The sequence below is a fragment of the Streptococcus sp. ALY_208 genome (genome assembly GCF_058314295.1).
In genome coordinates this window covers 1-57,671 of sequence record NZ_JBZFUI010000007.1, presented here as the reverse complement: position 1 = coordinate 57,671, position 57,671 = coordinate 1, and the positions used below count along the sequence as shown (strand labels likewise).

Sequence of the window (57,671 nt, the reverse complement as noted above, 5' to 3'; positions counted from 1 at the left end):
TATCGGCACTGAGAGATTATCTGCTTGATCATGGTCAAGAAGTTTACCTAGATCGTGCCCAACGTGTCCTTGTTGTAAGCGCTCCTAATCAGATAGAGGTATGGTTTAATAAATGAAAGCTATTTTAGATAAAATTGAATCACAAATTCAGGCTGGTATCTATCGAGGTGCCAGCCTGGCGCTTTATGATGGTGAGTGGCAGGAATACTATTTAGGAACTCAAGATGGCCATCGAGCGGTAATACCTGACTTAAATTATGATTTGGCTAGTGTTTCCAAAGTGGTTGGTGTTGGGACGGTTGTGATTGAGATGATTGATAAAGGGATGCTGGCATTAGATCAACCCTTGCATTTCTATTATCCCGATTTTAAGCAGGAAACAGTAACGATTCGCCAGCTGCTAACCCATACCTCAGGTATTGATCCTTTTATTCCCAATCGTGATCAGCTAGATTCTGACGAGTTAAAAGCTGCTATAGATGAGATTAGGGTGACTGATGATTATAGCTTTCGCTATACGGATATTAATTTTATACTGCTGGGCTTTATGCTAGAACATATGACAGGCATGGATCTGGATCAGCTCTTTTATGAACGTGTTTTTGCACCCTTTCACATGACCCGTACCCAATTTGGTCCGGTTGATCAGGCCGTTCCCACTCTCAAAGGGGGTCCTGAGGGTTTTGTGCATGATCCTAAGGCAAAGATTTTGGGAAACCATATTGGCTCTGCTGGTCTCTTTTCTACGATCAAGGATCTGGAATACTTTTTAGACCATTATCTCTCTGGAGATTTTGCCCGTTTTCTCAATCATAACTTTGCGCCATCTGGGGATAAGGAGCGTAGTTTGGCTTGGGATAAGCAAGGGGATTGGTTATTACATACTGGTTATACGGGAACCTTTATCATGTACCACCGTCAGGCACAAAGGGCTGTTATTTTTCTTTCCAATCGTACCTATGATAAGGATGAACGTGCCCAGTGGATTATGGATCGCGATGAGTTGATTGCTGTTATTAAAGAAGAACTTAGTAGACAGTAAGGGATATTTAATTTTTGTAGTCAATAAAATGATTAAAGAGATTATGAAATTTTTTATTTTCTTTCATAATCTCTATTTTAATAATTATTATTCTTTGAATTTTCTAAATAGTTTTCTTTTCTGGGAAAAAGAAAGGCTAGTACTAGTAAGAACAGCAATGGCAATAACCACAGTTTATATATTGAAATATATGCATTTGACATATTTGGTAAGTTGTAAACCGAAAGATTATTTAATCGGGAAGTTACCATAGACATAAATACAGAAACTCCAAAAACAGAACCAATTTGTCTAACAACACTAATAACGCTTTGAGAAGCAGTTAATATTTCTCCTGAAAAATCTGAAGCCGCCAAAACATTTATTGGTCCAGCAATAATACCGAAGCCAATCCCTAAGATAAATGTTGCCAGGGTAATGGATGAAATTTTAGTAGCATCACAATGTGTTAGTAAATAATAGGATAACAAAATCGAGAACAAACCAACAAAAACTAACAATCTTGGACCAAGTTTATTAATCAGTAAACTTCCCACACCCCCGAATAAAAAGACTGTAATTGACATTGGTAGTAAAATCAAAGCAGCATCCAGCTCAGTTTTATTTAAAACAAGAGTAAGATAGGTTGGTAAAACGACAATAACTCCAATATAAAAAAATTGAGCAACGAAAGCGATTGACGAAGATACTGTGAAGACTTTCTTTTTAAAAAGTCCTAAATCAATCATAGGATAATCCACATGATTTTCCACACCAATAAATAGTACAATGGAAACAAGGGCAATAACTAAACAAGTTAAAGTTTTCGAATCACTGATCCCCCACTCTCTATATTTAATCAAGCCTAAAGTTGTTGCGAAAAGTCCCAACATAGAAATAAAACTGCCAAACCAATCTGTTTTTATATCTAAAACTTTCTCTACAGCTTTATATGAAATAGCCAATAGAATAATAGCAACGATAGCAATTGGGATGTTAATAAAGAAAATCCAATTCCAAGATAAGTTATCAGTAATAACTCCCCCCAGAGTAGGACCAATCGCAGCAGCACCCCCTTGAGTCAGCCCTAATGCCGCCACCACCTTAAACCTATCTTCAACACTCCAGGTTGAAATTCCTAAAGAATTACCAACTGGTAATAAAATAGAGGCTCCAAAACTAGCAATTATTCTGCCACTAATCAACTGATAAAAACCATTAGATAACCCTGAAAGCAAGCTACCTATTCCAAATAATAGAAATGCAATAATTAATAATTTCTTTTTACCATAAATATCTGCCAATCTGCTTAAGGGAATTGTAAAAGTTGCAAATACAATCGTATAAGCATTCAAAGCCCAAGATAACTTATCTGTACTGACATTTATCCCTACTTTAATTGCAGGTAAAGCAATATTCATAATCGTTGTATCCAACATGACCAAAAAGATACCGAGACACATTGCAGTTGTCAACATTACTTTTTTTAACATAGAACCCTCCTTAAAAATGAGCTATCACTCATGTTTTTAATGATATATCTTCTAGGGGTGATTGTCAATAAAAACATGAAAAAACACTCATATTTTTGAGTGGGTGATAACTTGGTTTTTTTTGAAAATATGATAGTATAACAGTTAATATAGTTAAATAATATTATTGATAAAGTGGGTGTAGAAATGGTAAACGAAGTGAGAATTCCCTCTCAGAAAAGGAGTATTGATAAGTTAAATAGAATATTAGAGACATCGAAACAACTCTTCTCTGAAAAAAATTACTTTAATGTCACAACAAATGAAATTGCAAAAGAGGCGGGTGTATCTATAGGTACTTTATATTCTTATTTTTCTGATAAAGAAGCAATTTTAATATCATTGCTAGATGATTATAATAGTACATTTATCCGTTTATTTGATGATATTAATAATCAAGACTTTCTAAATTTATTTAAAAAAGATCCTAGACAATGTTTAGAGATCTTGGTCGATAAATTGGTAGAAAATGAAAATGAAGATTTTCATACTCAAATTGAAATGCTAGCATTGACGATACCTAAAGTTAAACTAATATTAAAAGAGCACAATTCCAAAGTGAAAGATTTAACATATCAATGCTTTTTATATTATACTGGTTGTAGAGAAAGTCAAAGGTTAAAGGTTCTTTCTGGGGTAATTTTTGATTTTATTTCATCTATTGTAGATGAATTGTTGTATTTTGAGCGCTCAAAAGAGGAGCAAGAACTATTGAGATCAACTGGTATAGATTGTATAATGCTTATTATTAATAATACGATTGAACTAGGTATAAGAAAATAATTTATAGAGATTTGTAATTCTCAGTATGATATTATCTCAATTTTATAAATTGCTAACAGACGGTTTGTTTTAACTTTTAATTTTATAAATAAGAGTTATGATCTAGAGAGTTTGCTACATTCATGATCCTCATAAGTTGGTTTGTGGATATTTATCACTCATTCGACTATATAGTACGATTTATAAACATAGCAAAAAGACTTTGCCATTAAGTTAGGCAAAGTCTTTTTGCTGATAGCTTCTATTTTGCTTGTCCTGAGAGAGCTTCAGCAGCGTCATCCATTGAGAGGACTTCGTGGAAGACACGTTGTGTCAATTCAGTCTTTTGTTCCTTAGTCAGGTATTTAGTGTTGACACAGTATCCAGAGATACGAACGATGACATCTTCCCCGCTCATGATCTTGTCGTAGACATCTTTGAGGTCCATGACATTGAGGTTGACGTGTTGGCCACCGTTTTCAAAGTAACCATCAAGGATAGTGACCAGGTTATCAACTTGTTCTTCACGAGTCTTACCAAGAGCACGTGGTGAAACTTGGGTCGTCAATGAGATACCATCGGCTGCATAAGCAAAGTCAAGGCTGGCAAGAGAGTTGAGATTTTGCAACCAGCCACCTTTAGCCTTGTTAGATGGGTTGGCACCTGGTGAGAAGAATTCCAACTTAGATAGGTTGACAGTGCCATCTTCATTGAGATAGACACCTTTGTGGACTGGTGAGTTACCAGTTTGTTTAGAGTAAGCCACGTTAGATGTGATAGTCAAAAGTGATACGGTTGCTTCTGCATTCTTGTAAAGCTTGTGACTGCGAAGACGAGTTGTGTAGGCTTCGATCAACCATTCTGCTAATTCATTAGAACGAGGGTCATCTTCACCCCAACGTGGATAGTCACCGGTTGTCTCGTAATCGTAGATGTAGCCGTCTTCATCGCGGATTGGTTTAACAGTAGCGTATTTAATAGCTGAAAGGGTATCAACGGTATTGGCAAAACCACAGATACCAAATCCCATGTTAGCTCGTTGATGAGTTGGCAGGAAGGCCATCTGAACAGCTTCGTAGTTATACTTATCAGTCATGTAGTGAATGATATTGAGGGCATCTACGTAGGTATCTGTCAACCAATCGAGAGATTTTTCAAAATTAGCTTTAACGGTGTCGAAGTCCAGTACTTCGTCACGAATAGGCTCGATATCGAAGACTTTGTAGTCCTTATGAACGTCATCGTAACCACCATTAAGGCCGGTCAAGAGAGCTTTCAGGACATTTACACGAGCACCGAAGTATTGAATGTTGTGACGTTGCTCCTCATTTTCTGGGTCGAGCGGTGAGACACAGCAGGAGATACATGACATTTCACCATAACCGTCTTTAGCCATTGTGGTTACACCTTCATATTGGATAGAAGAGTGTTTGTGGCTCATGTGCATGCAGTAGTGACGGAAAGCGTATGGCAATTTGTCAGTCCAAAGAACAGTCAAGTTTGGCTCTGGTGAATTACCGATGTTGTCCAATGTATTTAGGAAACGGTAGTCCATCTTGGTGACACGGTGACGGCCATCGGCTCCCATACCAGCCATTGAAGTGGTGATAAAGGTAGGATCACCAGAATACAATTCATCGTAGGCTTTGGTACGGGCAAATTTGACCGTACGTAGTTTCATGACGAAATCGTCGATAAATTCTTGAATTTCGCTTTCAGTATAGGTACCACGTGCTAGGTCACGCTCAGCGTAGACATCGAGGACGATTGGGACACGACCAAGTGATGTAGCAGCCCCGTTGATCACGCGAGCAACAGCCATGAAGGCAATGTTTGTCCATTGAACAGCTTCCTTAGTATCGTAGGCTGGACGACGAACATCTACACCGTAGAGATCTCCTAATTTAACAACATCTTGCAGGGCTTGATATTGTAAGTTGACTTCTTCACGCAGACGAATAGTTTCTTCGTCAATTTCAGTCAAAGCATTCCAGTCGTTGACTTTTTCTTGCATGAGGTAGTCAGCGCCATAGAGAGCTAGTCGTGCATAAACTCCGATGATACGACCGCGTGAGTAAGCGTCTGGTAGGCCTGTGACAGTGTGGGCATGGCGGGCACGACGAATGTTTGAAGTATAGGCACGGAAAATACCGTCGTTAACAGTTGTGACATGTTTTGTGAAAATTTCATGGACAGCTGGGTCGGGTTCATAACCATGTTCGGTCAAGGCAGTTTCTGCCATACGGATACCGCCCTTTGGCATGAAGTTGAGCTTGAAAAGTTCATCATTTTGGATACCGTAGATCACTTCTTGATCTTTATCGATATACCCAGCTCCAATTCCTGCGATTGAAGTGGGTTGAGTATCCATAGGAAAGCGGCCTTGAGCTTCGTAGCTAGCCTTGGTATCATCGACGATTTTCTTGATGTGGAGGGTGCGCTCCGTAGGACCAGCTAGGAAGCTTTCATCACCGTCATAAGGGGTGTAGTTTGCCTGAACGAAGCGTGCTACACTAGCCTTTTCTTTCCAATCTGTACCTTTGAAGCCTTCCCAGGCTTTTTCAAAGACATCTGTGTTTGTTTTTACAGTAGCCATAATCCATCTCCTAAAATTTCTAGTAGCTATTTGCTACGTCATTACACTTTCAGTATACCATATGGTAACCGCTTTCACAACGAAAAAGTGGAAATTACCTGCATCTGTCACTATAAATTTTTAGCTTTAAAGCTGGTCAATCAGTCAGCGATGTTGTATAATAAACTAACGAAGTAAGAAAGGTTAACTATGCTTATTTTTCCTCTGCTCAATGATACTAGCCGTAAAATTATTCATATTGATATGGATGCCTTTTTTGCTGCTGTGGAAGAGAGGGATAATCCAGACCTTAGAGGGAAACCATTGATCATTGGTGCCGACCCTCGTCAGACGGGTGGGCGGGGTGTCGTATCCACCTGTAATTATGAAGCTAGAAAATATGGCATTCACTCCGCTATGAATTCTAAAGAGGCCTTGGAACGATGTCCTCAGGCCGTCTTTGTTTCTGGTAATTACAAAAAGTATCGTCAGATTGGTCAGCAGATTCGGGAAATTTTTAGCCGTTATACTGATCTTGTTGAGCCCATGTCGATTGATGAGGCTTATTTGGATGTGACTGATAATAAATTGGGCATTAAATCCGCAGTCAAGCTGGCAAAGATGATTCAGTATGATATCTGGCGGGAGCTTCATCTGACTTGCTCTGCTGGTGTCTCTTATAATAAATTTTTAGCTAAGCTAGCGAGTGATTTTAAAAAGCCTAGGGGTTTGACACTGATATTACCAGAGGAGGCTGAGCACTTTTTGAGTCAGTTGCCTATTGAAAAATTTCATGGTGTTGGTAAGCAATCCGTCAAGCGTTTGAATGAGCTGGGTGTCTTTACAGGTGAAGATCTTTTGAATTTATCAGAGATGACCTTGATTGATCATTTTGGACGGTTTGGGTATGATCTTTATCGTAAGGCGAGAGGTATTTCTAATAGTCCAGTACGTCCTAATCGAGAGCGCAAGTCCGTTGGGAGTGAGCGTACTTACGCCAAACTTTTACTGTCTGATGAGGATGTTAAGGCAGAGATTTCCAAGAATGTTAGGCGGGTGGCGGCTACTTTGGAAAGTTATCATAAAAGAGGGCGGGTGATTGTGCTAAAGGTGCGTTATGCCGATTTTTCTACAGTGACCAAGCGACATAGTTTGGAGCAGGCTACTCAGGATGCTGATGTGATTGAGCAGGAGGCTCATGCTATTTATGATGAGATTGAAGGCAAAGAGGCTACGGGGATTCGTTTGTTGGGGGTAACAGTGACGGCCTTGGAAGGGCGTCAAGAAGCTATTAAACTGGATATTTAATAGGTTGTTGTTAAATTTTACTAAAAACGAGACTGAATTATGTTTCAGTCTCGTTTTTAGTAAGTAATGTGAAACACATAACTTCTAAACATAGAAAGATTAGCTAGATTAGGAAGGATTATTATTGTCTTAGTTTTTTGTCAGGGTTTTTAGTAAGGTATTGAGGAGTTTTCCAGAGCTGTGAGCTGATATATAATAGGCTAGATAGATCAACTGGGTCAGAATAAAGAGCAGACCGCTGTCTGAGATAAGAGCGAAGATGATATTGATGGCGCAGAGGGTATAGCCTAAGAGATAGGGCCAATCTGATACTAGCTTGTGGTTTTTAATTTTGGCTTGGTTGATAAAGGCTAGAATCATGATGATGGTATTGATGACAATATTGACCATTAAGTTAAAGATATAGTTACCAGGGAGTTGTCCTAATACGTCATAGATAGATTTTTCTAGTTCTTTATCAAGTGTTATATCTTGAGAAATGAGAAATAGGCTAAGTGCCAAGGTGAAGAAGAGGATCAAATTGAGGATCAGGTTGATTAGATGGGCGATAGCGATCGTCCGATTTGATTTTTTGAAGATGGTGATCAAGTCACTGATGGGGATCATCATGGCTGATGCTCCTTTCTAGATCGTTTACGGGTTTATCTTAAAAAAGAGAGCGATATCCTCTGTGCTCAGTCCGATCATGGGATCAATACTGTTGAGATTTTCTGCTGTGAGGATATGGGCCTGCTTGCTATCAGGCTCGTTTGGCTGTTTTGCAGGTAAGTCTGTCTGAGGAGAGCTAGCTTCATGATTGGAGCCAGCCAGTGCTAGGCTATCAGACTGAGAAGAGGTCGGGTGGCTAGCTTGAGGGGTGCCAAAGCGTTCAACCAGATAAGTCTTGCGCTTGGTACTTTGGTGCTCAATCGCATAAGTGAAGGCACTGAGTTCTCCTAACAAGATTAACTTACTCTTTGAGCGGGTGATGGCTGTATAGATGAGATTGCGCTGGAGCATGCGGCCGCTCTGGCGTGTTAATGGGAGGATGACAACTTGAAATTCACTACCTTGCGACTTGTGGATAGACATGGCATAGGCTAGAGTAATTTTGTGCCATTCATTGCGGGGGTAAACGACTTGGCTACCATCAAAATCTAAGTAAATCTCATCCTGCTTGCTTTCGGTGTACTTGCCGGGGATTAGGTCTGTAATGGTCCCAATATCACCGTTAAAGACATTGAGTTCAGCATCATTGATCAAATGAAGAACCTTATCACCGGTACGAAAGACAAGATCGTTAAAAGAGAATTCCTCTTTATTGACCTTAGGATTGAGGAGATTTTGCATCAAGGTATTGAGTGAGTTGATACCTGCCTGTCCCCGGTACATAGGCGCTAGGATTTGAATTTCTTGGGCTTCGATGCCACTCTTGAGAGCAGATGTCACGATCTTTTCTATCATGGCTGGAATCTGCTGGGCTTGTGCTTCAAAGTAAGAACGATCAGCTTTTTTCTGGGTGAAATCAGGGGGGAGCTGGCCTTGGCGAATCTGACTGGCTAAGGTCACAATGGTGGAATCTTCAGATTGTCGGAAGATCTTAGTCAAGGCGATTTGTGGTAGATTTGGGACCTTGAGGAGATCTGCTAGCACTTGGCCGGGACCTACTGATGGGAGTTGGTCACTATCTCCAACGATAATAACTTGCGTATTGGATGAGATACTGGATAGGAGCTGGTTGGCTAACCAAGTATCAACCATAGAAAATTCATCGATAATAATCAAGTCACAGTCAAGGAAGTCTTCAAGCGTTTGAAAGTCGCTACCATCGCTTGTCAGCCCTAGGTGGCGGTGAATTGTGGCAGCTGGAAGTCCTGTCAATTCATTCATCCGGCGACTAGCACGGCCTGTTGGGGCCGTTAAGATAATGGGAAGTTCCTTAGCCTCAAGGTCAATCTTGTGTAACTGAGCATAGGCATGGATGATTCCGTTGATGACGGTTGTTTTTCCAGTACCAGGTCCTCCTGTCAGGAGAAATACCTTGCTGGTCAGAGCTTTTGTGATGGCCTCTTTTTGGATTTTATCGTAGCTGAGATCAAAGTCCTCTTCTATGTCAGTGATCGCTTGGTGTATTTGTTGGATAGATAAATCCTTGAGCACGGGCATGTCTAGGATACGCTGAAGATTGGTTTTGATCCCTTCTTCAGCGTGGTAGAGACTGTTTTCAAAGATACGAGTGTCTATATGTTGAACCTTGTCTTCGGCGATGAGCTGGGTCAGCTCTTGGGCTAGGAGGGTGGGGTTGAGTTCGATTTGTCTAGCATCTTCCAATAGATCGACGGCATACTCCAGTAGATCCCGAGCTTCAACATAAGTGTCTCCTCGTTCAATAGAGAGCTCGCTTAGGCTGTGGATGAGACCTGCTCGAAAGCGCTTGGGAGAGTCGCTTTCGATCCCTAGCTGTCCAGCTAGATTATCTGCAATTTTAAATCCAATGCCTTTGATATCTTCGACTAATTGGTAAGGGTTTTCCTGAAGAATATCCAAGGTCCTGTCTTTATAGTGTTCAAAAATATCGATGGCCTGACGATTAGAGAGACCATACTCTGCCAACTTAGACAGGACTTGTTCTGTACCATAGTTGCTCTTCAGTTTAGCGATAAAATTAGCTCGGCTAGCTTTAGATAGACCGGAAATGCTAGTGAGTTTTTCTGGCTGGGACAGGATTTTGTCGATAGTGTTGTCATCCCCATAGGCGTCAAGGATACGTTGGGCTGTTTTTTTGCCGATCCCTTTAAAGTTATCGCTTGAAAAATAGTTGATCAAACCTGCTGATGTCAGCTGGGCACGCTCATAGCGTTGGGCTTGGAGCTGGATGCCATATTTGGGATGTTGGACGACTTGGCCCCAAAAGGTGTAGTCCTCGCCTTCCATAATATCAGCCATGGTACCTGTGATGATAATTTCTAGCTCATCATAGTCCTCATGGTTGGTTTCTTCAATTTCTAAAAGGAGGATCTTGAAAAAATTACTGGTATTTTCAAAGATCACTCGCTCAACGGTTCCTGAAAAATAGACTTGATTCATAGATTCCTCACTTAAAAGGGGTTACGTTAGAATATGAAAAAAAGAGGAGAGAAGATGGATCATTCCTCTTTTTATGTAGTCTTTTTCTGATGGCAGTCTACTCGACTGTTCCAATAGCAGTGAATGGCCAGAGGCGGAATTTAACCTCACCTATAATGCTGTCTTTTTTAAAACTACCGACGGCACGGCTATCCTTAGAAGCGATCCGATCATCTCCAACGAGGAAGTACTCGCCTTTTTTGACTTTAACTGTAAAGTTAGAGTTACCGTTGGTATCAGTTGTGAAAGCCTTGGCACTTCGAGCTTGCTGTTGGAAATAGCTATTATAGGAATAGGTCGATTGCAGGCGATCTTTTTTTAATTCTTTTTGATAATCACTTAGGTAGTCTTCATCAGTTTTTTTGCCATTAACATAGAGAGTATCATTTTTGTAGGTGATGGTATCACCGGGCATACCGATGACACGCTTGACAATTTTTTTGTTTTCTCCTTTTTCTTTCTCAGAGGCGACAACAATGTCAAAGCGGTCTATCTTGGCTGTTTTGATGATGAGGAGACGGTCTTTTTCCGCTAGGGTTGGATCCATGGAGTGGCCACTGACCGTTACGATATTCCAAATATAGAACCAACTGAGGAAAAGTACTAAGGCAAGAGCAATCGTACTTCCCCATTCTTTGAGAAAAAGGAGGTAGGGGGATGGTAGTTTAATAGATTTTTCTTGGGTCATGAATTTTTATCCTTCTTAGTGTCGTAGTGTTTGTGCTTTTTTTGTGTTAGCAAAATGGAGCTTGGCCACTTGGGCGAGTCCTTGCATGCCATAAGCGGTCAATATCTGACTGGCTACTCGATCTGACTGGCTACCTGCTCCGCTGGGGAGATGATAACCAAGACTATCTCCTAAGGATTTGAGATTGTCAAGGAAGAGATCACGTGCGATAATTGAGCTGACGGCTACTGCTAGATATTTGCTTTCAGCTTTTTCCTCTAAGGTGATGGGCTCAGAAAAGTGGTTATGCTCATTTTTGAGATACTTCTGGTAATTTTTGGTGCTAGTAAAGGCATCGATGATGATACCGTCAGGTTCTTGCACATCCTTTAGAAGTAAATAGATTGCTTGATTATGAAGGGCTACCTTAACAGATACGGCATTGTGCCTTTTGCCAGGGCCGACCACCTCGTTATATTTAGGAGGCGCCAATAAGAGTGCCTTGTGGGGAATTTTCTCCTTTAATAGAGGGGCTAGTTGCTGGATTTTGGAATCGTTTAGGATCTTGGAATCAGCCACTCCGAGTTGTTTGAGAAAATCATGGTCAGCAGGTGTGACTAGGCTAGCGACAACAGCTAGCCCACCAAAATAAGAGCCGTTGCCTACCTCGTCAGAGCCAATGAGGGTTTCCTTGGTTTGATCTCGCTTGACTGTGATAGCGGGATCGTCTTCCTGGTAGCCGAAGGTCTGAGCTAGCTGCTTGGCCCCAGGTCCTTGAAAGACGATTTTCCCGCTGGAGTAGACCAGGACAGTTGTCCCTTCCAGCTTGGCTGCAAAGCTGACGTAAGGATTTTTATTGCTTACCTGATAAGGGGCGAGCCTTTTAGGGAGCTCCTTGGTTGAGCCTTCTCCAATCTTCATAACCAGCGTATTCATGTTTTCTATTTTATCATAAATAAGGCGCCAGTGGCCTCGATAATCTCTCATTTTCTGGTAAAATTTTCAAGGGATTTAGCCTGTTTTTAGGCTTAGAAGATGGCGGCGGTTTTGGTCGAGCTATGGTTTGATGAGCAGAGCTGGGATTTTATGAGGTGTTAAATTGTAGAAAGATCAAAATTAAGATATAATAGCTAGTACGAGGTATGTTATGACAAAATCAAAGAATCGTTATAAATTTACATTTGGGCAGAAGCCTTTGACTTTGACAACAGATAAAGATAATCTCTTTATGGAAGAGGTGGAGCGGGTTGCTCGTGAAAAATACGATGCCATCCGTGAAGCGCTGCCTGGTGCTGATGATGAAACCGTGGCGATCCTGATGGCTATCAACGCCTTGTCGACACAGCTCAGTCGAGAGATTGAGTTTGATAAAAAAGAGATGGAACTGGAGGAGTTGCGCAAGAAGGAGCTGACTTCTCTGACCAAGAATCGTAAGTTATCTGAGTTGATCGGTGAGGGAGATCTATGATTTCACTTTTCTTCTTGCTAGTATTAGCTTGGAATTTTTATGTGGGCTATCAGCGCAGTTTGAACCTGCAGATTTTTTATAGTTTGGGAGCTGTGGTAGCGACAATTTTAGCCTATATCTGGAAGGATGGCTTGGCACGGGCTATTACACTTTGGATACCTTATACGAATGCTACTGAGGATGTTCGTATGCGTTTTTTTACAGATCAAAATGTTTTTGACCTCAGTAGGATTTATTATACAGGTGTTGCCTTTTTGAGTATTTACGTAGCAGTTTATCTGATTGTACGTTTGCTCGGCATCTTTGTTCATGGCCTTAGGCGTATGATGCTCAATAAAGATTCCAGTTATAAATTGATCTCAGGGGCTTTGGCTGTTATGGTAACTTTTTACAGTTTAGGTGCTTTTTTCACCATCTTAGCTACCGTTCCAGATACTGGTGTTCAGGATTTTTTGGCTGATCATTGGTTGCTGCGCTTGATGATTTCAGTCTTTCCTAATGCTCTATTTCAGTGAGATCGGCTAGGAAATCTGATTCTTTATTCCCTAGGTATTAGATACCTAGGGAATTTTTTGTAGCGCTTGGGTGCAAAAGCTAGCCTTAGATGTGATTGACTAGTGATGTGAAAGGGTGCTTTTGTATAGCAGGTCTGACTCACAATCTCTTCAATTCTGATATAATAAACCATATGAATGAAAAAATTTTAGAAGCTTTAGAATTTACAAAAGTCAAAGATCAGTTTAAGCCTTATTTGCAGACAGAGGTTGGTCAGGAGGAGTTGGCTGAGCTCTTGCCAGAAACGAAGGCTGAGAAAATCCAGCTAGCCTTTAGAGAAATTGCTGATATGGCACAATTATTTACTGAGCACCATGGTTTTGCTATTGGCTCTCTTGCTTCTATCGTTGAGCCTATCAAGCGTCTGGAATTAGAGGCTGATCTCAATGTTGATGAATTATTGGCGATCAAGCGTATCTTAGAGGTGTCTGCGGAGATTGGACGCTTTTATGAAGGACTTGAAAATGTTGAATTGACAGCTTTAGATCGGCTCTTTGACCATATAGAGGCTCTTCCCAAATTGCAGGGCAGTTTGCAATCTGTCAATGATGGTGGGTTTATTGAGAGTTTTGCAAGTCCTCATCTTGAGAAGATCCGCCGCCGAATTCATGAGGGTGAGACTCAGGTTCGACAGGTTCTTCAGGAAATGCTCAAGACGAAGTCTGACAGCTTGGCTGAAAACCTGATTGCCAGTCGTAATGGTCGCAGTGTTTTGCCTGTACGTCACTCTCATCGCAATAAGATAGCAGGTGTTGTTCATGATATTTCTGCATCTGGAAATACGGTTTATATAGAGCCACGGGCAGTTGTCCAGCTCAATGAGGACATTACTCAGGCGAGGGCTGATGAGCGCCATGAGCTCCGTCGCATTTTGAGAGAGTTATCGGATTTGATTCGACCTCAAACTCAAGTCATCCGAAACAATGCTTGGTTGATTGGACACCTTGACTTTGTCCGTGCCAAGTATCTCTATATGCAGGATAGGAATGCTAGTCTCCCTGAGCTGAGTGATGATGGCACTCTCAATCTTATCAATGTTCGTCATCCTCTTTTGACTCATCCAGTGGCTAATGATTTGCATTTTTCAAGAAATGTGACTGTGATTGTTATCACAGGTCCTAATACTGGTGGGAAGACCATTATGCTTAAGACCTTGGGGTTGACACAGGTCATGGCTCAATCTGGTCTGCCTATCTTGGCTGATAAGGGAAGTCGAGTTAGCCTTTTTAAGGAAATTTTTGCGGATATTGGTGATGAACAGTCCATTGAGCAGAGCTTGTCTACTTTTTCTAGCCATATGAGCCATATCGTTGAGATTTTGTCAGAAGCTGACCAGGATAGTCTGATTCTCTTAGATGAGCTGGGGGCTGGAACGGATCCTCAAGAGGGTGCTGGCCTTGCTATGGCTATCCTTGAGCATTTGCGTTTGAGTGATATCAAGACTATGGCAACGACTCACTATCCTGAGCTCAAGGCTTATGGCTTAGAGACTGCTCATGTGCAAAATGCCAGTATGGCTTTTGATGTGGATAGCTTGAGTCCTACTTATCATTTTATGCAGGGAGTTCCAGGCCGTTCTAATGCCTTTGAGATCGCACGTCGACTAGGTTTAGAAACTGCCATTGTCAATGATGCAGAAGCTATGGTTGATCGAGATCATGATGCTAATGCTATTATTGAGCAGCTGGAGGTTCAAACTGCTGAAAGTCGCAAGCGATTGGATCATATTCGAGAGGTTGAACAGGAAAATCTCAAGTTCAATCGTGCTGTTAAAAAACTGTACAATGAGTTTTCTCATGCTTATGATAGGGAGCTGGCCAAGGCTAATGCTCGGATCCAAGATAGGGTGGATCAGGCTCTTGCTGAAAGTGATCAGATTCTTAAAAATCTCAATGAACATGCTCAGCTAAAGCCGCATGAAGTGATTGAGGCAAAGGGAAAGCTAAATAAATTGGCTCCAGGTGAAGATCTTTCTAAGAATAAGGTCTTGCGTAAGGCTAAAAAGCAAAAGGCTAAGCGTGCTCCTAAGGTGGGGGATGATATCATCGTTATTACTTATGGGCAACGTGGGACTCTTATCCATCAGCTAAAAGATGGTCGCTGGGAAGCTCAGGTGGGCTTGATTAAGATGACGCTGAAGGAATCTGAGTTTAATCTGGTAAAAAATCAAGAACAGGCAAGGACTGGTAAGAAAAAACAAGTTCATGTTGTTAAAAAATCTGCTGGTTCAGGTCCACGTGCCCGCTTAGATCTCAGGGGTAAGCGCTATGAGGAGGCCATGCAGGAACTGGATGAGTTTATCGATCAAGCCTTTCTTAATAATATGGCTCAAGTCGATATTATTCATGGTATCGGTACCGGTGTCATTCGTGAGGGAGTTACCAAATATTTACGAAGTCACCGTCACGTCAAGAGTTTTGGCTATGCACCGCAAAATGCAGGTGGATCAGGTTGTACGATTGCTAATTTGAGCTAATGAAGTGTGCACTTGAGTGTCGGGCTAGCAGTGGTTTGCTTTATGAGGGAGGCAGTGTATGAAAGGATTCACCCACAAGGTTCAATATTATGAAACCGACCGGATGGGAATTACTCATCATTCTAATTACGTGCGTTGGATGGAGGAAGCTAGGGTTTATTTTCTAGAGGCTGTGGGTCTGCCTTACGAGCAGCTGGAGGCAGATGGTATTATTTCCCCAGTGACCCATATTAACTGTGATTATAAGGCAACCTCAACTTTTGCTGATGAGATTGCTATTGACATTAGCGTCAGCACGCTTAAGGGAGCTAAACTGGGGTTTGACTATATTATGACTAATCAGAATGGACAGCTTGTTTGCCAGGCTCATTCTGAGCATTCATTCTTAGATGGTGATGGTCGTTTTGTGGCCATAAAGCGCATCTATCCAGAGTTCTATAAAAAGGTTCAGAGGCATGCTGGCATCAGTTAGACTATAAGATAAAATAAAAAAACAGGGATAGGTCACAAAAGACCTATCCTTGTTTTTTAGATAAAAGATTATGATTAATTATATCCTAAGCTTTCATTGACCCAATTGATAAAGTTTTCAGTAGAATCTCCCGAAGTTTCTGCGTTGGTGTGACCTTGGCCCCATACAGTTGCAAAGTCTACATTTTTAACTCCTGCGTTCTCAAGAGCTAGAGCCAGGTTAACTTCGGTTGATAAGGCGGTATCTCCTTGATTAATACCTGAACGAATGCGCCAATATTTTGCAAGATTTGAGCTATTGGTACCATCATAGTAGTCTGAGAGATAATAAAGTGGTGTGTACATATTGATACGGGTAGTCAAGTCGGTTCCTAGGCTATCAGTTGTATCCATATCTTCACTGTATGAAGTTTCATATTTAGTGCCTTTCAGTAGTTTTGTCATGGTGCTATCCCAGTGAGTAGCTGATCCATCAGTACCAAATAGGGTGTTTTCAGCTTGCGATTCATCTAGGGCATCAAATGCTCCGACGGATTTAGATGGATTTTTTAGGTATTTGACGAAATCCTCAACGCTAGTGATGCTCGCCGTCTTTGTTTTTTCATCATAAGTAACCCACTTAGACTCAGCATTTAAGGCCGCAATGTAGTCCTTTGCTGAATCATAGGTTCCTGATAAATTTAATCCACTGTTGGACGTATTTCTAGAAACTCCGTCTGTAGCTTGGAGTTGCTCCTCGGTATTATCACTAGAATCTGTTGGTGCTTGGTTATTAGCTGAGTTAGAAGAATCAGGAGCAGAGGTTGATGAGTTATCAGGTGCTTGACCAGATGGTGCCTCACCTGACGGTGGTGTTCCGCCTCCCATATTTGAAGATGAACTTGAAGCATCATAAGGGAATTTAGTGTTTTTCAAAAAAGTATTGAGTGACTTCTCAATAGTTGATTTGATATAATCATAGTAGCTACCTGCTTGATAAATCCCGTTATTGGATTTTTTTAGTGTTAGCGTATTGCCGTCAGCATCTTTTAGGCCTAATTTATTAATATATTGAGCATATTTTTCTGCTAGACCGTCAGACAGTGCCTGTTCAGTATCGGAGAGTCCTGATCGTGCAGATCCGAGATTCCATTCGTAGGCTTCGTTAGCGGTATCTAAGTTGGTGATAGGAACCCAGGCCATAACTCCAGCGACGCTATCTGACACGCCTGTGACAGCACCAATTTTCTTGAGATAATCGTCGTAGAGGCTGCTATCACCAGACGATCCTAAAATAGAAGCCTGTGCACCGCCACCAGATGTACCAAAGGCAAAGATATTTTCAGTGTTTCCGGCAATTTCACTTGCACTATAGCGTAGATAGCGAATGGCTGCTTTGGCATCGGTTACACCAGCTGGTGCACCGCTATCGCGACCTCTCAGTCCAGCAGAAACATAAATCATTCCTTGGTCAGTGTAATCTTTTGCTTGGCTAGTGTAGTCAGTTAGAGCACTCATTGCTGAGTAACCAGGGGTATTGATCGGTATGAGAATGGGTGCTGTTTTAGCCGTATAGTTGCCGACTTTCTTTTTGGTATTCAGCTTGGCGGTATAGGTATCATCTCCATTGTCTTTAGCTGTCATGTAATCACCGGGGACAAAGATGGAGAGCGTTTGCTCCTTGCTATCTGTTGGATTGGCAGCGTAGGAAATACCAGTTTGATAATAAACATTGTCGTCAGAATTGTAGTGCCATTTACTATTATCTATTTTTGAAAGTGTGGTACTAACTTTTCCAGTTGATAGACTGGATGTAGCAGATTTTGTTGCCTTGGTCGCTGGTTTTTGGTTGAGATAAGCGACTAGAAGTAGGATAGGTAACAGCAAAACTGTCCCAGCAATGATGACTTTTCGTGATAATTTCATAGGCATAGTATCCTTTCATTTATTGATGACTATTATCATAGCAATCTTTGAAAAATCAGACCATAACATAGGCTAAGATAGGGGTGAACATGTTGGAAAAGAGTGAAGTAAGCTATTTTTATCAATTAGGTCAAAAAAGGGTTATAAAAAAGCAAATGACTATTGACTCTTTAAGATCTGAAAATGGCATGAAAACAATCTATCTACTGGACGATGGTGTTGCAGGGCTCACCTCAAGCAGTGCAGAAGGAAAGCGGTTAACCTACAAATATTTTACAGCTGGAGATTTTATTAATATTGTTCCTTTTTTAAATCATCATTACCTTGCCTATTCACCAAGACATACAGTTGACATTTTGGCCTTGACAGACTGTGTTGTATATGAAGTTTCTACTGATGAAATTCTTGAGAGACTGACTCAGACAGACTTTTTGGAAACCATGCTAAAGGTTGTACTACGTGATTATATTTTAGCTATGGATAAATCACGTCATATGAGTGAAAATGAAGCTTTGGTACGGTTATCCTATTTTTTGGTAGAGTATAGTAGAGAAGGTACAGATGGTCAAAGACGATTGGATTCTTTTTTTACTTATTCCGAAATCAGTACCTATTTAGATATTCACGAAGCCAGTGTAGCACGTTTGTTTCAAGAGCTGAAATCAAGCAACATTATAGATAGGCAAGGAAAAAGTCTAGTGATCAAAGACTTTCAAACTCTTCGATCAATGATAGGTGAAGAGGATTAAATACTTTTGCCAGACTAAGGATGGTTCAAACATATGGTGTAGCTGCTGTAACATCGATAGCGACACCGTATGTTAAAATGATGCTGTCGTTTGATTCAAAATTCTAGAGTGTCATCTATTTTATCTTTAAAAAGTGACCAGAGTGTGTGGGAAACTTGGAATTCTTGGCAGTATTCGCTATAATGTGGGAAACTGCTTACGTATAGGTGAGAATTAGACTGCTAGAATGCACTTTGTTAAGTGTCATAGTAAGTTGATGTATAGGATTAGAAATGGAAAGAATACATGATTAAATTAATCGCAATAGACCTTGATGGGACTTTGCTTGATAGTCAAAAAGAAATCCCTCAAGCCAATATTGAGGCTATTCGTAAGGCCACACAAGCAGGGGTTAAAATCGTCCTTTGCACAGGCCGGCCCCGCTCTGGTGTTTTGCCCTATCTTAAGGAATTAGATTTGGCTGATGATGAATATGTCATCTTAAATAATGGCACTGCCATTTACAATACAAAAAATTGGGATCTGGTGGATTATGCTAGCTTGGATTTTGAGGAGATGGCCTATCTGCAAGAACTTTGCCAAGATGAACCGGGTATTGATTTAACCTTGACGGCAGAGAAGACCTTCTATGTGGTGGGAAGTCATGTCCCTGATATTGTAGTCTATGATGCTGGTTTGGTCTTTGATCAGGCGAAGGCAGCTAGTCTTGATGCTATTGCTACAGGTGATCAAATGATTTTTCAGGCAATGTACATGGGCGATGAACAAGCTATAGATGCCTTTCAGGCAAAATATGAAGAGAAGCTCAGTCAGCAATTCTCAACGGTGCGTAGTCAATCTTATATTTTTGAAGCTATGCCAAAGGGAAGAACAAAGGCTACCGGTCTTCAATCTCTAGCCAAGAAACTTGGACTTAGCGCAGATCATATTATGGCTATCGGTGATGCCGCTAATGATCTTGAAATGCTGGCCTTTGTAAGGCATAGTGTGGCCATGGGCAATGCCAGTGATGAGGTCAAGAAGCTCTGTCGCTATGTGACCACGACCAATGATGATGCCGGAGTCGCGCGTGCGATTGAAACGTATGTGTTAGGATAAAGTTAACTATAAAATATTAGGGAGAAAGGGTTGTGTTATGATATTATTAATCCTGTTTTTGCTATTGGCTATGGTTGCTATTGTTATTGTCGCTGTAGTCTTAGCGCTAACTTTGGGAAATTCCCGCAGAAATCAGGTAAGTGCTCCTTCCCAGGCAAGAGTCGGTCAGGCGGTTCCTGTACCACCTGTAAACCCTGAGCAAATCCTACTGACAGAAGAGCAAAAGACAGAAATTACTGAATTGGTCAGATCTGGCAAACAGATTGAAGCGATTAAGCGAACCAGAGAAATGACTGGGGCAGGCTTGAGCGCAGCGAAAAGTTTTGTTGATAGCTTGCAGTAAAATGAGTTGATGGATCAGCGTTTGGGCTGTATGATCAGCTCTTTTTTGATGCAAAAGTTTTTGCTGTGAATTAAGTAAAAAGCTCTTCAATCCCACTAAATTTCGTTTGTAATCTATTGACAACATTCGTTAACTTTTATATAATATTTCTGTTAATTTTAATATAACTACCTAGTGCTCGTTTTAAATTTGTAAATGCTTAGAGAAGGAATCAATTATGAGATCAGGAGTTCGAAGATTGCGTGAACAACAACATTTCACCATCAAGAAATACAGTCTTGGTGCGGTGTCAGTCCTCATCGGAGTTAGTCTGTTGATGGGAGGGCAAGCCCAAGCTGAGGAACAAACTGTAGCTCAGAGCCAAGATGTCAGTATTGTTGCTCCATCAAATGAAGCGACAGTTCCGACTATACCTTCTGCGTCAGGGAATACGACTCAATCCAGTACTTCAGAAATAACTTCAGAAACACCTGCATCTACAGAAGCTCCTCGATCCAGCTCAGAAAGGCATGTGGTGGCTCTTTTAACTGCAGCTGAGAGTCCAACTGCTCAATCAGAAGCAGCACAACAAGTAGTAGTCAGCACTCCTGACGATACCCGTGAAAAAGCTAGAACATCATTGACTGTCAAAGTCAATAGTGTCAATGCTATCAAAGAGGGTATAAATAAGAATCAAAAAACAACTAAGAAAAATCAAATAATAGTTAAGATGACTTCAAAAGGCTTGGCTGTTTCCCTCAAATCAGAGTCTGTTTCAGACTACCGTAAGGTACGTTTTGCTGTTTGGTCGACTACTAAGGGTAAAGATGATCTTAAGTGGTATAATGCGAATGCATTAGGTAAGATTGTGGCTCCGTTCAAGAAACACAAGGGCTATGGTAAGTATAACATCCATGCCTATCTTAAAAAAGGCAAGGGGTTGGTTGGACTCAAGGCTATTTCTTATAATGTGGCGTCACCAAGTGCTAAGGTCAACGTTACTAAGGTTGATGATCTACATTACAAGACAACAGTGACAGGAATACCTGCTTATATCACTTCAGTATCTATATCGGTCTGGTCTCAAGTAAAGGGACGAGATGACATCGAATGGATTAAGGCGAGTAAGAAATCAAACGGTAGTTATGTAGCACGGATTAATCTTGAAAAGCACAAAAAGAATACTGGTAAGTACAATGTCACTGTTTATGGTAATAGTCTGATTGGTAATAACAAGCGGGTCAGTCTATCGTCTACAAATTTTGTTGTCCCAAAGAAATCCTATAGTTACATGGCAGGTACATGGACAAATGATTTGGGTAAGTCATTTACAGTTGCTGCAGATGGAACTTTGACTCATCAAAATGGTTACCTAGATCAAGTGTCTGAAACCAAGCGTGAACGCAATGGTATTATTATGGGGAACTTTGGTAGAGGTGCAGGATACTATTACATACCTGCAGGAGTTAAAAATCCAGTATCTGGACAGATATACACTGAGGCTTCTATTTCAGTTGGTCAGGGTATAGGTGGTGAAGATGATAAATATCCATATTTTAAGGATTACACTCCACGTCAATTGCATTTGACTATGGAACAAGCATCAGATTGGGCGCGAAGCTATACGGCAGATTTTTATAATAGAGAGTATGGAAAAAACTTCAGTAAAGTTGATTTTTTAGCTAGCCTAAGTCGCTCTAATGGCTTAATATATATTGAGGTTCGTGAAAATCACCAGTCATCTGCTATGATAGCAGCTGGAGTTGATCCAAGTTATGATCCTATTGCAGGTCGCTATCGCATCAATACAAAGAACGAATTAGAAAAAGATGACATAGTTTCAGGTGTTTACACAGTATGCGATAGGAAGTACACTGGGTAAATAAGTTTTAGTCTAAAAGGTATTTAGTAGACTCTAGACCAATAGGTTTAGGGCTTTTCTAGCTTTTCCATCTCAAAAATCCTATAATAGGACTAAGTATAACAAGAAAGAAGACCACTATGACAACTTACATCAAAGCTGATAAGTTCTACTACGCCTATGAGACTAAGCGGGCGGGGTATCTAGAGATTCATGAAGGGAAGTTTGGTGACTGGGTAGCGTCGGTAGGTGAAGGAGCGGATGTTCTTGATTATACGGGGTATCAGATTGCGCCTGGTTTGGTTGATACGCATATTCATGGCTATGCGGGTTATGATGTGATGGATAATTCTGAAGCAGGGCTTCTGGAGATCAGTCGAGCTTTACCTGAGGCAGGGGTAACCTCCTTTCTTCCTACGACCTTGACAGCTAGCCATCAGCAGTTGGAAGCTATCTGTAGGACGATTGCAGCCCTTGCTGGTAGGGAAAGAGGAGCTAGGATTCAGGGAATTTATTTTGAAGGGCCTTACTTTACGGAGAAGCATAAGGGAGCTCAGAATCCAGCCTATATGAGAAATCCGAGCTTTGAGGAGCTTCAGGCTTGGCAGACAGCCAGCAAGGGGCTTTTATGCAAGATCGGCTTGGCTCCAGAGCGTGAAGGAGTAGAATCTTTTATCAAACAGGCTAGGCAGGCAGGTGTCACGGTGGCACTGGGACATTCTGATGCTAGCTATGAGGAGACTAAGAAGGCTGTGGCAGCTGGTGCCAGTGTCTTTGTCCATGTTTATAATGGCATGAGTGGTCTCAATCATCGCCAACCTGGTATGGTCGGTGCCGCTTTTAATTTGGAGTCGACCTATGCAGAGCTTATCTGTGATGGCCACCATGTGTCACCAGTGGCTTGTCAGATTCTCCTTAAGCAAAAGGGTTTTGAGCGAGTTGCTCTGATTACTGATTGTATGCGAGCTGGTGGCTGTCCTGATGGGGAGTACCAACTAGGTGAGCTTCCTGTCCTTGTCAAGGATCATACTGCCCGTCTAAAGGACGGTGGCAATTTAGCAGGGTCTATACTCAAGCTTAAGGATGGTCTTAAAAATGTGGTAGACTGGGGAATCGCCCCTGCTGAGCAGGCCATTCATATGGCGACCTATGTTCCAGCTAAATCTGTTGGTCTAGAGGAGAAGTGTGGTCAGATTAAAAAGGGATTACCAGCTGACTTTGTCATTTTAAAGGGGGATATGAGTTTAGTGGCGACCTATATCAATGGAGAAAAAAGCTGGCAGGAATGAGAAAAGATCATTTTTCCTTCAAGCTGGTAGCAGATAGTTGCGCCAGCATTTTTCTTTTGCTAAAATGTGTAGCGATTTAGGACAAATTGGCTAACATGGCTTGTGAGAGGTTAATCGTTTTGAACCAGAAGCAAGGGTGTTGGCTTTATTAGTCTCTAAATTCTTCTTAATTGATGATTAAAGTTTTGGGAGGATATATATCTATGGAATTTATGAAAACACGCGCAGCTGTGGCTTGGGCGCCTAATGAGCCTTTGAAGATCGAAGAGGTTGATCTGATGATGCCAAAGGCGCATGAGGTCTTGGTTCGCATGACAGCGACTGGTGTCTGTCATACAGATGCCTACACCCTTTCAGGTAAAGATAGTGAAGGTGTTTTTCCTTGTATCCTAGGCCACGAAGGAGCTGGTATTGTCGAGGCAGTTGGTGAAGGCGTAACAGAGTTTCAGGTCGGTGACCATGTCATTCCGCTCTACACAGCTGAGTGCGGTAAGTGTGAATTTTGCTTATCTGGCAAGACTAATCTTTGTTCATCTGTCCGTGAGACCCAAGGCCGTGGTCTCATGCCAGATGAGACTGTTCGTTTCTACAAAGACGGTCAGCCTATCTACCACTATATGGGAACGTCTACTTTTGCAGAGCACACGGTGGTTGCGGATGTGTCCTTGGTTAAGGTCCGTGACGATGCTCCTCTTGAGGAAGTCTGCCTGCTTGGTTGTGGGGTGACGACTGGTATGGGAGCTGTGCTTAATACAGCCAAGGTCGAAGAGGGCTCAACGGTTGCTATCTTTGGTCTGGGCGGTATTGGCTTAGCAGCAATCATTGGAGCTCGTATGGCTAGGGCCAATCGTATCATTGCTATCGATACTAACCCTGGTAAGTTTGAAAAAGCTAAGGAGCTTGGAGCGACTGATTTTGTTAATCCTAATGACTATGACCGTCCAATCCAAGAGGTTATTATCGAGATGACTAATGGTGGGGTGGATTATTCCTTTGAATGTATTGGAAATGTCGAAGTCATGCGTTCTGCTCTGGAAGCTTGTCATAAAGGTTGGGGAGAAAGCATCATCATCGGAGTTGCTCCAGCAGGTGCTGAAATTCATACCCGTCCTTTCCAACTGGTTACAGGCCGTGTTTGGCGTGGTTCAGCCTTTGGTGGTGTCAAGGGGAAAACAGACCTACCAGGTATCGTTGATCAATACATGGATGGAGAGTTTGCGCTGGATGACTTCATCACTCATACCATGCCACTTGAAGACATCAACAAAGCCTTCGACCTCATGCATGAAGGTAAATCTATTCGTACAGTTGTTCATTATTAAGATATCACTGACTAATCCTAAACGTTCAGTTGAATCCAAGATATGACAGAGTTTTGTTATCTGAGCGTTTTGCTACTGATAATAACATTTAATTATTATAGAGGATTGTCCTCTATCCAAGATAAGGAAACAGTTATCATTAAATTATGAAACAGTTAGAATTAATCTCAAGCAACCGTTCATTTGGCGGTCAACATCAACGCTATAGGCATTTGTCAACCAGTACCAAGACGCAGATGACCTTTGCCATCTACCTGCCACCTCAAGTAGAAGAAGGAAAAAAGGTCCCTGTTCTTTATTTCTTATCAGGTTTGACTTGTACAGATGAAAATTTCTCGACCAAGGCAGGCGCTCAGCGATGGGCCGCTAAGTATGGCCTAGTACTCGTTATGCCAGATACTTCACCGCGCGGTGAAGGTGTAGCAGATGCAGAGAGTTATGATCTGGGGCAAGGAGCAGGCTTTTATGCCAATGCCACTCAGGAACCTTGGGCTAAGCATTATCGCATGTATGATTATGTGGTAGAGGAGTTGCCTGATTTGATCGAGGCCAATTTCCCAGTGACTGATCAGCGTTCGATTTTTGGACACAGTATGGGTGGTCATGGGGCTCTTCAGATTGGTCTCAAAAATCCTGAGCGTTATGCGGCTATATCAGCCTTTGCTCCTATCGTTAATCCTATGGAGGTCCCTTGGGGGCAGAAGGCTTTCACCGCCTATCTCGGTGAGGATGAGAAAGCTTGGGAAGTCTATGACAGCACCCGGCTGCTGGCTCAGGTGGATCCTGATAAGTGCTTGCCGATCTTGATCGATCAGGGACTGGCAGATGGCTTTTATCCTGAGCAGCTCCAGCCTGAGCGTTTTGAAACAGTGGCTAAGGAGCGTCAGCTTCCTGTCACTCTGAATCTGCATGCCGGTTACGACCATAGCTATTACTTTATTGCCAGCTTTGTGGAGCAGCATATCGCTTTTCATGCCCAGCATTTGGGGTTGCCCACAGTCTGAAAAGAGAAATAGACAGGTGTATCAAATTCTGTTAAACTTGGTTTAATTTGAATTTGATGCATCTTTTTTTAATGCTAGCAGGTTCAATATTTGGAATAGAGAATAGTTAAAGGAGATATTATTTTGAAATCAAAGATCCATCTGCCCTTGGCAGGGCTTATGCTGTTTTACTTATTGACTTCTATTTTGTTGAGAATCATCTCTCATCAGTTGCCTATACAACTTTTTGATCCTTTGTTTCCCCCATTAGTAGTAGTGGATTGGTTGGTAAGTCTAGTTGTTATTGCTTTTGTTTTCTTAGGAAAAGGAAAGTTTGCAGTTCTTGCTCAGTTGATTTGGGGTCTGCTTCATCTATTGCTTAGCTCGGTGATCTTTGGTCTCCCTATGGCTTTATCACTGATCTTTTCTATTGCTTGGTTGATCGCCTTAGGTCTCCTTTTGACCAAGCAAAAGTGGGCTTTTATTCTAGCCTTGACTATCAGTTTTCTGAATTTTATAGTAACAATTGGACTTAATCTATTTTCTTTAGTAGCTCCCCTCCTAGTAGGTAATGAGGTGGCAATCCTTTTTGTTTATTTACAGATGGTGATAGCTATTATGACCGTGTTAATGATGCCTTTGCTGGTCATTGCTTTTCATGAAACGGAAAATTCATCCTTCTCTATGGTCGACTACCTCTATCATGATACTTGGGGCATGAATCTGCTGTATACAGTTTTGAGTTTGGGGATGTTTGGCTTTGTTTGGGTAGGGCATCTTCTCCATAATGTCCGTCAGCTAACTGGGCAAAGGACTGCTGTGATTGGCCATATGCTAGGTTATATCTTTGTTCCCTTTTATTCGATTTATGTCATTTATTTGATCCAAAGTCGTTTAAGCCAGTATCATCAGTATTTGATGAGGAGCCATCACCTACCGATTTCTAAATTGCCGATAGAGATGTTTGTGCTTATTCTTTCACAGATATTTATCGGGTCTTATCTTTCCCTTCCCTTGCTTCAAGTTAACAGCCAACAGCTAACAGGTTTTTATCAGCAAATGTTTACCAATCAATGGAACCGGCGATAGAAGGCAGAGAAGGGGAGTAATCCCTAGGAAAATTAGACAAGCTCTTTATTTTCTGTTATACTGTTGACCAAGGAAGAGGGTTATCCTTTAGAGCTATCGTTAGCGAGTCTGGGGTGGTGGAAGCCGGATGATAGGAAGGACTGACTGGCACTTTCATTACAATCAAACACAAATGAAGTAATAAATTAGGGTGGAACCGCGTTTTGACGCCCCTATGTCAGCTGGCATGGGAGTGGAGAGCGTGGTTCTTTTTGTAGCCTAGCTTTGCTATTTATAGAGGAAAAAGGAGGACAATAATGTCAAAAAAACTAACCTTCCGCCTCGTCAAAGGTGCTAGTGCTCCTAAAGGAGCAAGCACCTAACGGCAATCCCTATGAGGATTGCCTAGACGCTGCACTAGATTTTTCAAGTAAAAATATGGTTTACTTGAAAAGTCGTCGCAAAACATACTTTATTTAAGAAAGAGAGAAACAATGAGTAAAAAATTAACCTTCCAAGAGATTATTTTGACCCTACAACAATACTGGAATGATCAGGGTTGTATGCTGATGCAGGCTTATGATAATGAGAAGGGGGCGGGTACCATGAGTCCTTACACCTTCCTGCGTGCTATTGGTCCTGAGCCATGGAATGCGGCTTATGTGGAGCCAAGTCGTCGTCCGGCTGACGGCCGTTACGGTGAAAATCCCAACCGTCTCTACCAGCACCATCAATTCCAAGTGGTCATGAAACCTTCACCAAGCAATATCCAAGAGCTTTACCTTGAATCTTTGGAAAAGTTAGGTATCGATCCCTTAGAACACGATATTCGTTTTGTCGAAGATAACTGGGAAAATCCGTCCACGGGTTCTGCTGGACTTGGCTGGGAAGTTTGGCTGGACGGTATGGAAATCACTCAGTTTACGTATTTCCAACAAGTTGGTGGCTTGGCGACAAGCCCAGTAACGGCTGAAGTCACCTACGGTTTGGAACGCTTGGCTTCTTATATTCAAGAGGTTGATTCTGTTTACGATATTGAGTGGGCACCGGGTGTTAAGTACGGTGAAATCTTCAAACAGCCTGAGTACGAGCATTCTAAATATAGCTTTGAAATCTCAGATCAAGATATGCTCCTTGAAAACTTTGACAAGTTTGAAAAGGAAGCCGGTCGAGCTTTGGAAGAAGGTTTGGTTCACCCAGCCTACGATTACGTTCTCAAATGCTCTCATACCTTCAACTTGCTGGATGCGCGTGGTGCTGTCTCTGTTACCGAGCGTGCTGGCTATATCGCCCGTATCCGTAATCTTGCCCGCCTTGTCGCTAAGACTTTTGTCGCTGAGCGTAAAAAATTGGGTTACCCACTTTTGGACCAAGAAACACGAGTTAAGTTATTAGCAGAAGACGCAGAGTAGTTCAAGTTAGGCATTTAAAAAGCGAACGTAGTGACCTCCAAAGGATATCTTTCTCCGTGGTGGCAGTGCGATTTATCGTACAAGGGAATCGGCGAGACCTTAGGCTCTACGATTAGCAATGCTCAAGTAGTCTATTAGACTATTTGAGGTTGGAAATAGAACAAGCGATAGCTTGTATCTATCGTTCGAAGGTGGTCGCTTGCTACCTCACCACTAAGAAAGATGTCAAAGAAAGGAACATTCGGAGAAAAAATATGACAAAAAATTTATTAGTAGAACTCGGTCTGGAAGAACTTCCAGCCTATGTGGTAACCCCAAGTGAAAAACAATTAGGTGAAAAAATGGCGGCTTTTTTGGCAGAAAATCGTCTGTCATACGAAGCTATCCAGACTTTTTCAACCCCTCGTCGTTTGGCTGTGCGTGTCATGGGACTAGCTGATGCTCAAACGGATCTTTCAGAAGATTTCAAAGGTCCTGCTAAAAAAATTGCCCTAGATAGCGATGGCAACTTTACCAAGGCGGCTCAGGGATTTGTGCGTGGTAAAGGCTTGACCACTGATGATATCCGCTTTGAGGAAGTTAAAGGTGTTGAGTATGTCTATGTGACTAAAAACGAAGCTGGCAAACCTGCTGAAGACGTTTTAGCAGGTATCCCGGAAGTGCTTAACAGTCTTGCCTTTCCAGTTAGTATGCACTGGGCTAAGAATACCTTTGAGTACATTCGTCCTGTGCACACCTTGACCGTACTTTTAGATGACAAGGCTCTTGATATGAATTTCCTCGATATTACATCAGGTCGTATCAGTCGTGGGCATCGTTTCTTGGGTCAAGAAACTGAGATTACAACAGCGGATTCTTATGAGGAAGATCTCCGCAAACAGTTTGTCATTGCAGACAGCCTTGAGCGTGAGCGCATGATTGTGGAACAGATCAAGGCTATTGAAGCTAAGGAAAATGTCCAAGTTGATATCGATCCAGACCTTCTCAATGAAGTCCTTAACTTGGTTGAATATCCGACTGCCTTCATGGGGAGTTTTGATGAGAAATATTTGGAGATTCCAGAAGAAGTCCTTGTAACTTCCATGAAGAGTCATCAACGCTACTTCGTTGTCCGTGATCAAGAAGGCAAGCTCAGACCTAACTTTATCTCGGTGCGTAATGGTAATGATGTCGCTCTAGAAAACGTCATCAAAGGGAATGAAAAAGTGTTGGTGGCACGCCTTGAAGATGGGGAATTCTTCTGGCATGAGGATCAAAAACTTCGGATTGAAGATCTTGTGGCTAAGCTATCTCAGGTGACCTTCCACGAAAAGATCGGTTCTCTGGCTGAACACATGGCCCGTGCAGGTGTTATTGCGGACTACCTCAGCGTGATGGCAGATTTATCATCGGATGAGGCGGCAGCGGTTTCGCGTGCAGCTGCTATCTATAAGTTTGATCTCTTGACTGGTATGGTCGGTGAGTTCGATGAGCTGCAAGGCATTATGGGTGAAAAGTACGCTCTTCTTGCAGGCGAAGAAGCGGCTGTTGCGACAGCTATCCGTGAGCATTATCTGCCTGATTCGGCTGATGGTGAGCTTCCAGAGACCAAGGTCGGTGCTGTTTTGGCTCTGGCTGATAAATTGGATACCCTGCTTAGCTTCTTCTCGGTCGGTCTTATCCCAAGCGGTTCTAATGACCCTTACGCTCTGCGTCGTGCGACACAAGGGATTGTTCGCATCTTAGATGCTTTTGGTTGGACCATTGCGATGGATGAGTTGGTGGACAACCTCTATGGCCTTACCTTTGATAGCTTGACTTACGATAATAAAGCTGAAGTCCTTGATTTCATCCGTGCCCGTGTAGATAAGATGATGGGCAAGATACCAAAAGACATCAAGGAAGCGGTCCTCGCTGGCTCTACTTTTGTTGTATCAGACATGTTAGCTGCAGCGGATGCCCTTGTAGAAGCATCACAAAAAGACAGCTACAAACCAGCGGTTGAAAGTTTGTCTCGTGTCTTTAACTTGGCTGAAAAAGCTGATAGGAGTGTTGCTATAGATGCTAAGCTCTTTGAAAATGACCAGGAAAAAGCCTTGGCTCAAGCTGTTGCTGAGCTTGAGTTGGGTAAGGATGCAAGTGCAAATATTGAACAACTCTTTGCCCTCAGTCCAGTCATCGATGCCTTTTTTGACAATACCATGGTCATGGCAGACGACCAAGCAGTAAAAAATAATCGTTTGGCTATTCTCTCAGCCTTGGCTGATAAAGCCAGTCAAGTCGCAGCTTTTAACCGGTTGATAACGAAATAGGTGTTAGCAAAATTCTCCTAATACGAAATAAAATAAGGAGGTGATGATATTGGATCCTAAGAAAATTGCTCGAATCAATGAGCTTGCCTTGAAGAAAAAAACGCAAGGCCTAACTGGCCAAGAAAAGGTGGAGCAGGCTGAATTGCGTAAGGAATACATCGAAGGTTATCGTCGCAATCTGCGTCACCATATTGAAGGGATTAAATTGGTGGATGAAGAAGGCAATGACGTGACTCCGGAAAAACTTCGCCAAATTCAACGCCAAAAAGGCCTGCATGGCCGCAGTTTGGATGATCCCAATAGCTGATTAATGCAAGATGTTCTAATACTCAAAGGGTTTAGAATTTTTGTATTGATTCTAAAAAGTTGGATAAGAAATTGTTGAAAGGATTTAGTTCTGTATTGGACAGGACTAAGTCCTTTTCGTTTGGCTTTGATTCTGTTTGTTGTTATACAAGTGACAAGGCTCCTCTTTTAATGAGTACGAAGTATGATGAATAGCGTTTATTCTATTTCTAATATAGTTTTGTGCTTTGTGAAGTTTAAGCATAACAGTTTTAAATCAATTTTTTCTTGATCATTGAAGCTTTTTAGGTTTGTTTAGCTTTTTTTAGGCAACGGTTTTAATGATTTTTGTTAGAATGATAATGATTTTTCTTGAGCATCTGATGTTCATTATGAGAGGGGGGCAGAATGAGCTTTATGAAGTGGCGACGATCTGGTGTACTAGCTGTTGGTCTTATCTTGCTGCTTGTATTAGGAGCCTTATTGTTATCTTTTTCGTCTGTGACTAAGAGCAGTGAGCAACCTATCTACGGTGTTACGATTGATGATACTTGGGAAGGTGAGGTCACTACTGATGCTATTGTTCAGGCGTTGAAAGATATGCCGGTGAGGCCGACTGTGCGTATTGTGATGTCTAAGGAAAAAAGTCCAAGGTCTTATGTCTCTCTTTTTAAAAAGATCGCACCGGTAGCAGATATTATGGCGCAGCCTGTGGATTCTTATGATATGAATGCTTATCCTGATCCTGCTTCCTACCGCCAGCGCTTTCGGGAGTCCTTAAAATATCTGAAAGACTATACAAAGATTTGGGAAGTTGGTAATGAGATTAATGGAACTGATTGGATCAAGCAAGATCCAGAGTTGATTGTTGATAAAGTCCAAGCCGCTTATGATCTTGTTGAAGAGGCTGATCAAGAGACTGCAGTGACCTTTTATTATGAGAATCCTAAGGATCATGATATGTTGGCCTGGATAGATCGCCATGTCCCACAGAAGATGAGACAAGGGCTAGATTTTAGTTTCATCTCTTACTATGAGGATGATAATGGTGGCTACCAGCCAGATTGGGCGCATGTTTTCAAACGATTTCAAGCACAGTTTGCCCAGTCCAAGGTCGGCATGGGGGAATGTGGCAATACTGCTCCATCAGCGACTAGAGCTAGTAAAATAGCTATGATGCGTCACTATTATCAGCAGCCGGTTTATACAGAGCATTATGTTGGGGGTTATTTTTGGTGGAATTGGGTTCAAGACTGTGTTCCCCATCAGCATAATAACGTCTATCAGGCACTCAATCGTATCTTGAATGATCAGAAGTAGCGGTGGGATCAGGTAATTTTCTTGCATAAGCAAGGTGATAACATATAGGAGATTGGGTGTTTGCACCCAGTCTTTTTTGATATTAGGTGTCAGTTTATACTCATAGTTATCTGAGGTAGGCTAGGAGATTTTTTAAGTGCTACTTGATTTGACAAATCGAGAAGAAAGCGTAAAATACTGATGTAAGCCGAATTAGCTCAGTTGGTAGAGCAACGCACTCGTAACGCGTAGGTCACAGGTTCGAGCCCTGCATTCGGCATGAAAATACAAGATAAAAAAGAGTCTGGAACCAACTGCGATGATGGCTTCGCTCTCACCCACAAAACATTGTAATCTTTGAAGATTACGTATAAAAAGTCCAGACTTGTTAGCATTATTGGATTTATTAGATTTGTGCAGTGGTTGATTGGCGGTCCTTATCCCTTGCTGTGCAAGTGATAGTCTCTAAACATCCACTGGATGTTTAGAGCTTAATCAACTGTGCGGAGGTGGGATTGAAATGCTCCAGTGGAGGATTTCTACCTGAGCATTAAAATGGGAGAGCGAAGAAAATCAAAACCGTGATTTTCTCACGGTTTACTGATGTCAGTCTTGAAAGCGTTGGTCATCAGCGCTTTTTTGGTAGTCAAATAGCTAGCGAAAGGCCAGAATCTGCTATAATAGAGGTGTTGTAGACCTTCTAAGGTTTAGACGGATGAACACAGGGGGCATCGCAATGTAGAGATTAGCTAGAAGTGTAAGAGCTTTAGCACTTAAATTGAGTAAGTTAGCAGTAAAATTACTGCGATACTAATCATTAGTTGTTACTGGTTTGTACAGCTCTCCAGTTACGATGTTTCGAAGAGCCAGTCGATAATACTGGCGAATCGAAACTAGTAAGTGGCATAGCAAGTCTCCATAGAGACTTGTGTAGGAAATCAAGTGCTTTAGTACTTAGATTGAGTAAGTTAGCAGTAAAATTACTGCGATACTGATCATTAGTTGTTACTGGTTTGTACAGCTCTCCAGTTACGATGTTTCGAAAAGCCAGTCGATAATACTGGCGAATCGAAACTAGTAAGTGGCATAGCAAGTCTCCATAGAGACTTGTGTAGGAAATCAAGTACTTTAGTACTTAGATTGAGTTTGCCAGTTAGAAAGGAATTGAACCCGCCTGCGGGATTGGCGACCTCCTAAACTTTCAGTTGATAATACTGAAAGTTTAGGATTAGTCAGTGACACAGAGAATTTCAATAGAAATTCTCGTAGGAGAACAAGAGCTTTAGCTCTTAGTTCGAGTGTGTCAGTGGTATCTTAGTTATGCAAGATAAGTTAGTGATTCATGGGGCACGTGCCCATAATTTGAAAGATGTAGATGTAGAAATTCCACGGGATAAGCTGGTGGTAGTGACTGGTTTGTCTGGATCTGGTAAATCCAGTCTGGCTTTTGATACTATTTACGCAGAAGGTCAGCGGCGCTATGTGGAGAGTTTGTCTGCTTATGCCCGTCAGTTTTTGGGTAATATGGAAAAGCCTGATGTAGATAGCATAGACGGTCTCAGTCCAGCTATTTCCATCGACCAAAAGACGACCAGTAAGAACCCGCGTTCAACAGTTGGTACGGCAACGGAAATCAATGATTACCTGCGTCTACTCTATGCGCGTGTAGGGGTACCTTACTGTCCAAATGGTCATGGAGAAATTTCTGCCAGTTCGGTTGAGCAGATCGTTGATCAGGTACTGGATCTGCCGGAACGCACCCGTATGCAGATTCTAGCACCGGTTATCCGTCGTAAGAAAGGCCAGCACAAGACCCTTTTTGAAAAAATCCAAAAAGAAGGTTATGTGCGTGTGCGTGTGGATGGTGAGGTCTATGATGTGACTGAGGTACCTGAGCTGTCCAAGTCCAAGATGCATAATATCGAGGTAGTTATTGACCGTCTGGTCAATAAGGAGGGCATTCGCAGCCGTCTCTTTGATTCTGTCGAAGCAGCCCTTCGGATTGCGGATGGCTATGTCATCATCGACACTATGGATGGCAATGATTTGCTCTTTTCGGAGCATTATTCTTGCCCAGTTTGTGGCTTTACAGTCCCTGAACTGGAGCCCCGTCTCTTTTCATTCAACGCCCCCTTTGGCTCCTGCCCGACTTGTGATGGTTTGGGGATGAAGCTGGTGGTGGATATGGATCTCCTCATTCCAGATCCTAGTTTGACTCTGCGGGAAGGTGCCTTAGCTCCTTGGAATCCCATTTCTTCTAACTATTACCCAGCCATGCTGGAGCAGGCCATGGAAGCTTTCGGGGTTGATATGGATACCCCCTTTGAAGAGCTCTCGAAAGAGGATCAGGATCTGATTCTCTATGGTTCTGATGATAAAGAATTCCATTTCCACTATGTCAATGATTTTGGTGGGGTGCGTGATATTTACATTCCTTTTGAAGGCGTGGTTAATAATGTCAACCGTCGCTATCATGAAACTAACAGTGACTTTACCCGCAATGTCATGCGGGGCTATATGAACGAGCTGACCTGTACGACCTGTCAGGGCTACCGTCTCAACGATGCTGCACTATCAGTCAAGCTAGGTGGTGAGGCTGGTCTTCATATTGGTCAGATTTCTGATCTCTCTATCCAGGATCATCTAGCTCACTTAGAAGACTTGGTTCTGACGGATAATCAAAAGACGATTGCGGCTCCCATCTTGAAGGAAATCAAGGATCGCTTGAGCTTTTTAAATAATGTGGGACTAAACTATCTGAATCTGTCCCGGGCAGCTGGGACCTTGTCTGGTGGTGAAAGTCAACGCATTCGCTTAGCCACTCAAATTGGTTCTAATCTGAGCGGTGTCCTCTACGTCTTGGATGAGCCCTCTATTGGCCTTCACCAGCGTGATAATGACCGCTTGATTGCCAGTCTCAAGAAGATGCGTGATTTAGGCAATACCCTAATTGTCGTCGAACATGATGAGGACACTATGCGTGAGGCGGATTGGCTGATCGATGTCGGACCAGGTGCCGGTCAATTCGGTGGAGAAATCGTTGCTTCTGGTCGCCCAGACCAAGTTGCCAAAAATAAAAAGTCCATTACTGGACAGTACCTATCTGGGAAGAAAGATATTCCTGTTCCCGTTGAAAGGCGAAAGGGGAACGGTCGTTTTATTGAGGTCAAGGGGGCAGCTGAGAATAATCTTCAAAATATCGATGTTAAGTTTCCACTTGGGAAATTTATTGCGGTGACAGGTGTATCCGGTTCTGGGAAGTCTACCTTGATCAATAGTATTCTCAAGAAATCTATAGCGCAAAAATTGAACCGCAATTCGGAAAAACCCGGCAAGCACAAGGGCATTGAAGGGATTGAGCATATTGAGCGTTTGATTGATATTGACCAGAGTCCAATCGGTCGGACACCCCGTTCCAATCCAGCGACCTATACAGGGGTTTTTGATGATATTCGTGATCTCTTTGCCAAGACTAATGAAGCCAAGATCCGTGGTTACAAGAAGGGCCGCTTTAGCTTCAATGTCAAGGGTGGACGCTGTGAGGCCTGCTCAGGTGATGGCATTATCAAGATCGAGATGCACTTTCTGCCAGATGTCTATGTTCCATGTGAAGTCTGTCACGGTACACGCTACAACAGTGAGACTTTAGAAGTCCACTACAAGGAAAAAAACATTGCAGAAATCCTTGATATGACTGTTAATGATGCCGTGGATTTCTTTGCGCCAATTCCAAAGATTGCCCGCAAACTTCAAACCATCAAGGATGTCGGACTGGGTTATGTGACATTGGGTCAGCCAGCTACTACCCTGTCAGGTGGGGAAGCTCAGCGTATGAAGCTGGCTAGTGAGCTCCACAAACGCTCAACTGGTAAGTCCTTCTACATTTTGGATGAGCCAACGACAGGTCTGCATACCGATGATATTGCCCGTTTGCTCAAGGTCTTGGAACGTTTTGTCGACGAAGGAAATACGGTGCTCGTTATCGAGCATAATCTGGATGTCATCAAAACGGCGGATCACTTGATCGATCTAGGACCAGAGGGTGGTGTTGGAGGTGGTCGTATTGTTGCGACTGGAACTCCAGAAGAGGTAGCAGCTAATTCAGATAGCTATACAGGACACTATTTGAAATCAAAACTAGGCTAAACAAAAGAGGGTGGAAGAAAAATCATGATTTTTCTTCCACCCTCTTTTGTATTAGCTACAGTTTTTCTGACTTCTGTTGAACCTAGGGTTAGGCTGCACTTGCAGCTGCGATAATTCCTACTATGATTACAATAATTATCCAAATAAATGGCATAGCCAGTCCGATGGAGTTAATAATAATCTCGTTCTTGTAGCTGTAAGGCTTGTTATGATTTGTGATAGATATGATAAGACCAATCAGCGCTAAAATAAACCCGAAAATTCCCAAATAAAAAGTGAGACTGAGTATAATAGAGATAATTCCGAGTACTAATGGTGCCGTAGATTTAGGCTGAGGGTAATAGCCGGGATAAGGGGCTTGAGTAAAGTTAGGCTGTTGGTATTCTGGATAAGGAGTCGCCTGTGATGGATTTTGGAGAGGAGCTTGTTGATAAGGAGCTTCTTGAGGCTGGTTAGGCATAGTTTGTTGTTGCTGGTTTGGAAAAACTTGTGTTTGATAGGGTTGATTGCCGGCATAAGGATTTTGGGTAGGGGTTTCCTGATATTGTGGCTGTTGGTAGGCCTGTTGAGGTAGTGGTTGCTCTTGTCCCTGTTGGTTATCTTGTGGGAATGTTTCTTGTGTCATTTTGAACTCCTTTATAAAAACTGAAGGTTTGAAACCTAATCATATAAAGAAATAGGAATTTTGTCAATAGTATATGGGACTAGCTGTGGACGCCAAGGAGTCATGGATGGTATACTAATCTAAAGTCAGTCAGATAAAGGAGGATAGATATGGTAGAGCGGTTATCTTGGCAGGATTATTTTATGGCCAATGCAGAATTGATTTCTAAGCGATCAACTTGTGATCGTGCCTTTGTAGGTGCCGTCTTGGTTAAGGATAAGCGCATTATAGCGACTGGTTATAATGGTGGGGTTTCAGATGCAGATAACTGCAATGAAGTGGGCCACTATATGGAGGGTGGTCATTGTATACGGACTGTTCATGCTGAGATGAATGCTTTGATCCAGTGCGCTAAGGAAGGGATCTCGACCAAGGAAACGGAGATTTATGTGACGCATTTTCCTTGTATCAACTGCACAAAGGCCCTCCTTCAAGCAGGTGTCACTAAGATCACCTATAAATCCAATTATCGCCCCAATCAACTGGCGATTCAGCTGATGGAGCAAAAGCGTGTCACCTTGGTTCAACATCAGGTTCCTAAAGTTAGTTTGGGGCAGGATGGAGAAGATAATGACGGGACAAAGTAAATCCTATGGGTACCAGATTTTTTGTTTGATCATACAACGAGGTTTGAGACTTAGGTCTCAAACCTCGTTTATTTCTTAATGGCAGTGTGACCTATTTGCAGATGGGTTTTGAAATCTGTCTCACTCACCTAAATCTTATTTATGGGCTCTTCTTGTCAGGGGGCTAATCCTTGCATCCTTGGATAAGCTGTCAAGGGAAACAGGTCGGCTGGTATTTCTTCTTGACTGATACTTGGTGGTAGGATCAGGAGCGATGGAGTAGAAAGAGAAAGGTTCTTTCTCTTGATTCCTTCGGTAGTTAGGTAGAAGAGATAAGGGACTTGTCTTTGTGCTTACGCTTTGACTCATGGTGTTTTGAGGGGAGAAGCTGGTAGGTCTCATAGACATAAGAATGACCGTCGTATTTAGAGAGCTATCAGCTTTTTGAGCGTTAGTAGCGGTACTTGTTGGTTTTGTACTCTGGTTGGAAAATCCTTCTGGCGTTTTTAGACTAGTTAGAAGGCTTGTTGATGTTTGGTCAGTTCCAGCTGTGATAGAGGTGTCTGTTGTTTGTCCTTCTGGCAGGCTCGGCATTGTCTGACCGTTTAGTCCGCCTGGTGGCTGATTAGAGGGACTAGTTTCAGTTGTTGCAGTTGCACTAGCTGTATTCCCACCACTAGTAGAAATAGTATAGGTGCTACCTGACAGGATCGTTTCAGTTGAGAGAACAATGTTACTAAAAGCGACATCAGCTGTTGTGCTTGCTATGATATTGCCACTGTCATCGCTCACCGTAATCGTTTCGCCAGCTGTACCTGAGATATTAGTCATAATATAGGCTTGACTGGATCCTGCTGAGAAAGCTTGGGCCATACCGGCTTGGCCGATTGCCCAGGTTGTTCCGCCATTAGTTATACCTGTACCATCGTAGTCCATGGCAGCATTGTCAGCTGATGTAGATTGAGCTTTAAGACTACCGCCGGTAATGGTTAAGTTACCATTTGAATCTACTCCATCTCCATCAGCAATGATACTGGTTTCCCCACCGTTAATCGTCATGGAGACTGTTTCTGCAGCATTTTCAGTCCCGGAAAAGGGATCCTTAGCTACCATACCATCATCAGAGGCAGATAAGTTGTTTTTTCCGCCATTGATGATAATATCAGAGCCTACTAGAGCTTCGTAAGATTGAGAGACTGTGATTGATCCATCGTTGATGGTCAAGGTGTTTCCAGACTTGATACCAGCCGTGTCTTCATTGGTAGAAGAAGTGATGGTAATGTTGCCATCATTGATGGTTACATTAGCAGCTTCAGGATCTGTTTCTGAAAGAGCCCAGATACCTGCCCCATCAGATGTTATTGTTAGATTACCTGAATTGATGATGACATCATCCTCTGTTTGAATACCATCGCCATTAGAAGTCATATCAAGTGTGGCAGAATCTAAGGTGAAAGTGTTGGCTTGAATGGCATCGTCACTACTATTTAGCGTCAGTTTTCCTTTCCCTGTCACATATAAGGCTTCTTGAGCTGATAAAGCTACAGATGAACTTAGGATACTACTATCGCTGGCAACTGTCACTGTCAGGTCTCCTAGACCTGAGAGACCATTAGTGAGTTGAGCATTCTCTAGCGTTAGTTCGACACCATCTGCTGCGACTACTTGATAGTCCGTGCTACCTGTTAGGGTATAGTGGGAGGTGTTGTCTGTTAGAGTGATAGTATTGCTAGTGTCATCGACCGTATAACTATCCTGACTGCTAGCTTGTGACAGGTCAATAATGATAGCTGTCTTGTCTAAGCTCTCAGTGGTTTCTGACGCTTGTGTGTCTTGTGTCTCTGTAGTTTGAGTGGCAGCCTCGTCTAGACTTGTTTGGCTGTTTTGAGTGTTTTGACTAGTAGATTGACCACTCTCTGAGGAAGTCTCTTGATTAGTCGTTTGTTCTTGACTACTAGCTGTGTCAGTCAGATTAGATTGGCTTTCTGCTGAGCTAGTCGTTGCTTGAGTGACTTCTGAGCTAGCTGCTGCGCTATCTGCTGTTTGTGTACTTGGAGCGGTGGTCTCGTCTGCTTGAACAGTTGATATTGATGTGAGGAAGAGACCGGATAGTAGCAGTCCTCCGACTAAGCCATAAGCCTTGTGTTTGCGATAAATGCCACGATTATGATTGGTATGTTTTGTCATTGTAGGTACCTCTTTTCCTTTATATTAGGGAGCCATTTGACTCATAGATAAGTTTGCTTAAGCTGCTTATCTATGGTGGCTAGTATAGGTGAGAAAAATGAAGCTTAAATGAATAAGGTTATTTGAATTTTTTTTTGGAAAAAATTAATTGTGTTAGCCTTGCCGAGAGAGTCATACCAAGGGATGTTGGTGGTACTTAATTGGTTAATATTTGAGAAAAAAAGGTGAATATGATAGAATGAAGAGAATTTAATTATTAACTAAAGAGGTAGAGACACATGATTGAAGCAAGTAAGCTCCGAGCTGGTATGACGTTTGAAACAGCTGATGGCAAATTGATCAAGGTTTTGGAAGCTAGTCACCACAAACCTGGTAAAGGAAACACAGTTATGCGCATGAAATTGCGTGATGTTCGTTCTGGCTCTACATTTGATACGACTTATCGTCCAGAAGAAAAATTTGAGCAGGCTATTATTGAAACGCGTCCGGCTCAATACTTGTATCAGATGGATGATACTGCTTATTTTATGGATACTGAAAATTATGAGCAATACGAAATTCCAACAGCCAATGTTGAAAATGAATTGCTCTATATGCTTGAAAATTCCGAAGTGAAGATCCAATTTTACGGAAGCGAAGTGATCGGGGTTACTGTTCCGACGACGGTTGAGTTGACTGTTGCTGAAACACAGCCATCCATCAAGGGTGCTACGGTGACTGGTTCAGGGAAACCAGCTACCATGGAAACAGGTCTTGTGGTAAACGTTCCTGATTTTATCGAAGCTGGACAAAAATTGGTCATTAACACAGCAGAAGGTACTTACGTTTCACGTGCCTAAGCTAGTATTTATATATTCCTAGTGAATTTTAGAAAGGATAGACTTATGGCAGAAGCAATTGGAGAGATTGTTATTGCGCCTCGTGTACTTGAGGTTATTACAGGTATTGCAGCAACTAAGGTCGATGGTGTCTACTCACTGGTCAATAAGGCTGTGACTGATAATATTAGCAAGTCAACCTTGCGTCGTGGTGTCTATTTGACAACGGATGAGGACGATAAGGTGACAGCTGATATTTATTTGCAGCTCCAATATGGTGTCAATGTTCCTGCCGTATCTATCGAGGTGCAGCGTGCTGTTAAATCAGCAGTTAAGGACATGGCTGAAGTCGAGATTACGGATGTCAATGTTCATGTTGTGGGGATTGTTCCAGAAAAGACGCCAAAACCAGATTTAAGCGCACTCTTTGATGAGGACTTTTTAGATGACTGATTCTAGGAGACAGTTGCGTGAGCGTGCCCTTCAGGCGATTTTTAGTCTGGAGTTTGGTCAAGCAGATGTGCAGGATGCTGCTAATTTCGCTTACAGTTATGATAAAGAGTTGGCAGAGGAAGAAGCTATAGACATTCCGGCTTTTTTGCTCAATCTCGTTAAAGGGATGACAGATGAGCAAGCAGAGATTGATCGTCTGATTATTGAGCATTTGAAGTCAGGTTGGACTTTAGATCGCTTGACCCTGATTGATCGCAGTCTTCTTCGCTTAGGACTTTATGAGATCAAGTATTATGATGAAACACCAGATCGTGTGGCCCTCAATGAGATCATCGAGTTGGCTAAATCTTATTCAGATAGTCAATCCGCAAAGTTTGTCAATGGGATTTTGACTAAATTTGTTCGTGAAGACTAAGTATCTGCTAGTGTATTGATGTATTGATATGAAATGGTGTAAAAAAGGGGCTGAGACAAACGTTCTCAGCCTCTTTTTTATGGTGAAAAGACACTATAGTGATTTTCCTGTTGTTAAACTGATGGGGAGGGTGTAATTCTTTTGAACGGGACGGTTATTGATCTTGGATAGGAGAACCTCTACGAGGAGCTCAGCAATTTCCCGCATGGGTTGCTTGATGGTTGAAAGCTGAGGAAAATAGTTTTCGACAAATTGGGTACCATCATAGCCGATGAGCTTCATATCTTGGGGAATGCGAATGCCAAGATCGTTAGCGATTTTCATGGTCAGTATGGCTGTCATATCATCAGAGGTAAAGAGACCATCTGGTTTTTCTCGACTGAGAATATCCTTGATTTCCATCTCCTTGCGGATAGCAGAGTAATCACTAGAGATATTGAAAACTTTGGCATGGGGGAGGACAGCATTGAAGCCCTGACGACGCAAGCCTGTGGTGGAGTTAGAGTTATCGTTACCTGTGAACATGACAATGGTCTGACAGCCGATTCGCTCTAGAGTTCTTGCTGCCATTCGACCTCCTTCAAAATTATCAGAGGAGACGACAGGAATATTGGGGGCGAGATTGCGGTCAAAAGCGACAATGGGTGCTTCGACACGCTGATAATCCACAATATCTAGATTGTGACTGGAGGAGATGATACCGTCGACCTGATTGGCCGCCAGCATTTCTAGATACTCCCTTTCTTTTTCGGATTCATTTTGGCTGTTGCAGATAATAACCTTATAGCCATGATGAAAGAGCAGGGATTCCAGGTGTTCGATCATCTCTGCATAAAATACATTGCTGATGGTTGGAAAAATCAGGCCGATCAATTTGGAAGACTTGCCTTGCAGTCCTCTAGCTAGGCTGTTTGGCTTATAGCCGAGTTCTCTCATAGCCTTGTGAACTTTTGCCTTAGTCTTTTCAGATAGATAGCCCTTGTTATTGATAACGCGTGATACGGTTGTTGGGCTTACACCAGCTAGTGCAGCCACATCAGTTAATTTAGCTACCATAGTTTATGCCTTTAATTCGTAGTAAGTACCTGTAGGGTTGCCTTGTAGGATTTGGATGCCAGTTTGTCCTTCCTCAGGAAAAACACGACTGGTAAAGACTTTTTCTCCCTTATTGAAAAAGATCTCAATGATCGAATTATCGACGAAGATGGTCACAGTTTCAGCCTTATCAATAGCACACTCACGACTTGTTCCAAAGGCTTGAGCATACTGGACACCAGCTTTGGAGCGGTCAAGGACTATCTTACCAGCTGTGTTATCAATATTGAGTCTGAGACCATTGCCCTTATTATCTGCAAAGAGGAGAAGTTCGGTTGTTTGACTGCTTTCGAGATTGAGTTCGAGCTCGTAGGTGTTAGAGGTCTCTTTCATAGGGGTAAAGGCCTGTTCGGACGCACGCAGGCTAGTGATGGCTGAAACAGGGTATTGATAGAGCTTACCATTTTTGATAGTCAGCTCCTTAACTAGACTCATAGCCCCTTGGTAGTCATATTGATCTGTCGGATAATCTACATCAGGTAAGCCAATCCAGCTAACGCTTAAAGCGCGGCCATCTGGTGTATTGAAGGCTTGAGTTGCATAGGCTTCAAAGCCGAAGTCGAGATTAAAAATTTCAGAAGCACCGACTAGAGCAGGGCTTTTTGTGTCAAACGATTGACAGATCTTATAAGTGTTGGGATAGATATTATCATAAGTTAGCTCATCCTTAGCTAATCCCTGAGGGCTATAGAGCAGGACAGGATTGTCACCGACAAAGACTAGGTTGGGGCATTCGATCATGTATTCAGAACCGGTACCTCCAAAATCTAAATTTCCGACCTCTTGCCAGTCAGTAACTTTGTTGTTGATAGCTTTGTAGAGCTTGATAAAGCCTTTTTTATCAAGGCTTTGAGCTCCTACAATGGCATAGTATTGTCCCTTATAGTTGAAAATCTGTGGATCACGGAAGTGTTCAGTAACGTCAGCTGGCTGTTGGATTAGGACATTTTTAAATTTTTCAATATGCCCTTTTTTATCCATCCAAGCTCCGACTTGTAGGGGATCACGAACCCAATTTTCATCGCGGACGTTTCCAGTATAGAAGATAAATAACTTATCATCGATAGGGTAAGCAGAGCCCGAATAAGCGCCGTGGCTATCATTTTTGCTGTCAGGTTGAAGTGTTGCTCCTGTTTTTTTAAAATGCACCAGGTCTTCTGATTCGGTGTGAACCCATTGTTTTAAGCCGTGAGCGGCACCAAATGGCCAGTTTTGATAGAAGAGTTGAAACTTATGGTTGAAATAAGAAAAGCCGTTAGGATCATTGAGCAGACCTGTGTCGGGCTCGATATGATAACTTGCTCTCCAAGGGGATTTAGCAACATTGGCTGCAATAGTATCACGCTCCTGATCAGTCCAGTCTGCATATGGCTTATAGCGAATTTCAGTTGGTAAATTCATAGGATGTCCTCCAAATATATAAGAAGTGAAAGGGGCTGTTTATAGTAGTGGCTTGGCTAGGTGTCAGCAGGTTTAGCAGATTCCTGTCAAGCGGTGTCACTTTCTTAACATAGTAAAGGTTTTCATAGAAAAAATCAAGGTGGAGCAGTCATTTCAAAATAAAAATATGTAAAGCGGTTGACATATTCTGGGGGCTGTGATAAATTAGTGATATAAAAAAGCGTTTTCATAATTGAGATGCTAAAAATAAAGGAGTAGTGACTATGGATTATGCTAAAGTTGCTGCCGACGTTGTCAAAGCTGTCGGCAAAGATAATCTAGTAGCAGGTGCCCACTGTGCGACTCGTCTTCGTCTCGTTTTAAAAGATGATACTAAAGTCGATCAAGAAGCACTCGACAACAATCCCGATGTAAAAGGGACTTTTAAGATGGATGGCCAGTATCAAGTTATCATTGGTGCTGGTGATGTTAATCATGTGTACGCGGAGCTGATCAAGCAAACAGGTTTGAAAGAAGTTTCGACGGAAGAAGTTAAGCAGATAGCTGCTAAGGGACAGAAGACAAATCCTGTCATGGCCTTTATCAAAATGCTGTCTGAAATCTTTGTTCCAATCATTCCAGCCCTTGTTGCTGGTGGTTTGTTGATGGCTTTAAATAACATCTTCAAGTCTCCGGACTTGTTTGGTCCTAAGTCACTTGTTGAGCAATTTCCACAGATCTCTGGTATTACTCAATTATTGACGGTATTATCAGATGCCCCCTTCATCTACATGCCTGTTCTTCTAGGTATCTCTACGGCCAAGCGTTTTGGCGGTAATCAATACTTAGGGGCTGCTCTAGGATTGATGATGAGCTCACAAGAGTTGAATGAGGTTGTTGCTAAAGCGGCTGGTTTCTCTCTTGACTGGAACTTCTTTGGTTGGAACCTAGAAGCTCATCAATACACTTCGCAAGTCATCCCAGCTATTATTGCTGTATGGCTCATGTGTGTCATTGAAAAATGGTTCCATAAGCACCTTCATTCTGCAGTTGACTTTACTTTTACACCGCTTTTGACCATGATTATCACAGGTTTCTTGACCTTTGCAGTTATTGGTCCAGTCTTTGGTGAAGTTTCTGGCTGGGTGGCTAATGGTTTGGTATGGCTGTATGATACGCTTGGATTTATCGGTATGGGGATCTTTGGTGCCTTCTACACTCCAATCGTTGTGACGGGTCTTCACCAATCTTTCCCTGCTTTCGAGACTATTCTTTTGAATTCTTGGAAAGACGGTCAGGGCTCGGGTGACTTTATCTTCGTTGTAGCTTCCATGGCTAATATGGCTCAAGCTGCTGCAGCCTTTGCGGTCTTTGCTTTGACAAAAAATTCTAAGACAAAGGGGCTCTCAAGTTCGGCTGGTATTTCTGCCCTTCTTGGTATCACTGAGCCTGCCGTCTTCGGGGTAAACCTTAAATATCGTTTCCCATTCTTCTGTGCCCTTGTTGGTTCAGCTCTTGCTGCCGCTGTAGCTGGTCTCTTCCACGTCATTGCAGTATCTCTTGGGTCAGCAGGTGTGCTTGGTCTGATTTCTATCCAAGCCAAATCTATTCCTTCCTATCTAGTGGCTGAAGTTATTTCATTTGTTATCGCCTTTGCGATTACTTACTACTATGGTAAGACAAAAGCAGCTGACGTATTTGCAGCCGAGGCTGCGGCGCAAGCAGCTGAAGATGAGGCTGCAGCTTTAGCTGTAGCTCCTGTGGCAGAAACTCCTGCAGAACCAGAAGCATCTGCTGCAAAAGAAGTGACTGCTGAAACGATTGCAGCTCCTCTTGCAGGGGAAACAGTTGATCTGGCTAAAGTTAATGATCCTGTTTTCTCATCTGGCGCTATGGGTAATGGTGTCGCAGTTAAACCTAGCGGTAATGAAGTAGTTGCACCATTTGATGGTGTCGTTCAAATTGCTTTTCCGACAGGTCATGCTTTTGGTTTGAAATCAACTGATGGTGCAGAAATCTTGATCCATATCGGTATTGATACTGTTTCTATGGATGGTAAAGGCTTTGAACCAAAGGTTGAGGCTGAGCAAACTGTTAAAAAAGGTGATGTTCTTGGAACCTTTGATTCGGCAGCTATTGCAGAAACTGGATTGGATGATACCACTATGGTGATTGTCACTAATACAGCAGATTATGCTGGAGTTGATGTGCTGGCTTCAGGTACTGTAGCAGCAGGAGATGACCTGCTCTCAGTGAAATAATAGCCTTATCTTGATCATATTTATTAAACAGATCGGATTTCCTTGGAGACGGTCTGTTTTTTGTTGTAAATGTCTAAGATCTAGTGATTTTCCATTGCGTTATAGGTGTTAATTCCTTATAATTAAAAAGAATGTCTAAGATAAAATAAAAACGAGGAGAAGCCTAATGAAACTTTACGGAAGTGTGGAAGCTGGTGGTACGAAGTTTGTCTGTGCGGTAGGAGATGAGAATTTTGAAATCGTTGAGAAAGTCCAGTTTCCTACGACAACCCCTTATGAAACGATTGATAAGACAGTTGAGTTTTTCAAACGTTTTGAAGATGACTTAGCAGGTATCGCTATTGGATCTTTTGGGCCGGTCGATATTGATGAAAATTCACCAACCTATGGCTACATTACCAAAACCCCAAAACCACATTGGTCAAATGTTGATTTGGTTGGTTTGATTTCTAAAGAATTCACTATTCCCTTTTACTTTACTACCGATGTGAACTCATCAGCCTATGGTGAGGTTATGGTGCGTCAGGGTGTTGAAAACCTTGCCTACTATACCATTGGTACTGGGATTGGTGCGGGGACTATTCAGCGTGGTGAGTTTGTTGGTGGTATGGGGCATACCGAGGCAGGTCATGTTTATGTGGCGATGCACCCTAGCGATGTTGCTAATGAATTTCATGGCACTTGTCCTTTTCATAATGGTTGCTTGGAAGGCTTAGCAGCGGGACCATCTTTGGAAGCTCGTACAGGGATTCGTGGAGAAAAGATTGATCTCCACTCGGAAGTATGGGATATTCAGGCTTATTATATTGCACAAGCTGCGGTGCAGGCTACTCTTCTCTATCGACCAGAGGTGATTGTCTTTGGCGGTGGCGTTATGGCCCAGGAACATATGCTCAAGCGGGTGCGTGATAAGTTTAGAGCTTTGTTGAATGACTATATTCCAGTACCAGATGTTGAGGAATACATTGTCACACCAGCGGTTGCGGGGAATGGCTCCGCTACCCTAGGAAACTTTGCATTAGCCAAAAAAGTAGCTGAAAAATAAGGGTTAAGGCTGTTAAACTAAGCCATGTGAATTACGTTTAAACGAGGCTTTAATCTTTTGTATCACGTGAAACATGTTTATTAGCAGCCAGCATTTGATGCTGGCTGTTGTTTTATTTTAGTGTTACAATGGCAACACGAAGAGAGGAGAGATGATAGATGGCAAGACCTTTATTTTTAGCTTCTGTTATGCAGGAAAAAATCTGGGGTGGTACTGGTTTAAGAGATGAGTTTGGCTACAGTATTCCCAGTCAGACGACGGGAGAGTATTGGGCCATTTCTGGGCACCCCAATGGTGTCTCAAAAATTGCTAATGGTCCTTATAAAGGGGTAGGATTAGATCAGCTCTATAGGGAGGAGCCGGCTTTGTTTGGCTATCCAGAGTCAGCTGTCTTTCCACTGCTGACTAAGATTTTAGATGCCAATGATTGGCTCAGTGTTCAAGTGCATCCTGATGATCGTTATGCTCTGGCTCATGAAGGGGAGCTTGGTAAGACTGAGTGTTGGTACATTTTAAAAGCTGATCCGGGTGCTGAGATTATCTATGGTCACAAGGCGAAAAGTCGTGAAGAACTGTCTGAGTTGATTGCTAAGGGAGACTGGGAAAATCTGCTGACTCGGGTGCCCGTTAAAGCAGGTGATTTTTTCTATGTGCCTAGCGGAACCATGCATGCTATTGGTAAGGGAATTATGGTTCTTGAAACTCAGCAGTCCAGTGATACGACTTATCGTGTTTATGATTTTGATCGGCCAGATGCCAATGGGCAGCTGCGTCCCTTGCATATTCAAGAATCCATTGATGTCTTGAAACTTGGAGAGCCTGATAATTCAGTGCCAGTAAGTCTTGAATTCGATCAGTTAGTCGTGACGCTTTTAGTGTCTACTGCCTTTTTTGCCGTTCATAAATGGGAGATTTCTGGTCACGTTGAGATGAAGAGAAGGGCTGCTTATTATCTGGTCAGCGTGATCGATGGATCAGGGCAGCTTCAGGTAGACCAAGAAACCTATACCTTAACCAAGGGGGATCACTTTATCCTTCCCAATGATGTCTCTAGCTGGCGATTGGATGGTCAGATGACACTGATTGCCAGCCATGTTACTAAGAACTAATCGACCCCTTGAAATTAGGGCTTTAGAGGCTCTCTTTCTGCGTTTACTTTTGGGCGGTAAAGTCGGTAGATTTCTTGTCTCAAGAGGTTGTTTATGATAGAATTAATTGTTAGTGACTATCGAAAGGAATGAAGATGGCAAATATCATACGCAAGATCATTGAAAATGATAGAGGCGAACTTAGAAAACTAGAAAAAATTGCAAAGAAGGTTGAATCGTATGCTGATGAGATGGAGGCATTATCGGATTCAGATCTTCAAAGCAAGACAGATGAATTCAAACAACGTTATGAAGATGGTGAAAGTTTAGATAAGATGCTCCCAGAGGCGTTTGCGGTTGTCCGTGAGGCGGCTAAGCGTGTTTTGGGATTGTATCCTTACCGTGTACAGATCATGGGGGGAATCGTTCTTCACAATGGTGATGTGCCAGAGATGCGTACCGGTGAAGGTAAGACCTTGACTGCGACCATGCCTGTCTATCTCAATGCGATTTCTGGTAAGGGTGTCCATGTTATTACGGTCAATGAATATCTGACGGCACGGGATGCGACTGAGATGGGTGAGCTTTACAGCTGGCTTGGCTTGTCTGTAGGGATCAACCTTTCCTCGAAATCACCAGCTGAAAAGCGGGAAGCATACAATTCAGATATTACCTACTCAACCAATGCCGAGGTTGGTTTTGACTACCTGCGTGATAATATGGTTGTCCGCAAGGAAGATATGGTTCAGCGTCCGCTCAACTATGCCTTGGTCGATGAGGTTGACTCCGTTTTAATCGATGAGGCTCGTACGCCCTTGATCGTATCTGGTCCGGTCAGCTCAGAAACCAGTGCTCTCTATACCAGAGCTGATAAATTTGTGAAGACCTTGGACTCAGTGGATTATGCGATTGATGTCCCTTCTAAAACGATCGGCTTGATGGATTCAGGGATCGATAAAGCTGAGGAATTCTTCAATCTCAATAACTTATATGATATTGAAAATGTTGCTCTGACTCACTATATCGATAATGCCCTGCGTGCCAACTACATTATGTCGCTTAATATGGATTATGTGGTCAGCAATGGTGAGGTTCTGATTGTCGATCAGTTTACGGGTCGTACTATGGAAGGTCGTCGTTTCTCAGATGGTCTTCACCAGGCTATCGAGGCCAAGGAAGGGGTTCCGATTCAGGACGAATCCAAGACGTCAGCGTCGATCACCTACCAAAACATGTTCCGTATGTATCGTAAGCTCTCAGGTATGACTGGTACGGGTAAGACTGAGGAAGAGGAATTTCGTGAAATCTACAATATGCGGGTGATTCCGATTCCGACCAATCGTCCTATTCAGCGTATTGATCATCATGATGTTCTCTTTGCAACTGCAGATGCTAAGTTTAATGCTGTTATTAAGGATATCAAGGAGCGTCATGAAAAAGGACAGCCGATCCTCGTTGGTACCGTGGCCGTTGAGACTTCTGATTTGATTTCCAAGAAACTTCAAGCTGTGGGAATTCCTCATGAAGTCTTGAATGCTAAGAACCACGAAAAAGAAGCGCAGATCATCATGAATGCTGGTCAGCGCGGTGCTGTTACTATTGCGACCAATATGGCTGGTCGTGGTACTGACATCAAGCTTGGTAAGGGTGTGCTCGAGCTGGGTGGCCTCTGTGTTATCGGTACGGAGCGTCATGAAAGCCGCCGTATTGATAATCAGCTGCGTGGACGTGCTGGTCGTCAAGGGGATAAGGGTGAGTCCAAGTTTTATCTTTCGTTTGAAGATGATCTCTTGCGTCGCTATGCTTCTGAGCGTGCTAAGCTCCTTATTGAAAAAATGCTTCAAGGGGAAGATGAGGAAAAATCAATTACGTCTCCTCTATTGACTCGTCAGGTTGAGTCAGCACAAAAACGTATCGAAGGGAATAACTACGATATCCGTAAGCAAGTCCTTCAATATGATGATGTCATGCGTGAGCAGCGTGAAATCATCTATGCGGAGCGTTATGATGTGATCACTTCAGATCGTGATTTGGGTCCTGAAATCAAGGCTATGATTAAGCGGACCATCAATCGTGCTATCGATGGTCACAGTCGAAGCGATGAGGATGAAGCGCTTGAAGCAATCCTTAACTTTGCTCATTCTAATCTTCTACCTGAAGATGGGATTACGATGGATGAGCTCGACGCTATGACCTATGAAGAAATGAAAGATGAACTCTATGAACGTGCACTTGAGGTCTATGACTCACAAGTGGCTAAATTGCCAGATGAGGAATCTGTTCGTGAGTTCCAAAAAGTCTTGATTCTTCGTGTTGTCGACAGCAAGTGGACTGATCATATCGATGCGCTCGATCAGCTTCGTAACTCAGTTGGTCTTCGTGGTTATGCACAAAATAATCCTATCGTTGAGTATCAGTCTGAGGGCTTCCGTATGTTTAATGACATGATTGGCGCTATCGAGTTTGATGTGACACGCTTGATGATGAAGGCGCAGATTCATCAGCAAGAGCGTGATAAGACAACGAGTCAAGCACGTACGACTGCTGCTGCTAATATTGCGGCTCAGCGTCCAAGTCAGCATTCTGAGGATGATAGTCATCTTGACTTTACCAATGTTCACCGCAATGATCCTTGTCCATGTGGTTCTGGTAAGAAATTTAAGAACTGTCATGGTCGTCCTGGAGCGGCTTAAATAAGCTGAAAGATTCTGAACACAGATTGAAATAAAGCTAGAAAGTGATATAATTTATTCTATATCACTTTTTTATATCTTCGGACATGGTAGAGGTGATATTTTAGAGGATTGGTAATGGAGGATGGTTGATGGCATTTGTACCTGTTAGTGACAAGATTGATATTGAGGACGTTCGGCAGCATTCTAAGCTGACTGGCTCTGCCCTTAAGGTTAAGCAGGCTAGGGATAAGGAATTAGAGGCTATTATCAAGGGGGAGGATGAGCGCTTGCTCTTAGTCATTGGCCCTTGTTCTTCGGATAATGAAGAGGCCGTATTGGACTATGCCCATCGTCTGGCCAAGCTACAAGAGGAAGTCAAGGAGCGTGTCTTTATGGTCATGCGGGTCTACACGGCTAAGCCTCGTACTAATGGTGATGGCTATAAGGGCTTGGTCCACCAGCCGGATGCCAAGGGTGAGCCAAACTTAATCAATGGTATCAAGGCTGTACGTAATCTGCATTATCGTGTGATCACGGAGACAGGTATGACAACAGCAGATGAGATGCTCTATCCTGAGAACTTGTCTCTAGTCGATGATTTGGTTTCTTATATTGCTATTGGTGCTCGCTCTGTTGAGGATCAGCAGCACCGATTTGTTGCTTCTGGGATCGATGTGCCAACAGGTATGAAAAATCCGACCTCTGGCAATCTAGCGGTTATGTTTAATGCCATGTATGCTGCTCAAGCTCAGCAAAACTTCCTCTATAATGGTCAGGAAGTAACCACTTCTGGAAATCCATTGGCTCATGCTATTTTGCGGGGATCTTCAGATGAAACTGGAAAGAATCATCCTAATTATTTTTACGATGACCTCTTGGATACTATCGCCATCTATGAAAAAATGGCCTTGGAAAATCCCTTTATTCTGATTGATACTAATCACGATAATTCTGGGAAAAACTTTATGGAGCAGATCCGCATTGTTCGCCAAACCTTGATCAATCGTGATTGGAATGAGACGATCAGTCAATACGTCCGTGGCTTTATGATTGAGTCTTATCTAGAAGATGGCCGTCAGGATTCGCCTGAGGTCTACGGAAAATCTATTACGGATCCTTGTCTTGGTTGGAATAAGACTGAAGATTTGGTTCGAGAAATTTATCAAACATTGGGGAAATAAAATTATTATGGGAATTCATCAAAAAAGTAAGACAATCGATATCGCTGAGGTAAAGCAGCTCTCTAAGCTGGAAGGTCAAGCCTTGGCTAAGAAAAATGCTCGCGACAAGGAGCTGGCTGCTATTATCAGAGGGGAAGATGATCGAACTCTTTTAGTGATCGGACCATGTTCGTCTGATAATGAGGAAGCGGTGCTAGAGTATGCACGTCGTTTATCTGCTCTGCAAGAAGAGGTCAGGGATCGTATCTTTATTGTCATGCGTGTTTACACAGCTAAACCACGGACAAATGGTGATGGCTACAAGGGCTTGGTTCACCAGCCGGATGCTAAGGGTGAGCCGGACTTGATCAACGGTATTGCCGCTGTTCGTAATCTGCACTATCGTGTGATCACTGAGACTGGCTTAACGACAGCCGATGAGATGCTGTATCCGTCCAATCTGCCGCTCGTTGATGATTTGGTGTCCTATCATGCTATCGGTGCTCGCTCTGTTGAGGATCAGGAACATCGTTTTGTCGCTTCAGGTATCGATGTGCCAACAGGTATGAAAAATCCAACATCTGGCAATCTCAATATTATGTTTAATGCCATCTACGCTGCACAAAATAAGCAAAACTTCATCTATCAAAATGCTGAGGTGGATACAGATGGTAATCCACTGGCCCATGCTATTTTGCGTGGTGCGACTAATGTCCACGGAGAAAATGAGCCAAATTATTACTATGATGATCTGGTTAAGACGATTGCCCAGTATGAAAAGATGGGGCTTGAAAATCCATTTATCTTGATTGATACGAATCATGATAACTCTGGGAAAAACTTTATGGAGCAAATCCGTATTGTCCGCCAGACCTTGATCAATCGGGACTGGAATGATAAGATTGACCGCTATGCGCGTGGATTCATGATTGAATCTTATCTGGAAGATGGTCGCCAGGATACACCAGAGGTGTTTGGGAAATCGATTACTGACCCCTGTCTCGGATGGGATAAAACAGAAAATCTCATTCGTGAAATTCATCAAAGCCTAGAAATGATTGCCACAAAACATGAAAAATCAGGTAGTCTTTAATAGTGCCAGATTAAAAGAAGGGTTGGAATCACCATTCCAGCCCTTTATTTTTGGGGATTAGGTTTGGTTGCTCACTTTTGCAATAGGCTGCTTGGTCTAGCTATTATTATGGATGAGTTGTATAGAGAGGTTGGTCGAAATTATGATTATTGGGCATGGGATTGATCTTCAGGAAATTTCCAAGATTAAAGCAGCTTATGACAAAAATCCGTCATTTGCCAGTAAGGTCTTGACTGATCTCGAGTTGGAGCGCTTTGAGACTTTGAGTGGTCACAGGCGCATGGAATATTTAGCGGGGCGCTGGTCTGCTAAAGAGGCCTTTGCCAAGGCTTGGGGGACTGGTATTGGTAAGCTGCGTTTTCATGATATTGAGATTAGTTCCAATGATAAGGGAGCGCCGATTATTAAGAGCCCTGTTTTTGATGGTCTTGCCCATGTCTCTATATCGCACAGCGGCAACTTTGTTCAGGCGAGTGTCATCTTAGAGGTCTTGGTGGACTAAGAACTTTTGGTGATAAGAAGGGGAAGAAGATAGAAAGGTGACTATATGATATCGAGTTTGCATCGGCCAACGGTTGCTAAGGTTGATTTATCAGCGATCTCGTCCAATATTGAAAGTGTACAGGCTCATCTGGAGCATGAGGTTAAGACCTATGCTGTGGTTAAGGCCAATGCTTATGGTCACGGTGCTGTTGCTGTGGCTAACCACATCCAGCACTTGGTCGATGGCTTTTGTGTGTCTAATATAGATGAGGGGATTGAGCTACGTCAGGCTGGTATTCGCAAATCTATCTTGATTTTAGGAGTTGTTTTGCCAGATGATGTTTCTCTGGCTCGAGATTATCGCTTGACGCTGACTGTTGCTAGTCTCGATTGGCTGGAACTGGCACATGAGCGAGGTGTCGGTTTATCAGATATTTCGCTTCATATCAAGGTGGATTCTGGTATGGGGCGTATTGGCTTTACGAGGGCAGCTGATGTTAATCAGGCTATTGCTGAGCTTAAACGTGCTGGGGCCTATGTAGAAGGTGTTTTTACCCACTTTGCAACAGCTGATGAGGCAGGGAATGAATATTTTGAGCATCAGCTGGCTGTTTTCAAGACTATCCTAGCTGAGCTGGATGATTGTCCAGCGCTTGTGCACGCTAGCAATTCAGCGACCAGTCTTTGGCATGCGGAAGGGATTTTTACGGCAGTGCGTTTGGGGGTTGTCATTTATGGCTTGAACCCTAGCGGCCAAGTCTTGGAGTTGCCTTACGCTGTCAAACCGGCTTTGAGCTTAGAGTCAGCTTTAGTTCATGTTAAAAAAGTTGAGGCTGGTACGCCTATCGGCTATGGGGCTACCTATCAAGCTCAGGAGACCCAGTGGATTGGGACTCTACCGCTTGGTTATGCGGATGGCTGGACCAGGGACATGCAGGGCTTTGAAGTCTTGATCGATGGTCAGCCTTGTCCGATTGTTGGTCGTGTCTCTATGGATCAGATCACTGTCCGCCTTCCTCGAGCCTATGCACTAGGTTCTAAGGTGACCTTGATCGGTCGAGATCAGGATTGTGAAATTACAGCTACAGAGGTAGCCGAGTATCGTGGTACGATTAATTATGAGGTGCTATGCTTGCTGAGTGATCGGATCCCAAGAGAGTATAATTAAAGGATTAGGGCCTTTTTAACAGCAGCTTATAGTAAGACATGTGGCAATAAGCCACTTTTAATCAATAGGAAATAAGATATGACCGTTTATAATATTAATTTGGGGATAGGTTGGGCAAGCAGTGGTGTGGAATACGCTCAAGCTTATCGCTCAGCCATGTTTAAGAATCGTAATATTCCAGCTAAGTTTATCTTCACGGATATGTTTGCCTATGATAATCTTTCCGATCTGACCCGCAATTTGGGATTTGCTGATGAGGATATTATCTGGCTCTATACTTTTTTCAGTGATATTGAGGTAGGGCCATCGACTCTGGCCTTGGATGATTTTGAAAATCAGATCCCTTATGTGATTACTAGGCGTGAAGATTTTGGCAATGGGATTCGTCTCTACTGTCAGGAACAAGAGATCTTATATAATGTCTATTTTGCTCATGGCAGTCAGAATTTGGTTCATCGTGTAGAGCTGGTCTCTGGAGGGCACTTGATCCGCAAGGATTACTATATGGACTGCAAGGTTTTTTCTGAGTACTATGCTCCAGTAGATAAGACGGCTAGACTTTATCAGCGCCGTTTCTTCAATCGAGATGGGTCGGTCGCTTATGAGGAGATGATCGATCAGGGTGAGAGTCTCTTTATCTTTGAAGATAGGTTTTGCTACTCTAAGCAGGAACTACTGGCTTATATGATGGAGCGTTTGGCATTGACTGATAAAGATCTGGTTATTTTGGATCGCTCGACTGGGACAGCTCAGGCTGTTTTTAGTCATGTTCAGCCAGCTAAGCTGGCTGTGGTTGTTCATGCTGAGCACTATAGTAAGAACCAAGTGACTCCTAAGACTATCTTGTGGAACAATTACTATGAGTATGAGTTTACGCATGCAGATAAGGTAGATTACTTTATCACAGCAACCGATCAGCAAAGGGAAAGTTTGGAGGCACATTTTGCCAAGTATACTTCTATGCGTCCGAGAATTCTGACGATCCCAGTTGGCAGTATCGATCAGCTGAAAGTCCCTGGTCAGGAGCGCAAGTCCTTTAGCCTGATGACAGCTTCACGCTTGGCGACGGAAAAGCATATCGACTGGCTGGTTAAGGCTGTGGTTGTCCTGCGTCAAGCCCTGCCGGAAGTCACCTTTGATATCTATGGTAAGGGCAGTGAGGAGGATAAGCTCCGTCAAATCATTGCAGATAATCAAGCAGATTCCTATATTCATCTGATGGGACACAGAGATCTCAGTCAGGTTTATAAAGATTATGAAGCCTATGTTACGGCATCTAAGAGTGAGGGCTTTGGACTCAGTTTGCTGGAGGCTGTTGGTTCTGGTTTAGCAGTGATTGGATTTGATGCCCCCTATGGGAATCAAACCTTTATCCATGAAGGAGAAAATGGCTATTTGATCCCATTACCGGAGACTGATGATGAGGCTAAGATCGTTCAGGCTTTTGTTGATAAGTTGACCTTGTATTTTACCCAAGGGGATAAGAAGGCCTTTCATGATCATTCCTACGGCCTTGCTGAAGATTATCTAACTACTAAGGTTGATGCACAATGGCAAGCCTTGGTGAAGGAGGTAGAGAGTGATTAATTTATTTGATAGATACGACCAAATTAGTTGGGATTTACATTATTCTCTCTTGATGGCCGGCTATACTCATCCTACGATTGTACTGGAGGATGATGGCTTCTTGCCGGAGGATGTCTTCTCTCCCTATCAGTTTTTTGGTGGTTTTGGTAAGGAGCAGGGGCAACCCCTCTATTTTAATCAGTTGAGCCTTCCAGATTTTTGGGAGATCCGTGGGACCAATCATCATGCTGAAATCTACAATATGCATCGGCAGATGGGCTATATCCACTATGCCAAACCCAGTCATCAGCGCTTGATTCAGGCTGTTGATTGGTATGATGAGTCTGGTAAGCTGCGCGTGACTGATCGCTATAATCGCTGGGGAAAGCGCTATGCTCAAACTAGCTATGATGCAGATGGTAAGCCTAGGTTGACTAGCTACTTCAATGCTGCAGGAGCAGAGTATCTGAGCGAGCATCATGAGACAGGGGATCTGCTTTTAGACTGGAACGGTAAGACTCGTGTCTTCCATCAAAAGACCGACTGGATTATCTTCTATCTTAAGACTAGTGGCTTTGATCTAGACCGGATTTTCTTTAACAGCCTGGGGCTTCCCTTTCTTGTGGCTCATAGGATTGGTGTTGAAGGGCGGGATATTCTGTTTTGGCATGAACCTATTAAAGAAGAGCTGCCGGGGAATATGCGCTTGCTCTTGGATCGGATTGATAAGCGTCCAACTAAGATTATCGTCCAAGATCATAAGGCCTACCAAGCTATCTTGGAGCTAACGGATGCAGATGATCATAAAAAGATTGATTTCCTAGGGTTTAATTATTATTTCCGTAAGGAAAATCTTTCTCGGAAGTCAGCGCTTACTCTGACAAATTCTGATCAGATCCCTGGATTAGAGGAGTTGGTGCAGTCCTGTCCGGATTGGTCTTTCCATATTGGAGCCATTACGGAGATGTCCTCTCGACTACTAGATCTCAGTAAATATGCCAATGTCAAACTCTATCCTAATATCTCTGATCATCAGGTTCGTCAGCTCTATTTGGATTGTGATTTGTATTTGGACATTAACGAGGGCAATGAGATTCTCAATGCTGTGCGGACAGCCTTTGACTTTAATCATGTGATCCTTGGCTATAGTGATCTTTTGCATCAGCCTAATTATGTGCCGGAAGCCCACCGCTTTGATCCAAGTGAAGTCAAGGCGCTCAGCTATCAGTTGGCGACCTTTGCTCGGGTGCAGGATCAGTATAGGCAGGCTCTAGAAGCTCAGCATCACTGGGCTGCCTTTGCCACTGAGCTGGATTATCAAGATAAGATTGGTTGATGAGCTGGAGTTGTGATTCCTATTTTATTTTTCTGATATTTTGTCAGATTCTAAAATATCTAGGAAGTTACTAGAGCTTTGAACTTAGTAGTAACAGCCAATTTTATAAATTTTACTAGTAACATCTATCAAAAGACTTGCATAACTCTTAAAGTATCAGTAAACTAGTATCATATGAGACTAGTTAGGAGATTTCTATGGACAGTATCAAAAGTGTGATGACGGTCGCTCAATTACATGCGACCCAA

Annotated in this window: 46 protein-coding genes, 1 tRNA gene and 1 pseudogene (1 of these 48 running past the window's edge); 36 read left to right on the top strand and 12 right to left on the bottom strand. The window is 42.7% G+C overall.

Features of this window, described 5'->3' with window-relative positions; all coding sequences use genetic code 11:
- On the top strand, positions 1 to 116 hold the 3' end of the coding sequence (locus tag AC4HAI_RS07675; RefSeq protein WP_491111122.1) for a CppA N-terminal domain-containing protein. The gene continues 640 nt to the left of window position 1, outside the view; the window shows 116 of its 756 coding nt (coding positions 641-756); the start codon falls outside the window, past its left edge; it ends in the stop codon at positions 114 to 116.
- Positions 113 to 1,042 carry a serine hydrolase domain-containing protein gene (locus AC4HAI_RS07670; RefSeq protein ID WP_491111121.1) on the top strand — a complete coding sequence of 310 codons (930 nt, stop codon included), beginning with the start codon at positions 113 to 115 and terminating at the stop codon, positions 1,040 to 1,042. Before AC4HAI_RS07675 ends, AC4HAI_RS07670 begins: the two co-directional genes overlap by 4 nt.
- 77 nt (positions 1,043 to 1,119) lie before the next feature.
- On the opposite strand, the gene AC4HAI_RS07665 is transcribed toward AC4HAI_RS07670, so the two are convergent.
- Positions 1,120 to 2,514, bottom strand: coding sequence for an MFS transporter (locus AC4HAI_RS07665; protein WP_491079045.1), 1,395 nt, complete (start codon positions 2,512 to 2,514; stop codon positions 1,120 to 1,122).
- 186 nt (positions 2,515 to 2,700) lie between these two features.
- On the opposite strand from AC4HAI_RS07665, the gene AC4HAI_RS07660 reads away from it, so the two are divergent.
- A complete protein-coding gene (locus AC4HAI_RS07660) occupies positions 2,701 to 3,336 on the top strand; it encodes a TetR/AcrR family transcriptional regulator (protein ID WP_491079149.1) in 636 nt (211 codons plus the stop codon).
- Between the two features lie 241 nt (positions 3,337 to 3,577).
- Here AC4HAI_RS07660 and pflB read toward each other — a convergent pair whose 3' ends face one another.
- A complete protein-coding gene (pflB, locus tag AC4HAI_RS07655) occupies positions 3,578 to 5,911 on the bottom strand; it encodes a formate C-acetyltransferase (RefSeq protein WP_491079046.1) in 2,334 nt (777 codons plus the stop codon).
- Positions 5,912 to 6,100: 189 nt separating this feature from the next.
- On the opposite strand from pflB, the gene dinB reads away from it, so the two are divergent.
- Positions 6,101 to 7,198, top strand: coding sequence for a DNA polymerase IV (gene dinB / locus AC4HAI_RS07650; RefSeq protein WP_491111120.1), 1,098 nt, complete (start codon positions 6,101 to 6,103; stop codon positions 7,196 to 7,198).
- Positions 7,199 to 7,327: 129 nt separating this feature from the next.
- On the opposite strand, the gene AC4HAI_RS07645 is transcribed toward dinB, so the two are convergent.
- The 4 genes from AC4HAI_RS07645 to rnhC form a co-directional block, all read right to left on the bottom strand.
- Positions 7,328 to 7,807, bottom strand: coding sequence for a hypothetical protein (locus tag AC4HAI_RS07645; protein ID WP_491111118.1), 480 nt, complete (start codon positions 7,805 to 7,807; stop codon positions 7,328 to 7,330).
- A 24-nt stretch (positions 7,808 to 7,831) separates the two neighbouring features.
- Positions 7,832 to 10,264 (bottom strand): SF1B family DNA helicase RecD2, encoded by a 2,433-nt coding sequence (gene recD2 / locus AC4HAI_RS07640; RefSeq protein ID WP_491111116.1) that lies wholly within the window; start codon positions 10,262 to 10,264, stop codon positions 7,832 to 7,834.
- Positions 10,265 to 10,361: 97 nt separating this feature from the next.
- Complete coding sequence (gene lepB, locus AC4HAI_RS07635; RefSeq protein ID WP_491079050.1) at positions 10,362 to 10,991, bottom strand: signal peptidase I; 630 nt, start codon at positions 10,989 to 10,991, stop codon at positions 10,362 to 10,364.
- Between the two features lie 15 nt (positions 10,992 to 11,006).
- Positions 11,007 to 11,906 (bottom strand): ribonuclease HIII, encoded by a 900-nt coding sequence (rnhC, locus tag AC4HAI_RS07630; protein ID WP_491079051.1) that lies wholly within the window; start codon positions 11,904 to 11,906, stop codon positions 11,007 to 11,009.
- 211 nt (positions 11,907 to 12,117) lie between these two features.
- On the opposite strand from rnhC, the gene AC4HAI_RS07625 reads away from it, so the two are divergent.
- From AC4HAI_RS07625 to AC4HAI_RS07610, 4 genes are all read left to right on the top strand, one after another.
- Positions 12,118 to 12,438 carry a hypothetical protein gene (locus tag AC4HAI_RS07625; RefSeq protein WP_491079052.1) on the top strand — a complete coding sequence of 107 codons (321 nt, stop codon included), beginning with the start codon at positions 12,118 to 12,120 and terminating at the stop codon, positions 12,436 to 12,438.
- Positions 12,435 to 12,953 carry a CvpA family protein gene (locus tag AC4HAI_RS07620; protein WP_491079053.1) on the top strand — a complete coding sequence of 173 codons (519 nt, stop codon included), beginning with the start codon at positions 12,435 to 12,437 and terminating at the stop codon, positions 12,951 to 12,953. Before AC4HAI_RS07625 ends, AC4HAI_RS07620 begins: the two co-directional genes overlap by 4 nt.
- A 173-nt stretch (positions 12,954 to 13,126) precedes the next feature.
- On the top strand, positions 13,127 to 15,469 hold the full coding sequence (locus tag AC4HAI_RS07615) for an endonuclease MutS2 (protein ID WP_491111115.1): 2,343 nt from the start codon (positions 13,127 to 13,129) through the stop codon (positions 15,467 to 15,469).
- A 58-nt stretch (positions 15,470 to 15,527) separates the two neighbouring features.
- The gene (locus AC4HAI_RS07610) at positions 15,528 to 15,941 is read left to right on the top strand and encodes an acyl-CoA thioesterase (RefSeq protein ID WP_491079055.1); all 414 of its coding nucleotides are present in this window, start codon (positions 15,528 to 15,530) and stop codon (positions 15,939 to 15,941) included.
- A 74-nt stretch (positions 15,942 to 16,015) separates the two neighbouring features.
- Here the strand turns inward: AC4HAI_RS07610 and AC4HAI_RS07605 are convergent, their stop codons facing one another.
- Positions 16,016 to 17,845 (bottom strand): subtype A tannase, encoded by a 1,830-nt coding sequence (locus tag AC4HAI_RS07605; RefSeq protein ID WP_491079056.1) that lies wholly within the window; start codon positions 17,843 to 17,845, stop codon positions 16,016 to 16,018.
- Positions 17,846 to 17,937: 92 nt separating this feature from the next.
- On the opposite strand from AC4HAI_RS07605, the gene AC4HAI_RS07600 reads away from it, so the two are divergent.
- The 11 genes from AC4HAI_RS07600 (at position 17,938) to AC4HAI_RS07550 (ending at position 30,547) form a co-directional block, all read left to right on the top strand.
- Complete coding sequence (locus AC4HAI_RS07600; protein ID WP_491111113.1) at positions 17,938 to 18,594, top strand: Crp/Fnr family transcriptional regulator; 657 nt, start codon at positions 17,938 to 17,940, stop codon at positions 18,592 to 18,594.
- Positions 18,595 to 18,879: 285 nt separating this feature from the next.
- The gene (locus AC4HAI_RS07595; protein ID WP_491079058.1) at positions 18,880 to 19,692 is read left to right on the top strand and encodes a Cof-type HAD-IIB family hydrolase; all 813 of its coding nucleotides are present in this window, start codon (positions 18,880 to 18,882) and stop codon (positions 19,690 to 19,692) included.
- A gap of 37 nt (positions 19,693 to 19,729) precedes the next feature.
- Entirely contained in the window at positions 19,730 to 20,035 is a 306-nt protein-coding gene (locus AC4HAI_RS07590; protein ID WP_491079059.1) for a hypothetical protein, read from the top strand.
- A gap of 217 nt (positions 20,036 to 20,252) precedes the next feature.
- Positions 20,253 to 21,896 (top strand): GBS Bsp-like repeat-containing protein, encoded by a 1,644-nt coding sequence (locus tag AC4HAI_RS07585; protein ID WP_491079060.1) that lies wholly within the window; start codon positions 20,253 to 20,255, stop codon positions 21,894 to 21,896.
- 119 nt (positions 21,897 to 22,015) lie between these two features.
- Entirely contained in the window at positions 22,016 to 23,164 is a 1,149-nt protein-coding gene (nagA, locus tag AC4HAI_RS07580; protein WP_491079061.1) for an N-acetylglucosamine-6-phosphate deacetylase, read from the top strand.
- A gap of 203 nt (positions 23,165 to 23,367) precedes the next feature.
- Positions 23,368 to 24,486 (top strand): S-(hydroxymethyl)glutathione dehydrogenase/class III alcohol dehydrogenase, encoded by a 1,119-nt coding sequence (locus AC4HAI_RS07575; protein ID WP_491079062.1) that lies wholly within the window; start codon positions 23,368 to 23,370, stop codon positions 24,484 to 24,486.
- Positions 24,487 to 24,632: 146 nt separating this feature from the next.
- Positions 24,633 to 25,490: an S-formylglutathione hydrolase gene (gene fghA, locus AC4HAI_RS07570; RefSeq protein WP_491079063.1), complete on the top strand. Its 858-nt coding sequence runs from the start codon at positions 24,633 to 24,635 to the stop codon at positions 25,488 to 25,490.
- A gap of 123 nt (positions 25,491 to 25,613) precedes the next feature.
- Positions 25,614 to 26,558 carry a hypothetical protein gene (locus AC4HAI_RS07565; protein WP_491111112.1) on the top strand — a complete coding sequence of 315 codons (945 nt, stop codon included), beginning with the start codon at positions 25,614 to 25,616 and terminating at the stop codon, positions 26,556 to 26,558.
- Positions 26,559 to 27,031: 473 nt separating this feature from the next.
- Positions 27,032 to 27,949: a glycine--tRNA ligase subunit alpha gene (gene glyQ / locus AC4HAI_RS07560; RefSeq protein WP_491079065.1), complete on the top strand. Its 918-nt coding sequence runs from the start codon at positions 27,032 to 27,034 to the stop codon at positions 27,947 to 27,949.
- Between the two features lie 254 nt (positions 27,950 to 28,203).
- Entirely contained in the window at positions 28,204 to 30,240 is a 2,037-nt protein-coding gene (glyS, locus tag AC4HAI_RS07555) for a glycine--tRNA ligase subunit beta (protein ID WP_491079066.1), read from the top strand.
- Between the two features lie 49 nt (positions 30,241 to 30,289).
- Positions 30,290 to 30,547, top strand: a complete 258-nt coding sequence (locus tag AC4HAI_RS07550; protein WP_447451884.1) for a DUF896 family protein — start codon at positions 30,290 to 30,292, stop codon at positions 30,545 to 30,547.
- A gap of 77 nt (positions 30,548 to 30,624) precedes the next feature.
- Here AC4HAI_RS07550 and AC4HAI_RS07545 read toward each other — a convergent pair.
- A pseudogene (locus AC4HAI_RS07545) lies at positions 30,625 to 30,694 on the bottom strand (IS3 family transposase); the annotation flags it as partial.
- A 248-nt stretch (positions 30,695 to 30,942) separates the two neighbouring features.
- Between AC4HAI_RS07545 and AC4HAI_RS07540 the strand changes: the two are divergent.
- From AC4HAI_RS07540 to uvrA, 3 genes are all read left to right on the top strand, one after another.
- On the top strand, positions 30,943 to 31,845 hold the full coding sequence (locus tag AC4HAI_RS07540; protein WP_491111110.1) for a hypothetical protein: 903 nt from the start codon (positions 30,943 to 30,945) through the stop codon (positions 31,843 to 31,845).
- Positions 31,846 to 32,031: 186 nt separating this feature from the next.
- Positions 32,032 to 32,104: transfer RNA gene (locus AC4HAI_RS07535), tRNA-Thr, on the top strand.
- Between the two features lie 1,040 nt (positions 32,105 to 33,144).
- Positions 33,145 to 35,970 (top strand): excinuclease ABC subunit UvrA, encoded by a 2,826-nt coding sequence (gene uvrA / locus AC4HAI_RS07530; protein ID WP_491111108.1) that lies wholly within the window; start codon positions 33,145 to 33,147, stop codon positions 35,968 to 35,970.
- 88 nt (positions 35,971 to 36,058) lie between these two features.
- Here the strand turns inward: uvrA and AC4HAI_RS07525 are convergent, their stop codons facing one another.
- Entirely contained in the window at positions 36,059 to 36,595 is a 537-nt protein-coding gene (locus AC4HAI_RS07525) for a hypothetical protein (RefSeq protein ID WP_491079069.1), read from the bottom strand.
- 149 nt (positions 36,596 to 36,744) lie between these two features.
- Here AC4HAI_RS07525 and AC4HAI_RS07520 point away from each other — a divergent pair, with 149 nt between their 5' ends.
- On the top strand, positions 36,745 to 37,221 hold the full coding sequence (locus tag AC4HAI_RS07520) for a deoxycytidylate deaminase (RefSeq protein WP_491079070.1): 477 nt from the start codon (positions 36,745 to 36,747) through the stop codon (positions 37,219 to 37,221).
- 135 nt (positions 37,222 to 37,356) lie between these two features.
- On the opposite strand, the gene AC4HAI_RS07515 is transcribed toward AC4HAI_RS07520, so the two are convergent.
- Positions 37,357 to 39,387, bottom strand: coding sequence for a carbohydrate-binding domain-containing protein (locus tag AC4HAI_RS07515; protein ID WP_491079071.1), 2,031 nt, complete (start codon positions 39,385 to 39,387; stop codon positions 37,357 to 37,359).
- A gap of 278 nt (positions 39,388 to 39,665) precedes the next feature.
- Here AC4HAI_RS07515 and efp point away from each other — a divergent pair, with 278 nt between their 5' ends.
- The 3 genes from efp to nusB are packed head-to-tail and all read left to right on the top strand — an operon-like array spanning position 39,666 to position 41,073.
- Positions 39,666 to 40,226, top strand: a complete 561-nt coding sequence (gene efp, locus AC4HAI_RS07510; RefSeq protein WP_491079072.1) for an elongation factor P — start codon at positions 39,666 to 39,668, stop codon at positions 40,224 to 40,226.
- A gap of 45 nt (positions 40,227 to 40,271) precedes the next feature.
- Entirely contained in the window at positions 40,272 to 40,658 is a 387-nt protein-coding gene (locus AC4HAI_RS07505) for an Asp23/Gls24 family envelope stress response protein (RefSeq protein ID WP_491111107.1), read from the top strand.
- Positions 40,651 to 41,073 carry a transcription antitermination factor NusB gene (gene nusB, locus AC4HAI_RS07500; RefSeq protein WP_491111105.1) on the top strand — a complete coding sequence of 141 codons (423 nt, stop codon included), beginning with the start codon at positions 40,651 to 40,653 and terminating at the stop codon, positions 41,071 to 41,073. The genes AC4HAI_RS07505 and nusB overlap by 8 nt, the downstream gene beginning before the upstream one ends.
- A gap of 93 nt (positions 41,074 to 41,166) precedes the next feature.
- Here nusB and AC4HAI_RS07495 read toward each other — a convergent pair whose 3' ends face one another.
- Entirely contained in the window at positions 41,167 to 42,129 is a 963-nt protein-coding gene (locus AC4HAI_RS07495) for a LacI family DNA-binding transcriptional regulator (RefSeq protein ID WP_491111103.1), read from the bottom strand.
- Between the two features lie 3 nt (positions 42,130 to 42,132).
- The gene (locus AC4HAI_RS07490) at positions 42,133 to 43,569 is read right to left on the bottom strand and encodes a sucrose-6-phosphate hydrolase (RefSeq protein ID WP_491111102.1); all 1,437 of its coding nucleotides are present in this window, start codon (positions 43,567 to 43,569) and stop codon (positions 42,133 to 42,135) included.
- A gap of 263 nt (positions 43,570 to 43,832) precedes the next feature.
- Between AC4HAI_RS07490 and AC4HAI_RS07485 the strand changes: the two genes are divergently transcribed.
- From AC4HAI_RS07485 to gtfB, 10 genes are all read left to right on the top strand, one after another.
- Positions 43,833 to 45,809, top strand: coding sequence for a sucrose-specific PTS transporter subunit IIBC (locus AC4HAI_RS07485; RefSeq protein WP_491111100.1), 1,977 nt, complete (start codon positions 43,833 to 43,835; stop codon positions 45,807 to 45,809).
- Between the two features lie 166 nt (positions 45,810 to 45,975).
- Positions 45,976 to 46,854 carry a fructokinase ScrK gene (gene scrK, locus AC4HAI_RS07480; protein WP_491111099.1) on the top strand — a complete coding sequence of 293 codons (879 nt, stop codon included), beginning with the start codon at positions 45,976 to 45,978 and terminating at the stop codon, positions 46,852 to 46,854.
- Positions 46,855 to 47,012: 158 nt separating this feature from the next.
- Entirely contained in the window at positions 47,013 to 47,963 is a 951-nt protein-coding gene (gene manA, locus AC4HAI_RS07475; protein ID WP_491111098.1) for a mannose-6-phosphate isomerase, class I, read from the top strand.
- A 134-nt stretch (positions 47,964 to 48,097) separates the two neighbouring features.
- Complete coding sequence (gene secA, locus AC4HAI_RS07470; protein ID WP_491079080.1) at positions 48,098 to 50,635, top strand: preprotein translocase subunit SecA; 2,538 nt, start codon at positions 48,098 to 48,100, stop codon at positions 50,633 to 50,635.
- A gap of 131 nt (positions 50,636 to 50,766) precedes the next feature.
- Complete coding sequence (locus AC4HAI_RS07465) at positions 50,767 to 51,798, top strand: 3-deoxy-7-phosphoheptulonate synthase (protein WP_491079081.1); 1,032 nt, start codon at positions 50,767 to 50,769, stop codon at positions 51,796 to 51,798.
- 7 nt (positions 51,799 to 51,805) lie between these two features.
- Complete coding sequence (locus AC4HAI_RS07460; RefSeq protein ID WP_491079082.1) at positions 51,806 to 52,870, top strand: 3-deoxy-7-phosphoheptulonate synthase; 1,065 nt, start codon at positions 51,806 to 51,808, stop codon at positions 52,868 to 52,870.
- 142 nt (positions 52,871 to 53,012) lie between these two features.
- A complete protein-coding gene (gene acpS / locus AC4HAI_RS07455) occupies positions 53,013 to 53,372 on the top strand; it encodes a holo-ACP synthase (RefSeq protein ID WP_491079083.1) in 360 nt (119 codons plus the stop codon).
- A 45-nt stretch (positions 53,373 to 53,417) separates the two neighbouring features.
- Positions 53,418 to 54,521 (top strand): alanine racemase, encoded by a 1,104-nt coding sequence (alr, locus tag AC4HAI_RS07450; RefSeq protein ID WP_491079084.1) that lies wholly within the window; start codon positions 53,418 to 53,420, stop codon positions 54,519 to 54,521.
- 78 nt (positions 54,522 to 54,599) lie between these two features.
- Entirely contained in the window at positions 54,600 to 56,108 is a 1,509-nt protein-coding gene (gene gtfA / locus AC4HAI_RS07445; RefSeq protein ID WP_491111096.1) for an accessory Sec system glycosyltransferase GtfA, read from the top strand.
- A complete protein-coding gene (gene gtfB, locus AC4HAI_RS07440; protein WP_491079086.1) occupies positions 56,101 to 57,423 on the top strand; it encodes an accessory Sec system glycosylation chaperone GtfB in 1,323 nt (440 codons plus the stop codon). Before gtfA ends, gtfB begins: the two co-directional genes overlap by 8 nt.
- Positions 57,424 to 57,671 lie beyond the last annotated feature (248 nt).

Excerpts from the sequence above, each read along its gene's own strand:
- AC4HAI_RS07670 (WP_491111121.1), top strand. The coding sequence starts at position 113 with ATGAAAGCTATTTTAGATAAAATTGAATCACAAATTCAGGCTGGTATC.
- AC4HAI_RS07665 (WP_491079045.1), bottom strand. The coding sequence starts at position 2,514 with ATGTTAAAAAAAGTAATGTTGACAACTGCAATGTGTCTCGGTATCTTT.
- AC4HAI_RS07660 (WP_491079149.1), top strand. The coding sequence starts at position 2,701 with ATGGTAAACGAAGTGAGAATTCCCTCTCAGAAAAGGAGTATTGATAAG.
- pflB (WP_491079046.1), bottom strand. The coding sequence starts at position 5,911 with ATGGCTACTGTAAAAACAAACACAGATGTCTTTGAAAAAGCCTGGGAA.
- dinB (WP_491111120.1), top strand. The coding sequence starts at position 6,101 with ATGCTTATTTTTCCTCTGCTCAATGATACTAGCCGTAAAATTATTCAT.
- AC4HAI_RS07645 (WP_491111118.1), bottom strand. The coding sequence starts at position 7,807 with ATGATGATCCCCATCAGTGACTTGATCACCATCTTCAAAAAATCAAAT.
- recD2 (WP_491111116.1), bottom strand. The coding sequence starts at position 10,264 with ATGAATCAAGTCTATTTTTCAGGAACCGTTGAGCGAGTGATCTTTGAA.
- lepB (WP_491079050.1), bottom strand. The coding sequence starts at position 10,991 with ATGACCCAAGAAAAATCTATTAAACTACCATCCCCCTACCTCCTTTTT.
- rnhC (WP_491079051.1), bottom strand. The coding sequence starts at position 11,906 with ATGAATACGCTGGTTATGAAGATTGGAGAAGGCTCAACCAAGGAGCTC.
- AC4HAI_RS07625 (WP_491079052.1), top strand. The coding sequence starts at position 12,118 with ATGACAAAATCAAAGAATCGTTATAAATTTACATTTGGGCAGAAGCCT.
- AC4HAI_RS07620 (WP_491079053.1), top strand. The coding sequence starts at position 12,435 with ATGATTTCACTTTTCTTCTTGCTAGTATTAGCTTGGAATTTTTATGTG.
- AC4HAI_RS07615 (WP_491111115.1), top strand. The coding sequence starts at position 13,127 with ATGAATGAAAAAATTTTAGAAGCTTTAGAATTTACAAAAGTCAAAGAT.
- AC4HAI_RS07610 (WP_491079055.1), top strand. The coding sequence starts at position 15,528 with ATGAAAGGATTCACCCACAAGGTTCAATATTATGAAACCGACCGGATG.
- AC4HAI_RS07605 (WP_491079056.1), bottom strand. The coding sequence starts at position 17,845 with ATGAAATTATCACGAAAAGTCATCATTGCTGGGACAGTTTTGCTGTTA.
- AC4HAI_RS07595 (WP_491079058.1), top strand. The coding sequence starts at position 18,880 with ATGATTAAATTAATCGCAATAGACCTTGATGGGACTTTGCTTGATAGT.
- AC4HAI_RS07590 (WP_491079059.1), top strand. The coding sequence starts at position 19,730 with ATGATATTATTAATCCTGTTTTTGCTATTGGCTATGGTTGCTATTGTT.
- AC4HAI_RS07585 (WP_491079060.1), top strand. The coding sequence starts at position 20,253 with ATGAGATCAGGAGTTCGAAGATTGCGTGAACAACAACATTTCACCATC.
- nagA (WP_491079061.1), top strand. The coding sequence starts at position 22,016 with ATGACAACTTACATCAAAGCTGATAAGTTCTACTACGCCTATGAGACT.
- AC4HAI_RS07575 (WP_491079062.1), top strand. The coding sequence starts at position 23,368 with ATGGAATTTATGAAAACACGCGCAGCTGTGGCTTGGGCGCCTAATGAG.
- fghA (WP_491079063.1), top strand. The coding sequence starts at position 24,633 with ATGAAACAGTTAGAATTAATCTCAAGCAACCGTTCATTTGGCGGTCAA.
- glyQ (WP_491079065.1), top strand. The coding sequence starts at position 27,032 with ATGAGTAAAAAATTAACCTTCCAAGAGATTATTTTGACCCTACAACAA.
- glyS (WP_491079066.1), top strand. The coding sequence starts at position 28,204 with ATGACAAAAAATTTATTAGTAGAACTCGGTCTGGAAGAACTTCCAGCC.
- AC4HAI_RS07540 (WP_491111110.1), top strand. The coding sequence starts at position 30,943 with ATGAAGTGGCGACGATCTGGTGTACTAGCTGTTGGTCTTATCTTGCTG.
- uvrA (WP_491111108.1), top strand. The coding sequence starts at position 33,145 with ATGCAAGATAAGTTAGTGATTCATGGGGCACGTGCCCATAATTTGAAA.
- AC4HAI_RS07525 (WP_491079069.1), bottom strand. The coding sequence starts at position 36,595 with ATGACACAAGAAACATTCCCACAAGATAACCAACAGGGACAAGAGCAA.
- AC4HAI_RS07520 (WP_491079070.1), top strand. The coding sequence starts at position 36,745 with ATGGTAGAGCGGTTATCTTGGCAGGATTATTTTATGGCCAATGCAGAA.
- AC4HAI_RS07515 (WP_491079071.1), bottom strand. The coding sequence starts at position 39,387 with ATGACAAAACATACCAATCATAATCGTGGCATTTATCGCAAACACAAG.
- efp (WP_491079072.1), top strand. The coding sequence starts at position 39,666 with ATGATTGAAGCAAGTAAGCTCCGAGCTGGTATGACGTTTGAAACAGCT.
- AC4HAI_RS07505 (WP_491111107.1), top strand. The coding sequence starts at position 40,272 with ATGGCAGAAGCAATTGGAGAGATTGTTATTGCGCCTCGTGTACTTGAG.
- nusB (WP_491111105.1), top strand. The coding sequence starts at position 40,651 with ATGACTGATTCTAGGAGACAGTTGCGTGAGCGTGCCCTTCAGGCGATT.
- AC4HAI_RS07495 (WP_491111103.1), bottom strand. The coding sequence starts at position 42,129 with ATGGTAGCTAAATTAACTGATGTGGCTGCACTAGCTGGTGTAAGCCCA.
- AC4HAI_RS07490 (WP_491111102.1), bottom strand. The coding sequence starts at position 43,569 with ATGAATTTACCAACTGAAATTCGCTATAAGCCATATGCAGACTGGACT.
- AC4HAI_RS07485 (WP_491111100.1), top strand. The coding sequence starts at position 43,833 with ATGGATTATGCTAAAGTTGCTGCCGACGTTGTCAAAGCTGTCGGCAAA.
- scrK (WP_491111099.1), top strand. The coding sequence starts at position 45,976 with ATGAAACTTTACGGAAGTGTGGAAGCTGGTGGTACGAAGTTTGTCTGT.
- manA (WP_491111098.1), top strand. The coding sequence starts at position 47,013 with ATGGCAAGACCTTTATTTTTAGCTTCTGTTATGCAGGAAAAAATCTGG.
- secA (WP_491079080.1), top strand. The coding sequence starts at position 48,098 with ATGGCAAATATCATACGCAAGATCATTGAAAATGATAGAGGCGAACTT.
- AC4HAI_RS07465 (WP_491079081.1), top strand. The coding sequence starts at position 50,767 with ATGGCATTTGTACCTGTTAGTGACAAGATTGATATTGAGGACGTTCGG.
- AC4HAI_RS07460 (WP_491079082.1), top strand. The coding sequence starts at position 51,806 with ATGGGAATTCATCAAAAAAGTAAGACAATCGATATCGCTGAGGTAAAG.
- acpS (WP_491079083.1), top strand. The coding sequence starts at position 53,013 with ATGATTATTGGGCATGGGATTGATCTTCAGGAAATTTCCAAGATTAAA.
- alr (WP_491079084.1), top strand. The coding sequence starts at position 53,418 with ATGATATCGAGTTTGCATCGGCCAACGGTTGCTAAGGTTGATTTATCA.
- gtfA (WP_491111096.1), top strand. The coding sequence starts at position 54,600 with ATGACCGTTTATAATATTAATTTGGGGATAGGTTGGGCAAGCAGTGGT.